Below are 43,167 nucleotides of genomic sequence, written 5' to 3' on the forward strand. Positions count from 1 at the left end.
CGGAGCCGTCGCGGGGGCCGCGGCCACGCCCAGCGGCGCGGACAGCGCCCCGGCCCGCGCGGCGAGGAAGTCCGCCGCGGCCGGGCCCACCGCGTGGTGCAGCGCGGCGATGGTGGTGGTGGCGGAGCGCAGCACCGCGACCTGTCCGGCCATGAACATGCCGTCGGAGAGCTGGCGTTGCTCGTCGGCTTGGGTCAACCGGCCGTCGGGGCCGCGTTCCAGGCCCTTGCTGGCGATCCGCAGCCGCCCCACGTTCAGCCGCTCCAGCCGCTCCCACAGCTCCCGGTCGGGCACGCCCTCGTCCCGCAGCCGCTCCTTGAGGGCACGATAGCTCTCGGTGAAGGGGCTGGGCACACAGCGCGTCGCGTGGCCGGGGGCGGTCTCCAGCAGCGCGGTGTGCTCGGCGGCCAGCACTTGGCGCTGGAAGAGGGGTTGCACGGCGCCGTGGGCGACGGCCTCCTCGGTGAAGAGGTACGCGGTACCCATCAGCGGCCCCGCGGCGACGCCGCGCCGGGTCAGCGGGGCGGCGAGCGCGGCCACCATCGCGGCGGACCGTTCGTCGTGCACCCCACCGGCGAAGTAGACCTCGATGCCCGCGCCGTCGGCCCGGTGCGCGGGGGCGTCGAGGAAGTCCTCGATGACGGCGATCTGGGCCTCCCACAGCGGGAAGCTCGCGCGCGGTCCCACATGGCCGCCGCACTCGGAGCCCTCGAAGACGAACCGCCGCGCCCCGCCCTCCAGGAACTGGCGCAGCAGTCCGGGCGAGGGCACATGCAGATAGGTGGTGATGCCGTCCTGCTCCAGCGCGGCGGCCTGGGACGGCCGTCCGCCCGCGATGATGGCGTGGCTCGGGCGGATCTCCCGTACGGCCTCCAGCTGGGCGCTTCTGATCTCCTCCGGGGCGAAGCCGAGGACGCCCACCCCCCACGGGCGCCCGGTCAGCGCGGCCGCGGCCTCCTCCAGCAGGGTGCGCGCCTGCTCGCGTCCGGCCAGGGCGAGCGCGATGAACGGCAGCGCGCCGTCCGCCGCGACGGCGGAGGCGAACCCCGCCTGGTCGCTGACCCGCGTCATCGGGCCCTGAGCGACGGGCAGTTGGAACGCGGGCGCCTGCGCGGCGTCCTGGCTGGCGTCCCGTACGACGCCCCGGATGGCGTCGGTGATACCCCGGACGGCGCGGCCGACGTCCCGCCGGCGTGCGGCGAAGCGCGCCGCGAGGAAGCCGTCCTGACCCACCGTCAGAGGCGGCCCGGGGTACAGGGAGCGCACCCGCGGGCGCAACGCGCGGTGCCCGTCGACAACGGTGGTCTCCGATCCGTCCATCGGCCGGAGCAGCGCAGCACGGTCCTCGGGGAGCCCCGATTCGGCGAGCAGGGCCAGCTGGGTGTCCAGGACGACCCCGGTCGCGCCCCCGATGACCGCCGCGGCGGCGGTGCGCGGGCCGATGCCGCCGCAGGCCCACACCGGTACGGACACCCCGGGGTCGGCCAACAGCCGCTGGAGCAGGACGAAGGTGCTCAGTTCACCCACCGGCCCGCCGCATTCGCTGCCGCGGGCGATCAGCCCGTGCGCCCCGGCCCGGACCGCTTCGAGGGCCTGGTCGAGGTCGGTGACCTCGACCAGCACGCGATGACGGCCGACGACGGCGTCGAGGGGCCAGGGCGCGCCCGCACCGAGGATCACGGTGTGCGGCCCGGGCCCGCCGCCGCCCCCCGGGGGTCCGGTGTCCGGTGGTGCCGCGTACCGCAGGTCCGCGGGCGTCAGGGGGCAGCCTGCCGCCACGCGCACCCCGTACCGCCCGTCGGCGACCCAGTCGTTGACGCGTTCCCACGCGTCCAGTGCCGTGCGGCGCGTCGTTCCCAGGTCGAGGACGCCGAGGCCACCCGCGCGGCTGACCGCCGCGGCGAGTCGGGGGTCCGGTTCCCCGAACGGAGTGATGCCTATAACCAGATCGCCAGGATACGCAACGGATGACATGTTTTCTCCGTATAAATCGCTGTAGCCGCGAAAGGGAGATAATTCTGACATGCACGTCTAACGTACGGCTTGCGCCTTTTACACAAAACGACGCGGAGGCGAAATTAGCGATCCGGTTACTGAGCCGTCAACAAGTTGCGAGCGCCGTACCTGCCAGGACGGGCTGGATCTCGCCATAGGTGGGGAGATCGACCGCGGCGCCACCCCTCTCTTCCTTTGTTAAATATTGATGTACCTTTCGTGAGCTGGGGCGGAAGAGAGCGTGCCACCGGCGTCCCTTGTGCCCCTCGAATACACCATTTACCCAGCGGGAGTCCCGCTGGGTAAACCGCTCGAGCGCGCCGATCGAACCCAATCGGCGGAGCACGTTCCGGATTCTGAATTACGCGCACACGTGACGCATCGCCGGAAAGTGCGGCCGGAATCAGCCCGCGGACGCAACCGCTCAGCTTCCCGGCCGGGCCCAGCCCGCGTCGTCCGCCGAGAGACGGTGGGCCACAACGGCGGTGACGGCGAGCAGCGTCACGGCCGGGCCCAGGGTGGCGGCGAGACCCCAGCGCAGAAACAGCCAGGCGCCGGTGAGGGCTCCGAGGAACATCGCGAGGACGGACAGCATGCGGCGGGCCGTGCCGCCGGTGCCCCCGGCGGTGGTGGAGTCGGCGGCGAGGCCGGTCAGGGTCAGGGTGAGCACGGTGGTCGTCAGATCGGGGACGCCCAGGTGTCGTACGACCGCGTTCTGGAGCCCCATGCCCAGGCCGAGCAGCACGATCAGGGCGTAACGGACGCCCGTGGCGACCTCGCCCCCGGGGATGAGCGCCGATACGGCGGTGGCGGCCGCGACCAGGGCCGTCTGGGTGCCGGTGGTGACGGCGAGCAGCCGCCCGCGGTGGGCGGGCAGCCGGGCGCCGACGCGGCCCCCGGCGAGCGCGCCGGTGAGGAAGGAGCCGAGGGACACGAGGGCGGCCGGGGCGGACAGGCCCGGGGCGCCCGCGAGGGCGAAGCCGAGGAAGACCACATTGCCGGTCATGTTGGCGACGAAGACATGGCCGAGCCCCAGATAGCTCACCGCGTCGACCAGCCCCGTCACCACGGTCAGCGTCAGCAGCAGTGGCGGCAGCGGGCCGTGGCGGTCCGTCGCGGACGGCCCCAGGGTGCGGGCGGCGTCCCTCAGCAGTCTGCGCATCCTCAACGTCCGTTCCTCGGCAGTCGGTCCACCGGTGGCGGCGCCATCGCCGCCACCGGTGTGAGAGGGGCGCTCAGCCGGCAGCGTGTTCGCCGAGCATGGACTGGGCGTACAGCACGCCGAGGCCGTAGGCACCCGCGTGCTCCTTCACCACCTCCGTGACCGGGCCGTACGTCGCCGTGCGGGCCCAGTCGCGCTGGAGCTCCAGCAGGACCTGCACCCAGGTGACGGGGACGGCACCGGCCTGCACCATGCGCTGGACGGCGTGCTCGTGGGCCTGCGGGGTGACGCCGCCGGACGCGTCGGTGACCACGTACACCTCGTAGCCCTGGGCGATGGCGGACAGCACGGGCAGGACGAGGCACACCTCGGTCCACAGCCCGGAGATGACGAGCTTCGTGCGGCCGGTCGCCTTGACGGCCTCGACGAACGCCACGTCCTCCCAGGCGTTCATCGAGGTGCGGTCGATGACCTTCTGGTCGGGGAAGACGTCCGCGAGCGGCGGGAGGAGCGGGCCCGAGAAGGTCTCGGCGGCGACGGTGCTCAGCACCACCGGCACGTCGAACACCTTGGCCGCCTTCGCCAGGCCCACGGTGGAGTTGATGATCGTGGTGCGGTCGTGGCTGCCGGTGCCGAAGAACATCTGCGGCTGGTGGTCGATGAACAGCATCACCGCGTTGTCCGGGGTGAGCAGGGCGGGGCCGGGGGTGGCGGTGACCTCGGCGATGTCGACCATGATGGGGCCCTTTCTGTGGAGACCTCTGGGGGGGTGGTGTGCTCGCGTGGTGCGCGAAGGTGGCGGGCCCCGAGTGGTGCCTCTGCCACTCACAGCACGAAGCAGCTGTCGAACGCCGGGGCGTGGTCCTCGGGGAGCGCGCCGCGACGGACGCGCCACTGCCGGTGCTGCTCCGACTCGGCGACCGCCTGGCCGAGCAACTCCGCCTGGCGGGCGCCGGAGCCGCCCGGTGTGCCGGTGGCCTGATAGCCGCCGACGTGTGCCACCGGGCTCCACTCCGGGCTGACTGCGGGGATGTCCTCGTCCAGGCCCTCGTACTCGGCGGCGGCGTACACGATGCGGCCGCCGACGATGGTCAGCACCGACTCGATGTGCGGGATGTCCTGCTCGGCCACGGTGAAGTAGTCGTCGGACAGGATCGCCAGGTCGCCGTAGAAGCCCGGCCGCAGGCTGCCCTTGACCCCGTCCTCACCGGTCAGCCGGGCCCCGGCCCGGGTGTACATCGCGAGCGCGGTCTCCCGGCCGACCCGGTTCTGCGGGGGCCGCAGGGCCAGGTCGCCGACGGAACGGCCGGAGACCAGCCAGTGCAGGGCGACCCACGGGTTGTACGAGGACACCCGGGTGGCATCGGTTCCGGCGCCGACGGTCAGCCCCCGGCCGAGCATGGCCGCGAGCGGCGGCGCGTCGGCCGCGGCGCCCGCGCCGTACCGCCGCAGGAACGCCTCGCCCTGGAACGACAGCCGGTTCTGCACGGACAGCGCCCCGCCGAGCGCCGCGATGCGGTCGAGGCTGTCCGGGGAGACGGTTTCCGCGTGGTCGAACAGCCATCGGTTCCCGGCCGGGAACAGGCCCTCCACGGCGAGCTTTTCGAAGACGGCGAGGTCGCGCCGGATGGTCTCGTCGTAGGTGGCGTGCAGCCGGAAGCCCCAGCCGTTCTCCATGAGCAGGCGCACGGCCTTCTCGAACGCGGCCTCGTAGTCGCCGGTGAGCTGCGGGCGGGGCTGGGCGAAGTTCTCGAAGTCGGCCGCGGCCCAGGTCAGGTTCTCCCCCGCGCCGTTGAGCCGCAGCCACGCGTCCCCGTCCCCGGGGCGCACCATCTCGATCCAGCGGGTCAGGTCCTCGATCTCCTGGCCCGCGGTCTGCGGGAACAGGTGGTAGGCGATGCGCAGGGACAGCAGGCCGTCCTCCGCCAGCTCGGTCACCGTGCCGTAGTCGCCGGGGAAGTTCTGGAACCCTCCGGCGGCGTCGATCGCCGAGGTCAGCCCGAATCGGTTCAGCTCGCGCAGGAAGTGGCGGGTGGAGGTCTTCTTGTCCGCGCCGTGCAGCGTCGGAGCCTTGGCCAGGGTCGAGTAGAGGACCAGGGCGCCGGGTGCGGCCAGCAGCAGGCCCGTCGGCTCCCCGTCCCGGCCCCGCACGATCTGCCCGCCCTTGGGGTCGGGGGTGTCCTTGGTGAACCCGGCGGCCTTGAGGGCGGCCCGGTTCAGCAGCGCCGACTGGTAGAGGTGCAGCACGAACACCGGGGTGTCCGGGGCGGCGGCGTTGAGTTCGGCGACGGTCGGCGGTCTCCGTTCGGCGAACTGCTCGGCGGACCACCCTCCCACCACCCGCACCCACTGGCCCTTCGGGGTGCGCGCGGCCTGGTCCCGCAGCATGGCCAGGCCCTGGCGCAGCGAGGGGACGCCGTCCCAGCGCAGTTCCAGGACGTAGTTGAGCCCGCCGCGGATGACATGCAGATGGGTGTCGTTGAGCCCGGGGACGACCCGGCGGCCCAGCGCGTCGACCACGCGGGTCCTCGCGCCCAGGTACGGGGCGATGGAGGCGTCGTCCCCGACCGCCCGCACCACGCCGTCGCGGATGGCCACCGCACCGGCCTGCGGGCGTGCCGCGTCCTGGGTGTACACCTTCGCATTACGGACGATCACGTCCGCGGCCTCGTCGTCGGTGGCGACAGGAACGAGCCCGCCGACCGGCATCGTGGTCACCTCGGCACCCTCCGGGAGCAGTGTGGCTACGGCGGCCGAACCGCGCGACCACCTGGTGTCCGGAACGCTAGGGCGGCCCGGTCCCGGCGCGTTGTCCGCCAGCGCACGGGGTGTTTCCCCTGCGCGCACGGTGGTGTTCGCGAAGGGTCAGGCGAGTCCCCGTTCGCGGTTGCGGTCGCGCATCCGGGCGCGGACTCCTTCGGCCTCGTCGGGCCTGCCCAGCTCGGTGAAGAGCGTGATGGCCTGCTGCCAGGAGTCCCGGGCGGTGGCGTGCTCCCCCGTCGCATGGTGGGTGTCTCCGAGGCGGGTGAGCGTGTCGGCTTCCTGGTACGGCACGCCGAGTTCGCGGTACACGGTGAGGGCGTTGTGGAAGCCGATGACCGCCTGCTTGTACTGGCCGAGGTGGTGGTGTGCGTGGCCGATGCTGTCCCAGGTGGCGGCCTCGCCGTAGCGGTCGCCGGTTTCCCGCATCATGACGAGGGCCTGCTCGCAGTGGGTGAGGGCCTGGTCGTACCGCCCCAGCTGGGACAGATACCAGCCCACCGCGTTGAGGACCCGGGCCTCGGCGGCGCGTCGGCCCGCCGCCCGGAAGAGCTCCAGCGCCCGCTGGTTGTGGGCGAGTGCCGCGGTGAGGTCGCCCTGCTGGTCGGAGGTCCAGCCCAGGCTGCGGTGGGTGTTGGCGAGCCGGACGGTGTCGCCCAGCCGGTCGAACGCCTCGGCGGCCCGGTCGAGGCGGGCCCGCGCCTCGGCGTAGTGTCCGAGCCTGCCGTCGACCCGGGCGAGGGAACGTGCCGCGAAGGCCTGCCACTCCGGGTCGGCCAGCCGGTGTGCCGCGTCCAGCGCGGCGCGCTGGGCGGTGTGCCAGTCGCGCCAGTGGCCGCGCCGGTCGAAGAACGCCTCCAGGGCCCAGGCCAGTTGGCAGAGGTGGGCGTCGAACCCGGACGCGGCTGCCCGTTCCATCGCGGGGAGCAGCCCGGTGTACTCGGCGGTGAGCCAGTCCAGGGCCTGTTGGTCGTCGGTGAGGGTTTCGGGTGTGACACCGGGCAGCGCCGGGCCCGGCGGTATGAGATCGGTGTCCGGGGACAGCAGCAGTGCGGCCGGGTGCGCGGTGTGGACGTAGTGGTCGAGCATCCGGTGCAGCGCGGAGCGGCGGGTGGCGTCGGTGTCGTGGTCCTCGACGAGTTCGGTGGCGTACGCGCGCACCAGGTCGTGGAAGGTGTAGCGGCCCCAGCTGTGTTCGGTGAGGAGGTGGGCCCGGGTGAGCTCGGCCAGCAGGGTACGGGTGCGGCGCAGGGGAAGGCCGGTGAGGCTCGCCGCCGCGGCGGCGGTGAGGTCCGGCCCCGGGTGCAGGGCCAGCAGCCGGAAGGCGCGGGCCGACTCGGGGGTCAGGGCGTCGTAGGACCAGGAGAACGCGGCGCGGGCGTCGATGGCGCTCCCGGTGTCGGCGAAGGCGTCGAGGCTGCCGTGGGTGCGGCGGAGTTCGGCGGCGACGGCGGCCAGCGGGAAGCCGGGGTGGAGGGCGGCGCGGGCGGCGACTATGGCGAGCGCCAGCGGGAGCCTGCCGCACAGCTCGATGATGTCCGCCACGGCCCGGGGCTCGGCGGCCGCCCGCTCGGGGCCGATCCGCCGCACCAGCGAGGCGCGGGCGTCATCGACGGGCGGCAGGTGCAGGGGCACCGGCACGGCCCCGTCCGAGGCGACCAGGCCGGGCAGCTGGCTGCGGCTGGTGACGAGGGCCAGACAGCCGGGGCTGCCGGGGAGCAGCGGACGGACCTGGTCGTGGTCCCGGGCGTTGTCCAGCAGGACGAGGACGCGCCGGTCGGCGAGCAGGCTGCGGTACAGCGCGGCCTGGGCGTCCAGTCCGGTGGGCAGGTGCTGCGGGGGCACGCCCAGGGCGTGCAGCATCCCGGCGACGGCCTCCGCGGGCTGGGTGGGTGGCCCGCCGGGGTCGAAGCCGCGCAGGTTGAGGTACAGCTGTCCGTCGGGGAACCGGTCGGCGATACGGTGCGCCCAGTGCACCGCCAGCGCGCTCTTCCCGACTCCCGCCATGCCGCTGATCATGACGACGGTGGCGGCGCGGGTTTCCGGTGACCCGGTGGGCTGGCCGGTGGTGGGCTGTCCGGTGGCGCCGGCCTGCCGCCTGCCGGTGGGCTGACCCGGTCCGGTGGACTGTCCCGAGCCGGTCGGCTGTCCGGTGCCGCCCGTCTGCCGCGTCCTGGCGGGCTGCCCGGCACCGGTCGGCTGCCCGGTGCCGGTGGGCTCCTCCGTGCCCGCAAGCAGGCCCAGTAGCTGGGTGAGTTCCGCGTGACGGCCCGCGAACACCGCCAGGTCGGCGGGCAGTTGGGCGGGGCGCACCCATGGCGGTCGGGCCGCGCCGGGCGTGGTGTCCCGGGCGGCGGGGCCGGTCACCTGCCGGTGGGCCGCGCGCAGTTCCGGGCCCGGCGGGACGTCCAGGTCCTCGGCCAGCCGGGCGTGGATGGCGTCGTAAACGGCCAGGGCCTGTGCCCGGTGGCCCGAGGCGGCCAGGGCCAGGACGAGCCGGGCGTGCAGCGGCTCGTTCAGCGGGTCGAGGGCGACGCCCTGGCGGAGCAGTGCGACCACGCGGTCCGCCCGTGCGCAGCGCAGCGCCACGTCGGCGGCCTCGGCCACGGTGTCCAGGTGCTCGCGGTCCAGGCCGCCGAACACCGGATGGCTGCGCACCTGCTCCGGGACGCCCGTGGCGACCGGGCCCCGCCAGAGGGCCAGGGCGTCCGTGAACAGCTCCAGCGCCGCGTCGAGTTGGCCGCCGTCGGCGGCCTGTCGTGCCCGGTGCGCGAGGTCGCGGTGGCGCAGCAGATCCACCGAGTCCGGCACCACCATCAGCCGGTAGCCGCCCGCTTCGCGCAGCAGCAGGCTGCCCGGCGCCCGGGGCGACAGCTCCGGCTCCAGCAGCCGCCGCAGCAGGCCGACGTACCGGTGGACCACGTTCACGGCGGTGGCCGGAGGCCGCTCCGCCCACAGGACGTCGACGATCTCGCTCAGCCGCAGGTGTTCCCCGGCCCGTACCAGGAGCAGGCCCAGCAGCGCCCGCTGCTGGGGAACCCCCAGGTCCAGCTCGGTCGTGGACCGCCAGGCGCGCATCGGCCCCAGGATCTCGAACCGCAGGAACTCACTTGCCGGGGGCACCGGTCCCCGACGTCCCCCCGTTTTCACTCTTCTTTCACCGCACGAACCTACGCTCTCCACACCCGACCGCGAACGGTACCCGAGGAGGACTGTGTGGTGTACAAGAATGCGCCAGTGGGTGGGAATTGAGCGGCAGCCCGCCTGCCGAGCGCAGGTTATCCGCCCGGCACTCCCTGCATTGCCCGGTGACGCTTCCGCCGGGCGACAAACCGGCGCACTGGAGCAGCGCCGTATCGCACACCTTTCTCTCCGTCGACATGCGTTTGGAAAGGCCGGATCAATGGTCGGCCCGCATCACGGCGGAAGGGCTCGGCCCCATGCAGACAGCCTCGATCGAGTCTGATCCGCTCACGATTTCCCGCGATCCGGGACACATTCTCGCGGACGGCCGTGACTGTCTGATGGCCCGTCTCCAGGAGGACGGAACCTCCACGGTCCATCAGGACGGCCGGACGGAATCGCTTCTCCCCGGGGCCATGGCCTTTTACGACGCCTCGCGCCCCTTCACCCTGGTCATGCCGGAGGCGTACCGGGCCAAGGTTCTCGTACTGCCGCGCCGGGCGCTGGGGCTCTCCGAACCCGAGCTCGCCCAGCTTGTCGCGCGGCCCATCCAGGCCGATACGGCGCTGTCGGCCATGCTGCTGCCCATCATTTCCCGGCTCGCGGACGGCGCCGGTCCCCACCCGTGGCCCATCCGGCGGCAGATCGCCCGCACCCTGCTGGATCTGCTGGCCACCCTCGCGACGGGCGCCCTCGACACGCTCGGCACGCGCGCCATGGAGGACCGGCGCGCCGGTGCGGACCGCGCGCATCTGGCGCGCGTTCACGCGTTCATCAACAAACACCTGGCGGATTCCGGGCTTTCACCGGAAACGATCGCGCGGCATCACGCAATATCCGTGCGTTATCTGCACAAGCTCTTCCAGGAACACGGCACCACGGTCGGCCGGTGGATCCGACAGCGACGGCTGGAGGAATGCCGGAAAGAGCTGGCGCGCGGCTGCCGGTCGAGCCGTACGGTCGCCGCCGTGGCCCAGCACTGGGGATTCATCAGCCCGGCCCATTTCAGCCGGGTCTTCCGGGCCGCCTATGGAATGTCTCCCCGCGAATGGCAGGCGCTGTGGCGGGAGCCGGTGGGCGCGGCCCATGAGCGGGCCCGCGACCGAGCCCGCAACCACGCGGGGGAACGCGCGAGTGAACGCGTCGGTGACCGCGCGGATGAACGGCGTACCCACGCCGCGACCCTCGTGGCCCCGGGCGGTGCGCTGATGGACGACAAGCCGTGCGCCCCTGGTCAAGGCGGGGCGCGGCGCCGCGCCTAGCGTCCTGCCGACGGATCTCCGTGGCGGGACACGACCCGCACCTTCCCCTTCGCCGCCCGGGACCACTCTGTCTGGTTTCCACCGGCGTACGACACGACACCACACGTCAGGAGTGACGCATGTCCGACGGCAGCAGGCCGGTTCAGCCGGTGTTGGAACCGGCGGCGGCCGCCTTCGCGGAGGCGACCGCCAACCCGCCGTACCTGTTCGACCTCGCCCCGGCCGAGGGCCGCAAGGCCGTCGACGAGGTGCAGTCCGGCGAGATCGGCAAGCCGGATGTCGACGAGGAGTGGATCACCGTCACCGGCGGTCCCACCGGCGGCGTCCGGGTCCGTATCGTCAGACCGGCCGGTGCCACCGGGACGCTGCCGGTGGTCCTCTACATCCACGGCGCGGGCTGGGTGTTCGGCAACGCCCACACCCACGACCGCCTGGTGCGCGAACTCGCCGTCGGCGCGGACGCCGCCGTGGTGTTCCCCGAGTACGACCTCTCCCCCGAGGCCCGCTACCCGGTCGCCATCGAGCAGAACTACGCCGTCGCCCGGTGGATCGTCCAGGACGGAGCGAGTAAGGGTCTGGACGGCACCCGGCTGGCCGTGGCCGGGGACTCGGTCGGCGGCAACATGTCCGCCGCCCTGACCCTGATGGCCAAGGAGCGCGGCGATGTGTCCCTGCTCCAGCAGGTGCTGTTCTACCCGGTCACGGACGCGGGCTTCGACACCGGTTCGTACCACCAGTTCGCGACGGGCTACTTCCTGCGCCGCGACGGCATGCGCTGGTTCTGGGACCAGTACACCACCGACGAGGGCGAACGCGCCGAGATCACCGCCTCCCCGCTGCGGGCCACCACCGAGCAGCTCACCGGGCTGCCCGCCGCCCTCGTCATCACCGCGGAAGCCGATGTCCTGCGCGACGAGGGCGAGGCATACGCGAACAAGCTGCGCGCGGCAGGCGTGCCCGTCACCGCGGTGCGCTTCCAGGGCATCATCCACGACTTCGTCATGCTCAACGCGCTGCGCGGCACGCATGCCGCGCAGGCGGCCATCACGCTCGCCGCGGACACGCTGCGCACCGCGCTGCACCCCTAGCGTCGGCGGTGGCTCCCGCCACCGCCGTCAGCAGCGCGGCGACGGCGAACGCGAGCCCGCGAGGCCGAACGCGATGACCATGCCGGTCATGAGCACCTGGAGTCCGCCGCGAGCGGGAACGCCGCGAGGCTCGCCGCCAGCAGCCCCATGCCCCCGCAGAGGGTGCGCATCAGGTTGCGGTCGGCGAGCCGCCCGCCCAGCACACTGCCGCACACCGTGCCCAGCCCGAAGAGGACCAGCAGGACGGGAACGGCCGCCGCCGAGTAGCCCGTGACGTCCGTCAGCAGCGGCGCGATGTACGAGTAGCAGCCGAACAGCGCGGCCTGACTGAGCCCGGTCGTCGCCAGCCCCAGCCACACCCTGCCCCGCCGGAAGGCGGCCAACTCGCCCTGGATGCCAGCCCCTTCGGCGGAACGATGGCGCGGCACCAGGGCGATGACGCCGATCAGCCCGATCAGCGCGAGGCCGTTCACGCCCCAGAACGGGGCCCGCCACCCCCAGTGCTGGCCGACGACGCGCCCAGCGGCACCCCGGCGATGGTGGCGACGGTGAGCCCGCCGAACATGATCGCGACGGCCCTCGCCCGCTTGGACGGCGGCACCAGATCCGCCGCCACCACCGCGCCGATGCCGAAGAACGCGCTCTGGACGACCGCGGTGAGCACACGGGCGGCCAGGAGGACGCGGTAGCTCTGCGCGGTCGCGGCCAGGACCTGCCCGGCCAGGAAGACCACGAGCAACGCCACGAGCGTGGCCTTCTTGGGCAGCCGGATGGCTCGTCACGCTAACCGAGCGCTGACTGATCGGTCCAGAAAGACGGTCGACATCCCCTCGGAATACCCGACAGACCCCATCAACTCACACAGTCTTTGTTGACCGATCGGTCAACAAAGACCTAGGTTGCGGACATGACGAGACAGCGCGGCTTCGCGGAAGACGAGGCTTTGCTCAAGATCATGCGGTTGTTCTGGGCGAAGGGTTACGAGGCGACCTCGGTCGCCGACCTGTGTGAGGTGACCGGCCTGGGGCGCGGCTCGCTCTACGCGGCCTTCGGCAGCAAGCAGGAGGCGTACGAGCGATCGCTGCGCCACTACGTCGACGTCGTCAACCGCCACCTGCGAGACCAGCTGTCCCGTCAGGTACCGGTCCGGCAGGCGGTGCGGGACCTGCTGCTGGAGCGGGTCGACGACTCGCTGACGGAGCGGGACCGCCCGGGCTGCCTCCTCGTGGGCGCGATTGTGGAACGGGCGGCGCACGACCCGATGGCGGCCCGCATCGCCCAGGACGCGCTCAACGCGACCCGGTCGGCCTTCGCCTCGGCGCTGCACAGCGCCCGGGCCGCGGGCCAGGTCCAGTACGAGACTGACGTGGAGAGCATCGCCGCGTTCCTCACCACGATGGTGCAGGGGCTGCGCGTGATGAGTGTGTCGCTGCCGGACCGGAAGCTGCTCGCGTCGGTCATCGACGCGGCGCTCGAAGCACTCCCCGAATAGGCAAGGAGCCACCCCATGAAGACCGCTGTGGTGACCGGCGCGAGCAAGGGCATCGGGCTGGCGGTGACCCGCGCGCTCGAAGCGGACGGCATACGCGTCACCGGTGCCGCCCGCACCATCACGCCGGAGCTGAAGGAGGCCGCCTCGTCGACGGTGTCCGTCGACCTGGCCACTCCCGACGGTCCGGCGGAGCTGATCCGGCAGGCGCAGGCGGAGCTGGGCGGGATCGACGTCCTGGTCAACAACGTCGGCGCGTTCTCCCCGAGGACGGATGGCTTCGCGGCCATCGACGACGCCGAGTGGCAGCACACCTTCGAGCTGAACTTCTTCGGCGTCGTCCGCACCATCCGCGCCGCCCTCCCTTCCCTGACGGGGCGTCAAGGCGCCGTCATCAACGTGTCCTCCGCGCGGGCGCGCGGCCCGCAGCCCCCGACGGTGGACTACGGCGCGGCGAAGGCGGCGCTCACCAATCTGAGCAAGGCGCTGTCGATGGAGCTGGGACCGAAGGGCGTCCGGGTGAACACCGTCTCCCCCGGACCGACGCGCACCCCCGCCTGGCTGGACGCCGATGGGTTCGGGGCGGGCCTGGCCGCCGCCTCCGGCAAGACCCTCGATGAGTTCCTCGAGGCGTTCCCCGGCGCCGCCGGGCTCACCACCGGGCGGCTCACCGAGCCGGAAGAGGTGGCCGAGGTGGTGCGGATGCTCGCCTCCGGCCGCACCCGGGCCATCAACGGCGCCGATCTCGTGGTCGACGGCGGTCAGCTCAAGACCGTTTAGGCAACGCCCCGCGGATCAGAGGGCGTTGACGAGGGCCACGTAGACGGCGGTGCCGATGCCGACGCTCAGGATCGTGCGGCGGCCACAGGCGAGGTGAACGCCCACGGTGGCGGCCACGGCGAGCAGCGCGTACGGCGTGGCGCGCGGTTCGGCGGCGACGCTGCCGTGCAGGGCGGTCACCGCGAGGATCGCGAGGATGCCCACCGGCATCCACGCCGACAGCTGCCGCACGATCGGCGAGGTCCGCAGGGTGCGCAGCACCGCGAAGGGCACGGCCCGCAGCGCGAGGGTGATCGTGAAGACGATCGCGAGGACGGCGACCAGGTACGACGTGCTAGGCATCGGCGGCCTCCTCGGCGACACGGCGGGCGGGGCAGCGGGGGTTGAGCGCGTGGCGGGCCAGCAGCAGGGCGACGAACAGCAGCAGCGCGGTGAACAGCGCGACGCCCGGGGTGAGGACGAGGGCGACCGTGACGCTGGCCCCGGCCAGCAGCACGGAGGGCACCTCATGACGTGAGCGGAACGCGTCCAGGGTGAGCACGGTGAACAGGGCGCACAGCGCGAACTCCAGGCCCTTGATCGGCCCGGGCAGGGCCGCCCCCAGGGCGACACCGATCAGCCCACCGCCGACCCAGTAGACCTCGCAGGCGATCTGCATCGCCAGCATGCGGGGTGCGGAGCGTTCCGCCTCGGGCAGGGAGGCGTTGACGGCGTACGCCTCGTCGATCATCGCGTAGACGGCGTACGCCTTCGCGAACGGGCTCCTGACCAGGTGGAGGGGGAACGAGAACGCGTAGAACACATGCCGGAAGTTGACCACCAGGACGGTCAGCGCGATGGAGGCCAGGGGCGTGACGGCGGCCACCATGCCCACCAGCAGCAGTTCCAGGGACCCGGCGAACGCGGACAGGGACAGCGCGGGGGCCAGCCACCACGGCAGACCGGCCTGGATGACCAGCAGGCCGAGCGCGATGCCCAGCGGGAAGATCCCGAGCCCGGCCGAGAAGGAATCGCGCACCCCCGCGGCGATGCGTTGCTTATCGGTGGCGGGGGCGGGATCCGGCAGGGGATCCGGCGCTGTCATCTGGGTGGGAACGTCGTGTCGCACCCGCTCATCGTCTCGCGGAAAGCGCGCCATGTGGTTGCGAATATTGCTGGGTGAACCTCCGATCGTGCAATCTTTATGCCATGGACGCCATGGACCGAGCAATCATCGCCGAGCTGGAGCGTGACGGGCGGCTGACCAACGTCGAGCTGGCCCGTCGGGTCGGGCTCACCACCGGGCCGTGCCTGCGGCGGGTGCAGCGGCTGGAGGCCGACGGGGTCATCTGCGGCTACCGGGCCGTCATCGACCCCGCCGCCGTGGGGCGCTCCTTCGAGGTGCTGCTCGACGTCAGCCTCGACTCCCAGGACGCGGAGACCACCGGACACTTCGAGCGGACGCTCACCCAGGCCGAGGAGGTCGTCGAGCTGCGCCGGCTGTTCAGCACCCCCGACTTCTTCGTGCGCGTGGCCGTGGCCGACCTGACCGCCTACGAGGCGTTCCTCAGCCAGCACGTCATGACGATCCCGCGGGTCAAGAACGTCACCTCCCACTTCACCATGAAGACCATCAAACCGGCCCCGTAGCGCCGATGGCCTCTTCGAGGGCGTGGCCGAGGGAGAAGAGCCGCTCCAGCCGGTCCGGGTGTCCGATGAGCTGGAGCCCCAGGGGCATGCCCCGGCCGTCCCGGTGGCCCGGCACGGTCAGGGCGGGCAGGCCCAGGAGTTGCCACGGGCGGCTCAGGACCGGTGAGCCGGTGGCCGTCAGCCCCTCGGGGGCGGGGCCGGGGGCGGCAGGGCCGAGTACGGCGTCCACGTCGCCGAGCAGGGCCAGCGTCTCGGTGCGCGCGCGCTCCGCGACGGACAGCGCGTGGCGGTAGTCCGCGGCCGTGGTGGCGCGGCCCCGCGCGAGGAGTTCGTTCAAGGGCGCGCTCAGCCGCTCCGGCTGCGTGGCCTCGGTGGCCAGGGCGCGGGCGGCCTCGTAGGCCATGACCGTGGCGTGTGCCTCGGCGAGCCGGGGTGTCCGCGCGGCCCAGTCGACGTCCACGAGCGCCGCGCCGTCCGCCACCGCCCGGTCGGCCGTGTGCTTCAGGGCCGCTCGCATGGTGTCCGCCACCTCGGCCAGTTCGGTGCCCGGCCACACCGCGAGCCTCGGGCGCGCGGGGGGTTCGGGCGGGCCGGGACGCCGGTCCGCGCCGGTCAGGGCCAGATACGCGAGGCGCAGATCGGCGACGGTCGGGGTGAGCAGCCCGACCGCGTCGAGACTGTGGGACAGGCCCGCGAAACCCGTCGTGTCGAGCGGTCCGCCGACGGGTGCCACGAAGCCCGCGACACCGCAGTACGCGGCGGGCCGGGTCAGCGAACCTGCGGTCTGGCTGCCGAGCGCGAGGGGCACCACGCCCGCCGCCACGGCGGCCGCGGACCCGCTGGAGGAGCCGCCGGGCGTATGCGCGAGGTGGTGCGGATTCCGGGTGGGGCCGGGGGCGAAGTAGGCGAACTCGGTGGTGACCGTCTTGCCCAGGGGAATCGCCCCGAGTTCCCGGAGCCGGGCGACCAACGGCGCGTCGGAGGCGGCCACCCGGCCCCGTCGCAGGGGCGAGCCGCATTCGGTCGGCAGGCCGCGGACGTCGATGATGTCCTTGACCCCGAACGGGACGCCGCGCAGGAGCCCGCCCGGTCCGCCCGGTGGCGCCGTGTCGAGCCGCCGGGCGGCGCCCAGTGCACCGTCCCGGTCCACCCGCACCCACGCCCGGATGTCGGGCTCGGCGGCGTCGAGGCGTTCCAGGGCGCCGCCCACCGCCTCGCCCGCGCTCAGCCCGCCCTCGGCCACCCGCGCGACCAGGGCGGACAGAGCCGTCGTTTCGTGCCGTGGTTGCGGCATCGGTGTACTTCCCTCCCAGCGGGTTACAGCTCCAGTACGAGACGGGCGGTCCGGGCCCGGGACACACAGGTGGCGATCTGGTCGCCGGCCTCCTTCTCCTTCCGGGTCAGGCAGTTGTCGCGGTGGTCCGGTACCCCGTCGAGCACAGGGAGCACACAGGTGCCGCAGATGCCCTCACGGCAGGACGTGTCGACCTCGATGCCGCCCTCCGCCAGCACGTCGACGATGCTCCGCCCGGGCGGAACGGTGAACACCTCGCCGGTGTCCAGTTCCACGTCGAACGCGTCCCCGGCCTCGGCCGCCGGTTCCAGGGGCTGGAAGTGTTCGACGTGGACCTGCTCTTCGGGCAGTGAGCGGGTCGCCACCTCCACGACGCGCTGCATGAACTCCTTGGGGCCGCACGTATAGACATGGGTCGCGGGGTCGGCGTCCGCCAGCGCGTGCGCCAGCAGCCCGGGCTGTGCGTCCCGGCCGAGCCCGAAGTGGAACTCCACGTCGGCGGCGAACTCGGCACTCTCCAGGAGCGGGACGAACGCCGCCCCCTCCCGGCTGGAGGCGAAGTAGTGCAGCCGGAACGGCGCGCCGGTACGGCGGAGTTGGTACGCCATGCTGAGCAGCGGCGTGATCCCGATACCGGCCGCGACCAGCACGTGGCGGGCCGCCCCGGGCTCGATGCGGAAGAGGTTCCGGGGTTCGCTGACGACGAGTTCGTCACCGGCCGCGACCTGGTCGTGGAGCGCCGAGGACCCGCCCCGGGAACACTCCTCCCGCTTGACGGCGATCACATAGGCGCCGTCGTCGGGCGGCCCGCACAGCGAGTACTGCCGGGTGATGCCGCTCGGACCCAGGACGTCCACGTGCGCCCCCGCCTCGTACGGGGCGAACGGGCGGCCGTCGCTGCGCCGCAGCCGGAAACACTTCACCGCGCCGGTCTCGGCCGTGATCTCGCTGACCGTGGCCCTGATCATCGTGTGCCTCACCTACAGCAGGAAGCCGGACGCGTTGACGGCGTCCTCGGAATTGACCAGCCGGATGACCTTCTCCTGGATCAGCGGCTCGGGCCCGTCCAGCCGGATCCGGTGGGTGACGTCCGCACCGAGCACGAAGGTCTGCTCCCGCCGGTGGCCGACCAGCACCTGTGCGGAGCTGAGCGTCAGGGTCGCGTCGTCGTGGTGCTGGACCACGAACCGGGACAGGGTGCGCACGGTGCGCGCGGCGGCGGCGACCGAGATCGAGTGGCCGGACGTCAGCCGCTCGATCCGCATCCGGCGCATGCGGTCGTCGTCGTAGACCATGTTGAGGGTGGACTCGAAGTCCTCGGTCTCCGGATCGATGGGGATCACATACCGGCCGTCCGGGGCCCAGAGCCGGTCCCACTCGTGGTACTGCTTGCGGTCCAGCAGATGGGCCTCGCGCCAGACGAGTTCGACGGCCGCGGCGGTCCGGGGATCGGCGAGGTGCGGCAACTCCGGTGCCACCCGCGCGTCCGGGGTTGCGGGGGTCTCAACGGACATCGGTCATCATCGCCTTCCACATCGCGTACGCCTCGCGCATACCGGTCTCGTCGGTGGCGTGCGAGACGCGTCCCTTGCTGTCGTCCTGCTCCCGGGACAGCCCGCGGTTCACCATGATCGGCACACCGGGACCGGCCGCCGCGCCGCGCTGGACGCGGTCCCATGCCTCGGAGTCATCGGGGCTGCCGAACCCGAACGGCCCCTGGAAGTGCTCGTGGATCCGCAGCCGTTCACGGTTGACGATTTCCGGGCCGCCGTCCAGGCCCAGCGCCATGTGCCGGATCTCCGTCTCGGTGGCGGAGAGGGGGCGCAGCACCCGGAAGAACGCCATCGACATGGCCACGTTGGGGAACAGGTTCAGGTTGAACCCGGCGCCGTGCATGGAGCGCACGATGCGCCGCACCTGTGCCGGTTCGTAAGTCCGGGACAGTTCCTCGACGATGTGTCCGAAGCGCTCCTGCAACTGCTCGGTGCCGTCGTCCTCGTCGAGGTCGACGTGTTCCGGCACCATGACCATGACGCTGTGGCCATTGCCCAGGGAGTGGGTGACCGCCTTCTCGTCGGTCATGAACGACAGCATCTCGGCGGTCTCGGAGTCCACGGAGGACATCCAGGAGCGGTGCACGATCGGGAAGTGGTACCCGTCGGTGGTGTTCTCCAGCTGGATCTTCCAGTTGCCGTTGAACCGGAACTTGTGCTCGCCCTGCACCTTGATCGGGAAGCCCGCGCCCTGCTTCATGAACAGGTCCATCCAGTGCCTGGCCGGGCCCAGGAAGTCGGCGAGGGGTTCGACGTCCGGGTTGAAGCTGGCGAAGATCATCCCCGCGTAGCTGTCGACCTTCAGCCGGTGCAGCGGGAAGTCCTTCTTCTCCAGGACGTCCTCGTAGCCGTCCGGGTACGGGATGCCGCGCAGCTTTCCGTCGAGCGCGTAGGACCAGGCGTGGTACGGGCAGGTGAACCCGTTGGCGTTGCCCCGGGGCGCCTCGCACAGGCTGGCGCCGCGGTGGCGGCAGCGGTTCAGCAGGACGTTGATGCCACCGCGCCGGTCGCGGGTCACGATCACCGGCTGACGGCCGACCATCGACGTTCGGAAGTCACCGGCGTTCGGGATCTCGCTCTCGTGCGCCACCCACACCCAGGTGCGGTTGAAGATGCGGTCCATCTCCAGCTCGAACAGCTCCGGGTCGGTGTACAGGGAGATGTCCACGCGGTCTTCCTGGACCAGGGTGGCGATATCGGGGCCGGAGGGGCTTCCGGTGGGGGCGGGTTCGGTTGATGCGGTCATTCCGCCTCTTCCTGTGAGTCGGTGCGGTCCGGCTGTTCGTTCCACTCGGCGTGAGCGGTCCAGTAGTCGCTGCCATCGGCCCGGATGCCGTGGCGCCATGGGGTGGTTCTGCGCAGGGTGGGTTCGGCGGCGGCGCAGGCGGCGTCCGCGCCGTCGGGGCCTTCCTCGGTGGCCGCCCAGTGGACCCAGTTCAGCTCCCTGCCGTCCGAGTCGTGCAGGAACAGGTCCACATGGGGCCAGCCGTAGGGGCGGATGTCGCGGTAGCAGGTGAGGAGCAGCGTGCGGCCGTCGTCGTGTACGGTCATCGCCCCGCCGCCTCGGCCGTGGGGAGGCCGCTCGTGAAGACGCGCTCGGTGCGGAAGTGGCGGATGCGGGCCGTGTCCCCCTCGATACGGAAGTCCACCTCCAGCCTGGCCACGACGAGTTCGGCGGCTCCGGACGCGTACCGGGACAGTTGCTGCATCAGCCACCTCCCCCGGACCGTCTCGCCCTCCGTGTGCGTCGTACCGGGGTGGAGCAGGTGCACGTTCGCCTGGAAGTGCGGGTTCGGCGGCAGATGCGCCGACACCATGTCCGCGATGGCCCGTGCGCCGGTCGTACGGCCGAACTTCGCGGCGTAGAGAGGGCCCACGCCCTCCCACACGGCGTCCGGGGTGAACAGGTCCTCCAGGCTGCCGGTGGCGTCCGGCGGCCGGGGGACGTCGCACAGCTCCAGATAGCGGATCAACGTCCCGTGTGCGAGATGTTCGGGCGAGGACATGCTGGAACGGACTCCTCTCCGTGATCGGGGTGTGCTGCCGTCTCTGGGGCCGGCGCCACCGCGATGACGGTGACCACGCCCATGCCGATCAGGAACAGGGCGATCGGCCAGGACGCGCCCGCCCAGGCGAACAGCGCGGTGGCGATGATGGGCGAGAAGCCACCGGCGACCATCGAGGCCAGCTCATGGCCGAAGGCGACCCCGCTGTAGCGCACCCGGCTGTCGAAGAGTTCGTGGAAGAACGACGGCTGAGTGCCGATCATCGTCCCGTGGCAGACCACGAGCGCCACGAAGGCCGCCACGAACACCAGGACCGGGTTGCGCGAGTCGAACATCAAGAAGAACGGGTACGCCCAGACGATCATCGCGATCGCACCGCCCAGGTACACCGGGCGGCGCCCGACGCGGTCGGACAGCGCTCCCCACATCGGCATCGCGAACGATTCGGCCAGCATCCCCACCACGACCGCGGTCAGCACCAGGTCGCCGTCCAGCCCGATCGTGGCCGCGTAGGAGAGGCTGAAGGTGAGGAAGACGTACAGCGCGCCGTTCTCGGCGATGCGCGCGCCGAAGGCGATCAGCACCGCCTTGGGATGGGTGCGCAGGACGTCGAGGATGGGCAGCCTGGCCTTCTTCTCGGCGGGCGCCGCCTGCCGGGCCGCGGGCGTCTCCATGACCCGCATCCGGATCACCAGTCCCACGGCGGTGAGCACGATTCCGGCCAGGAACGGGACGCGCCACCCCCAGGCGAGGAACGCGTCCTTGCTGGTCACGGCCTGGATCAGGGTGAAGACCGAGGCGGAGAGGACGAACCCGAGCCCCACGCCCGTCTGGCTCCAGGCCGAGTAGAAGCCCCGGCGGTGGTCCGGGGCGTGTTCGCTGACGATCAGCACACCGCCGCCCCACTCGCCGCCGACGGCGATGCCCTGCACGACCCGCAGGCCCACCAGCAGTACCGGGGCCCACACGCCGATGGTGGCGTAGCCCGGCAGCGTGCCGATCAGGAAGGTCGAAACCCCCATGATCATCAGGGTGATGACCAGCATCGACTTACGGCCGAGCCGGTCGCCGAAGTGCCCGAAGACGATGCCGCCGAGCGGCCTGGCGAGGAATCCCGCCGCGTTGGTGCCGAAGGCGGCGATCGTGCCCACCAGCGGGTCGAAGGTGGGGAAGAACAGGGTGTTGAACACGAGCGCGGCGGCCGTGCCGTAGAGAAAGAAGTCGTACCATTCCAGGGCGCTGCCGACCAGACTTGCGATCGCCGCCGTGCGCACCTGGCGCGGGGCACCTTTCGTTTCTGCCATGTAGGGGTCCTCCATCGGCCGCCTCTTACGATCACCAGCCGCGGCCCGGCTGTTCACGCATTGTTTGCGGAGGCGTGGATGGAGGAAATGCCATTGGCCCGGTCACCGGACCGAAAAGTTTGCGTACGCAGCCGCTTTGCCGGAATCAGCCCTTCACCGGCGCGACATCCCGGGTCAGCGCGCGGCCCGCCGCCGTGACCACGGGAGCCAGCCTGCGCACATCCAGACGCTCGGCCGGGCCCACCACGGTCAGGGTCGCCACGGCGACACCGTCGACGAACACGGGCGCGGAGACCGCCGCGTAGCCCACGACCAGTTCCTGGCGGTCGACGGCATAGCCCTGTTGGCGCACCTGCTCCAGCTCGGCCTCCAGCCGGGCCGGATCGGTGATCGTCCACGGGGTGCGGCGGCGCAGCGGGGAGGCCATGACGTCCTCGCGTATCGCCTCGGCGCCGAAGGCCAGCAGCGCCTTGCCCGACGCCCCGCAGTGGAACGGCACCCGGCCCTCGACCTCGGTGACGGCGACACCGCCGCCGCGCTGGCTGAAGTACTTCTCGACGAAAACCACGTGACGGTCGCCGGGGAAGGCGAGCACCACGGTCTCCCGCGTGGTCAGCGCCAGGTCTTCGAGGTAGGGGGCCGCCATCAGCCGCATGGCTCTCGTCCGGGGCGCGCGCTGGCCCAGCTCGAAGAGGAGGGAGCCCAGCTCGTAGCGGCGGCCGTGCCGGTTCAGCAGGCCGACACCGACCATCTCGGTGGCCACCCGGTGGACGGTGGTCTTCGCCAGCTCGGTCCGCCGCGCCAGCTCCGACAGACCGAGCACCGGCGCCCCGGTCTCGAAGGCCCCCAGGATCAGCCGCACCTTCCGCAGCAGGGAGTCTCCCTCCAGCCCGGTACGCATCCGCCGCCACCTTCCTCGTGATCGCTCCAGCCGGGGCCACGGCGGGGCCCGAGCGGGTGCATGGTTCCTGCACGAGCATCGTGCACAGCGCTGGTCGGCTCAAGAGGCCGGGGGGTTCACCGCACCCCGGCGGGCCGGAATTGCACACTGATCCGCGGTCCGGCCGTCCGCGAGGTCTTGGGGATCGCGTGTTCCCAGGTCCGCTGGCAGGAGCCGCCCATCACGAGGAGATCGCCGTGGCCGAGCGGCCGCCGCACGGTGGCCCCGCCGCCGCGGGGGCGGAGCAGCAGATCGCGTGGCGCGCCCACGGACAGGATGGCGACCATGGTGTCCTCCCTGCGGCCGCGGCCGGTCCGGTCGCCGTGCCAGGCCACGCTGTCGTGGCCGTCGCGGTAGTAGCACAGCCCGGCCGTGGTGAACGGTTCGCCCAGCTCGGCCGCGTAGTGCGCGGAGAGCGCGTCCCGGGCCTCGGAGAGGACGGGATGGGGCAGGGTGTCGTCGGCGCCGTAGAAGGCGAGCAGCCGCGGGACCTGCACCGTACGGTCGTACATCCGCCGGCGCTCGGCCTTCCAGGGGACCTCGGTGGCGAGCCGGGCGAACAGGGTGTCCGCCCCGCTCAGCCACCCGGTCAGCACATCGATCCAGGCCCCGTCCCGCAGCTCGGTCCTGCGCACTCCGTGCAGCGGGCCGAGGCCGATGGCGTCGGCCTGGTCGAAGAGCGAGCCCTGGAGATACGCGCCCATGGCGGCAAGTGTAACCAGGTAATCGAGCAGGTGTGCGATGGCGTGGCTATGAGGTCCATCTGATGTTGGGGTTCAGGTGGCCGGTCCAGTTGAAGACGGCCATGTTGTCCCAGCCGTCGCCGCTGTTGTTGATGTCGGCCGGGTCCCAGCCGTTGCCGGGGACCGCGTACCAGGTGGGCTCCCAGTAGAAGACACCGATCGCACCGGCGTTGCGGGCGGTGGTCTGCACGTCGGTGAAGTTCGCGGCCTGGCCGGTCCAGGTGAGCGGATAGCCCGAGCAGCCGGAGGTGACCGAGTTGCCGGTGCTGTCGGCGTTCGCCGTGGTGAAGGGGTACGCGGTCTCGGCGATCACGACGTCCTTGCCGTAGCGGGACCTCATGTCGGCCGTGACGTCGTACAGGGTGGACAGCGTGCCGTGCCACATGCAGTAGTACGACAGCCCGGTGAGGTCCCAGCTGACGCCCTTCGCCTTGATCCCGTCGTAGAACCAGCGCGCGTGCGCGTCGCTGTCCGCGTTCGCGGTGTGGATGATCACCTTGGTGCCGCTGTTGCACGCCTTGGTGGCGTTGTAGCCCGCCTTGAGCAGCAGGCTGAGGTTGGTGAAGTCGTTGTTGACCACCTTGCCGTCGTTCCACAGCATGCCCACGTTGATCTCGTTGCCGATCTGCACGCTGTCCGGGGCGGTGCCCTGGGCCTTGAGGCTGTTGCAGACGTCGTAGGTGTAGTTGTAGACGTCGGTCTGGAGCTGGCCGATGCCGTGGCTCGCCCAGGCCGCGGGCTTGTACTGCTTGCCCGGGTCGGCCCAGGTGTCCGAGTAGTGGAAGTCGACCAGCAGCTTCAGGCCCTTGGCCTTGACCGTCTTGGCGTAGGCCAGCACCTTGGCCTTGTTGTTGTAGCCGCCGGCGGGGTTGTTCCAGACCCGCAGGCGGACGTAGTTCACCCCGGCGCCCTTGAGGATGTCGAGCGGGTCGGCGGCGTTGCCGTTCGCGTCGTAATACTTCGCGCCCAGGTCGAGGGCGCGCTGTGCGGTCGACACATCGGCGCCGCGCATGCTGAGCGCGTTCACGGCGGACGCCTTGGCGGGCACCGTGAGCAGGGTCGCCGCCAGGGCGAGCACGGTGGCGAGCAGCGCGGCCCTGAGCGTGCGTCCGCATGCGTACGCGGTCACCGTGTCCTCCTCCGGTCCGGCACCGCGTCCGGGCCGGGCGCGTGGCCGACCGGGGCGGCGATAGGGGCGGCGACCGCGGTGCCGGGGGCGGTGCACGGCTTGCCGTTCAGGGTGAAGTCCCGCGGTGCGGGGTTGCTGCCGGTGTACGAGCCGTTGAAGCCGATGGTGGTGGAGGATCCGGTGGCCAGGGTGGCGTTCCAGCCGGCGTCCCCGACGGTGACCGCGGTGGCGTTCTGGCGCCACGTGCCGTTCCAGCCCTGGGTGACCTTCTGGTTGCCGCTGAAGGAGAAACCGAGCTGCCAGCCGTTCACGGTGGGGCCCTTGTTGGTGATCGTGACGGTGGCCGTGAAGCCGCTGCCCCAGTCGTTGCCCACCGTGTAGCCGACCGTGCAGGCGGACGCCGGGGCCCCGGTGGTGGTCACCCGTACCGGGGCCGATGGCGGGGAGCTACGGCCCGTGGTGTCCTTGGCCACGACGCGGAAGGTGTACGCGGTGGCCGGGGACAGTCCGGTGACGGTGGCGCTCGTGGCCGGGACGGCGACGGTGGCGACCGGGACGCCGGTGGTGTCGCCGGAGTACACCTCGTAGCGCGCCACCGGGGACGATCCGGCGGTGGACGCGCCCCAGGCGAGGGTGGCCCGGTCGGAACCGACCGCGGTGGCGGACGGGGTGCCGGGCGCGGTGGGCGGCTTCGCCTCGGAGGATCCGGCGGGCAGGACGTACTCGGTGATGGAGTAGGCCGGGAAGGTGGCGGTGAAACCGCCGTCGGTCAGCGGCTGGTCGGCCAGGTGCTTGATCGCGGTGACATCGTCCTGGCCGTACCGGTAGACCTGCGCCGAGCCACCCGGCGCGCTGCCGCCGGTCACGGATACCGGGGCGGTCAGATCGCCGGTGGTCTTGTTGACGACCATCACGGTCAGCGCCTTGTCGCTGCTGCGCTCGGCCGCGTAGACCGCGAGCTTGTCCTGGTCGGCGCTGGCGGCGCGGACCGCGGTGTCGCCGAAGGAGCCGCCGTTGCCGTCGTAGTTGCGGAACATGCGGAAGGCGAAGGCGCCGGGCTCCGTGGACGTGGGCGGATCCCACAGGGTGGCGAGGTCCAGCCCCTCCCGGCCGAAGATGCCCAGCACATCGGCCTGGGCGAGGGCCCCGTTGATGTGGTCGAGCGCGCCCCAGTTGTACTCGGTGATGGCGAGCTTGGTGCCCGGATAGTTCTCGTCGACCAGGGAGCGCATGCGCGGGATGAACTGGACGGGCTGGTTGATCCAGCTCTCGTCCACATAGCTCGGGTCCCACAGCTGCCGCGTGGAGCGCAGCCGCAGTTCCTGGGTGGCCGCGTCCACGCTGCCGCCGAACACCCCGGTCTGCTGCGGGTAGATGTGCTCGTCGAAGTAGTCCAGGATGCGGCGGCCGTGGCTCTGCTCGTACGCCTTCATCTGCTGGAGGTACCAGGGCGCGAACAGCTGCCCGCCGTGGGCCGCCCGGTCGGGCGGGTTGGACCAGCAGTCGCCGCCCTTCTCGCCGCACGTCTTCTGGTCGAGGCCGGAGTAGATGAGGGAGTTGAAGCCCCAGCCGACCGGGCCGAGGGTCTTCGCGCCCGGGTCGGCGTCCTTGATGGCGGCGGCGGTGGCGTACGTGCTGTCGCGCATCTCGTCGTAGCCCGTGCCCTCCGGGTGGACGTCCCGGTGGGTGCTCCACCACAAGTCGGGCTCGTTGTCGAGGTTGTAGAAGCCGACCCCGCCGTCGTCCGCGGGGCCGTAGGTGCGCTTCAGGTACTCGACCCAGCCCTTGGTGAACTCCGGGCCCGCGGGGACGCTGGTTTCCTTCGGGTCGTTGCCGGTGACGTTGGTGCCGTCGGTCTTCACACCGTTGCCGCAGTCCGGGCGCCACTGGGCGTCATTCGCCTTCTGCGGCCCGTACTTGGCGATGCTGAAGCCACAGGCGGCGTTGCGCGCCGCGGTCGTCCAGCCGCTCATCGGCACGGTCATCACGGTGTCGGTGCCGGTGCGGCGGTCCTGCTCGACGAACTTGTTGGCCTGCGAGCCGTCCGGGAGCTGGGCGGTGCCGTTCTCGTAGTACAGGTTCTCGAAGTACCAGTCGTGGCCCGCGTTGTACGCGTCGAGCTGGTAGTTGTAGCGGCTGGTGGCGTTGCCGCCCCACCGCCGGACCGGCAGGCGCAGCTCCTCGGCCAGCGCCTCGTCGGCGAAGTTGATCCCGTAGATGTGCGGGTCGATGGCCTTGCGGCCGGTGGTGGTGTCGACGCTGAGGGCGGGGCCTTCCGCGGCGGAGGAGGCGGCGGGCCGCGCTCCCCCGCCGGGTAAGGCGCCCGCCTGGTGGGGGCCGGCCAGTCCGGCGGCGGCCACCAGCAGCACCACGGCCGCCGACGCGGCTCTCGGAGTCATGCGCTTGGGTCTCCTTCTCAACGGCCGTGCTGAGGACGGGGAGAGATGGGAGCGCTCCCACCTTGCGCATGGTCAGTGAGCCCCGCGGGAGTGTCAACCGTCTCGACCGAACCGGCCCGCGCCGGTCGCCATCTCCGCATGTCGTACGTCGCGTACGGCCCGTACGTCATACGCGTGGATCCAGCCGAAGTCCTCGGGCACGGTGGCCAGCTTGCGGTCGCGCCGCTCGGCGGCGGGCCCGTCGGGCAGGTGCAGCAGGTCCGAGGTCACCCACGAGCTGCGCTGCACCTGCCGGGTGCGGACGCGGCGCAGCCGCTCGTAACGGCTCAGCGCGGAGTCGTAGTCCCCCGGCCCACCCGCCTCGGCCAGGCAGTCCGCCAGGGTGGCGGCGTCCTCGATGGTCTGGTTGGCGCCCTGCCCGTGGTGGGGCAGCATGGCGTGCGCGGCGTCCCCGAGCAGTACGGCGCGGCCGCGGGTCCAGCTGCGCAGCGGGTCCTGGCCGAACAGGGCCCAACGGTCGCTCTGCGGCGCCCCGGTGACCATTTCGGCCATCGCCGGATGCCATCCGTCGAACGCGGCGGCGAGTTCCCCCGGAGCGGCCTCGGCGCGCCAGGAACCGGCGGTCCACCGGGCGGGGCCGCGGACCACCGCGAGGAAGTTGATCGTGCCCTGCCGGTCGATCGGGTAGTGCAGCACGTGCGCGCCCGGTCCCATCCAGAACTGGATGGCTCCCGGATCGGGCAGCGACGGCACCCGTTCGGCGGGGACCAGGCCCCGGAAGCCGCTGGTGCCCGAGTACGCGGCGGGCTCACCGGCGTGCACCCAGCGGCGGACCGCGGAGTGGACGCCGTCGGCGCCGACGACGAGGTCGAAGCGGCCCTCGCCGGGCCCTTCGGCCAGCTCCAGGCGCATGCCGTCGCGCTCCTCGGCCAGGCCGCGCACCCGCGCTCCGAGGTGCAGCCCTTCCTGGCCCCACGCGGTGCTCAGGAGGGTCTGGAACACCGCCCGGTGCACACCGCGGTAGGCGCCGCCGTACCGCTCGCGGTACGCGCTGCCGACCGGGTGCGCGGCCACCCGGTGGCCGTCGCGCCAGTGGCGGTAGACGAGTTCGGTGGGGACCGCGGAGCTTTCCCCGAGGGCGGCGCCGAGGCCGAGTTCGTCCAGCAGGCGCGTGGCGTTGGCGGACAGCGCCACCGCCGCGCCGGTCTCCTTCAGCTCCTCCGCCTGTTCGAAGATCTCGGCGTCGATGCCGCGCTGCCGCAGGAAGAGCCCGAGGGTCAGCCCCCCGATCCCCGCTCCCACGATCGCCACGCGCGGTGCCGTCGTCATGGTGTCAGCCTCCGTTTCTTCGTTCCGCCCGTCGTGCGTTCCCTCATGCCCCGGCGTCGTCGGCCGCCAGGTCGGACGGGTGCCGGGCCAGGGGTGTGACGTCGATCGTCATATAGGGGAAGAGGGGCAGGTTCCACAGGACGCGGTGGAGTTCCTCGTTGTCCTCGACGTCGAAGACGCTGAGGTTGGCGTACTGCCCGACGCACCGCCAGATGTGGACCCAGGTGCCCGCCTTCTGGAGGCCCTGGCAGTACGCCTTCTCACGCGCCACCAGGTCCGCGCGCACCTCGGGGTCGAGGTCGCGCGGCAGGTCGACGTCCATCCGTACCGCGAACAGCACCGCGCATCACACCTTGTCGAGGACGAAGTCGTAGGTGACCTCGCGGCCGCCGCCGTCCGCCGCGGGGCCGGGGTCGAGGATGAGCTCGGGCTTCACGGCCCGGGCGATGTCGTCCGCGACATGACTGCCGCCCTTGAAGTACAGCTGGGTGGTGACGAGTTGGTGGCCGGGCGCCGACACCTTCAGATGGAGGTGTGCGGGACGCCAGGCGTGCCAGCCCGCGGCGGAGATGAGCCGCCCGCAGGAGCCGTCGGTGGGGATCTGGTAGGGCGCGGGCTCGATGGTGCGGACCTTGAAGTGGCCCTGGGCGTCGGCGACGACGGTGCCGCGCAGGTTCCACTCGGGCAGGCCCGGGGCGAACTGGGAGTAGTAGCCGTCGTTGTCGGCGTGCCACATCTCGATCACGGCGCCCGGCAGCGGGGTGCCGTCCACGCAGGTGACCTGGCCCTGGAAGAGCAGCGGGGTGCCCTCCTCGCCGTCGCGCATGGGCAGGGTCGCCTCGGCGGGCAGGCTCGGGGCGCCGGGGACGTAGTACGGGCCCTCGATGGTGCCCTTGCTGCCCTCGCGGTTCTCGCCCGCGACCTCCTCCACGACGTGCTCGACCCAGACGTCCAGGAACAGCGGCCACTCGCCGTCCTCGCCGACCTGGATCAGCCACGCCTTGAGCGCGTCGTACTCGGCGTAGGTCAGCTTGTGGCGGCGGATGATGTCGTGGGTGGCGGCGAGGAGTTCGGAGACCAGGGTGTCCACGCGTGCGGTGTCGGCCCCGGCGGCGCCGGTGTGCCCCTTGGTGCGGAACCGCTCGGTGGCGGCGGCCCCGGACGCGGCCGCGGTGGCCTGCTCGGCGGGCCGGTCGGTGCTGAGGTCGGTCATGATGGCGTTCCTTGTCCGTAGGTCGTGTCGGTGATCGTTCCCGCGGCCGTGTCAGCGGCCGTGTCAGCGGTCCTGGCGGTAGCGGGCCAGCTTGCCGGGGTCGACGTCGATGCCGAGACCGGCGCCCTCACGGATGCGCAGGGTGCCGTCCTCGATGGTCAGCGGCTCGGCGAGGAGGTCGTCGGCCATGTCGAGGAAGTTCGACAGTTCGCCCGCGTGCCGGGAGGCCGTGCGGTGGGCGGCGCCGAAGGCGACCGCGCACAGCGTGCCGATCTGGCCGTCGATCTGGTTGCCCATGACCACCTCGACGCCCAGCCCCTCGCACTGGTGCAGCACGCGCTGGGAGGCGGTGAACCCGGTGCGGGCGGTCTTGATGCTGATGGCGGTGGCCGATCCGCCGAGGAGTTCCCGGGTGACCTCGGCGGCCCGGGTGGCGCTCTCGTCGGCGATGAAGGGGACGGGGCTCTGGGCGACCAGCCAGCGCCGTCCCAGCACATCGTCGGCGGGGCAGAGTTCCTCGGCGAAGGTCAGGCCGAGGTCGGCCATCTCCCGCAGGGCGCGCGCCGACTCGGACGCGCTCCAACCGCGGTTGCCGTCGATGTAGAGCCCGGCGTCCGGGCCGAGGGCCTCGCGCAGCGCCCGGCAGGCGTCGACGTCGGCGCGGTAGGGCTGCCGTCCGACCTTCACCTTGAACGTGGTGATGCCGTACGTGTCCCGGACCCGCAGCGCCTCGGCCACCATCTCGTCCGTGGGCGCGAACCCGACCATGTGGCTCACCCGCATCCGGTCGGTGAAGCCCCCGAGCAGGCCGGACACCGGCATGCCCGCGGCCTGGCCGAGGATGTCCCACAGCGCCATGTCGACGGCGGCCTTGGCGGTCGGGTTGCCGACGGTGCGGTCGAGCTTGTCGTGGACCGCCTCGCGCTCCAGCGGCGTCAGGCCCAGGATCTGCGGCGCGAAGATCTTGTCGATCACCGCCACGATCGACTCCTGGGTCTCCCCGTAGGTGTACGGCCGGGGCGGCGCCTCGGCGGTCCCCATCAGACCCTCGTCCGTGTGCACGCGCACCAGGACGTGATCGGCGGTGTGGACCTCGCCGCTCGCGAACCTCAGGGGCTTCTTGTAGGGGATGGCGAAGGGGATGGCCTCAACCTTGACGATCTTCAATGCCGCTCTCCTTCGAGTCTCCTGCGAGGAAAACATCGTTCTGCTCCAGCGCCTTGAGGAGGTTGCGCAGCAGCGGTGAGTCGTCGTCCTCGCGCCAGGCGAGGTCCAGGCGGACGCACAGCGCGTCCTCGATGTCCTTGCACACCACTCCCTCGCGCGGTGCGGAGCGGATCGAGTCCGGCAGCACGGCGACGCCGAGCCCGGCGGCCACCAGCGCCAGGGCGGCCGAGGTCTCGGTGACCTCGTACGCGCGGTGCGGGTAGAAGCCGGAGGCGAGACAGCTGCGGACCACCGCGTCGCCCACGACGGAGCCGAGCGCGGCCGCGTACATGATGAAGTTCTCGTGGCGCAGCTGCTCCACCCGCACGGTGTCCGCCTCGCCGAGCCAGTGCCCCTCGGGAACGGCGGCCACCAGGGGCTCGGTGGCGATGGGGCGGTGGACGATGCCCTCCTGCCGCACCGGCGGACGCAGCACGCCGACGTCGAGGCGCCGTTCGGTCAGCCCCGCTTCCTGGGCGGGCGTGAGCATGTCCGTGTGCACCTCCAGGATCACCTGCGGCAGCTCGCGCTTCACCAGCCGGGCCAGCACGGGCAGTTGACGGTACGAGGCGGAGCCCGTCAGGCCGATCCGGAGCACGCCCTCCACGCCGGAGGCGAACCGCCCGACCCGGGCCACCGCCTCGTCGACGGCCGTGAGGATCCGTTCCACATCGGTACGGAACACCTCACCGGCCCCGGTCAGGGCGACCTGCCGGGTGGTGCGGGCGAACAGCTCCACTCCCAGCTCCGCCTCCAGCCGTCGGATCGCCTGGGACAGCGGGGGCTGGGCCATGTGCAACCGTTCCGCGGCCCTCCCGAAATGGCGGGTCTCGGCGACGGCCGCGAAATACCGGAGCTGCCTGAGTTCCATCGGAAACTCCCCTCGAACGCGCCTCAGCGTAGGCAACGTGTCCCATACACCACAAATACCTGGTCACAGCGTATTGAGACGTGGGAGATATCAATAGGGGAGAAGGTCCATCGCTGCGGGGAGCCGGTCAGCCCGCGCCCCAGACGTCGGGCCGGGAGCCGTCGATGTCGGTGAATCCGTACTCCGCGGCGAGCCGGGCGGAGCTGACGGACTGCTGGTTCCATCTGGCCCGGCCGGGGTCGGCGGCCAGGGCGGCGACGGCACGGCCGACGTAGCGCGGCGATTCGGAGGAGGCGAAGGACCGGGGAGCGGTCGGGCGGCCCTCGCCCCGGTCCGGGAGCAGCGCGTCGCGCCAGTTCTCCTCGCGGACCCCGTAGGCGTCGAGCATCATCTCCGAGCGCAGCCAGCCGGGCGTGAGGGCGACGGCCGTCGCCCCGTGGGGCGCCAGCTCATGCCCCTGGGAGAAGGCCAACCGGTTGACCGCGGTCTTGACCAGGTCGTAGAAGACCGAGATCCGGTAGCGCCCGGCGTTGTACGCGGCGGTGCCGTCGGTCATCTCGACGAGCAGTCCGCCCGGCTTCCCGATCAGGAGCGGCAGCAGATGGTGCGAGGTGATCAGGTGGGTGTCGAGGCCGAGCCGGAGGATGCGCAGACCGGCGTCGAGATCGTGCTCCCAGACGGGGGTGTTCCAGTCCGCGGGCCTGCCCTTGAGCCGTTCGGCGCCCCAGATGTCGTTGACCAGCACGTCGATGCCGCCGTGGTCGTGGCGGATGCGCCGCGCCAGGCGCCGGACCTGCTCGGGGTCGAGGTGGTCGGTCTGTACGGCGATTCCGGTGCCGCCGAGCCGGGTGACGTGTTCGGCCGTCTCCTCGATCGTCTCGGGCCGGTCGTAGTCCGATCCGCCCGAGCCCGTGACGCTGCTGCGGCCCGTACAGATGACGGTGGCACCGGCCTCGCCCAGCGCGGTGGCGATGCCGCGGCCCGCGCCACGCGTCGCCCCCGCGACGACGGCGACCCGTCCGCGCAGCGCCTCGTGGTCCGGTGACCAGCTCACCCGGTGAGTGTCGCACGCCGGAGGGCGCTCACGGCACCTCGCGACACCCGGTCAGCTCGTGGGCAGCAGCACGACTCCGTCCTGGTCGGCGTGGAGGATGTCGCCGGGGGTGAAGGTGACACCGCCGAAGGACACCGGCACGTCGACCGCGCCCCGCCCGGCCTTTCCGCTCTTGCACGGGATGGCGCCGAGGGCCTGGACACCGACCCGTATACCGGCGAGGGCCACGCTGTCGCGGATGGCTCCGTACAGGACGAGACCCGCCCACCCGTTGGCCTCCGCCCGGTTGGCCATGATGTCGCCGACGAGGGCGGTACCCAGCGAGGCCCCTCCGTCGCCCCGCCCCGAGCTGTTCCGGGAGAACGCCGCCCGCCTCCACCACGGCACCGACGCCTGGCGCGGCGTCGAGGCGCCGGGCAGCACCCGCTTCCCCTGGAGCCCGGAGTCGACCTACGTCCGCCGCCCGCCGCATCTGACCGGCCTGGCGGCCACCGCCCCGGACCGCGTCACCCTGGGCCGGGCGAAGGTGCTGCTGCACCTCGGCGACGACGTCACCACCGACCACATCTCCCCCGCGGGCCGGATCCCCGCCGACAGCGCGGCGGGCCACTGGCTGGCCGAACGCCAGGTCGCCCGCCGGGACCTCAACCAGTACTCCACCCGCCGCAGCAACCACGAGGTCATGCTGCGCGGCGCCTTCACCAACCCGGCGGTGACCAACCAGCTGCCCGGCACCCGGTCCGGTGCGGGCGCCCACACGTACACGGCCGACCGCACCCGCGTCCTGCCGGTGTACGAGGCCGCGCCCACCTATCGCGACGCGGGCTACGACCTGGTCGTCGTCGCGGGCCGCAACTACGGCGCCGGTTCCAGCCGCGACTGGGCGGCCAAGGCCCAGGCCCTGCTGGGGGTGCGCGCGGTCGTCGCCGAGTCGTACGAGCGCATCCACCGCAGCAACCTCATCGGCATGGGTGTCCTGCCGATGGAGTTCGCCGAGGGCGACAGCGCCTCGGCCCACGCGTTCACCGGAGAAGAGGACCTCTCCTTCGAGGGGCTCGGCGAGCTGCGCGTCGGGACCAACCGGGTGATCATGCATCTCCACGGAGGTGACGACCGCCACACCACGGCGGAACTGCGGCTGCGCATCCACTCCCGGCAGGAACTCGCCTACCTGCGCCACGGCGGCATCCTGCCGTACGTGGTCCGCCGTTCCCTCCAGGGACCATGATGGCCCTGCGGGGACGACGGCGAGAGAGACGGTGGAGATGGACTGGGAGAGCTTCGCGGAGCAGATGGCCGTGATGGCGCGGGACCTGCTGGCGCAGGACTCGGTGGACGGGACGCTGGAGCGGATCACCGAATGTGCCGTGGAGATCGTCGAGGGGTGCGACGCGGCCGGAATCCTGGTCCTCCACGGTCAGAAGGTGGAGACCCTGGCCCCGACCGAGGGGCTGGTGGTCCGCTCCGATCAGTTGCAGGAGCTGACCGGTGAGGGCCCGTGTTTCGACGCCGCGCTCCGCAGCGAGCCCGTCCACCGGATCAAGGACTTCGCCGCGCCGCAGGAGAGGTGGCCCGAGTTCGGGCGCCGGGCCCGCGACCTGGGCATCGGGAGCATGATGGGGTTCCTGCTCTACACGCGGGAGGAGGAACTCGGTTCGCTGAATCTCTATTCGCGGAGTACGGGCGTCTTCACCAAGGGCAGTGAGACGGCGGGCTGGCTGCTGGCCTCGCACGCCGCGGTCGCGTTCTCCAGCGCCCGCACCGCCGACCAGCTCCAGCAGGCGCTCTCCACCCGGCACACCATCGGCGAGGCCATGGGCATCCTCATGGAGCGCCTCAAGATCAGCGAGGACGACGCCTTCAGCGTGCTGCGGCGGGTGTCCCAGGAGCGCAACATCAAGCTGCGGGACATCGCCCGGCAGGTGTGTGAGAGCGGCGGCATCGACGACTGACCGCCGCCGTGCCGCCGAGGGGCGGCTCCACCGGCCCGCATTCTGGACCGGAAGAGCCTGGCCATCCCGTTCCCCCGGGGGACTCGCGGACAGCGTGGGCGGCGAGTACCCGCCGCCCGGACCCGTATGCATGCGCACCGGACCCGATGAGTGATGACCGGTCAGCGGGCCAGCGGCGGTCAGCGGGCGAGCGCCCGTCAGCGGGCCAGGGCCGGGATGATGCCGCCCGCGAGGACCGCCTCGCACTGCCGCGGGGAGAGCCGGTGGCGCAGCAGGTACTCCTCGTCCCGCGTGACGTTGCGCACCCGGAGCGTCGGGTCGTCCGTCCTGGCGAGGGCCTCGTGCAGACCGGGCAGGCGCAGCCGGTCGTCGGTCTCGATGCGCTCGTAGTCGCCGGGGTCGTCGAATTCGAGGGCGAGGACGCCGAAGTTGGCGAGGTTCTGCCAGTGGATGCGGGCGTACGACTTGGCGATGACCGCCCGTAGTCCGAGGTAGCGCGGGGTGATGGCGGCGTGTTCGCGGGACGAGCCCTGGCCGTAGTTCGCCCCGGCCACGATGAGGTGTCCGGTGTCGTCCCGGGCCGACGCGGCGCGCCGGGGGTAGTCGGGGTCCAGCCGGGTCAGGGTGAACTCGGCCAGCTTCGGGATGTTGGACCGGTACGGCAGGGCCTTCGCCCCGGCCGGGGAGATCTCGTCGGTCGAGACGTCGTCACCGGCCTTGAGGAGGACCGGGCCTTCCAGGGTGTCCGGCAGCGGATCGAGATCGGGCAGCGCGGAGATGTTGGGGCCGCGCCGCAGCTGGACGCGGCGGGCCTCGTCCGGCGGCAGCGGCGGCTCCAGCATGGCGACGTTGACCGACGCCGGTGCGGGGGCGTCCGGGGTGGGCGGGACCGCCGACAGGCGGTCGGCCCAGTCGCGCGGGTCCGTGATGACGCCGGTCAGCGCGGAGGCCGTGGCGGTCTCCGGTGAACACAGCCACACCGCGTCGTCCTCGGTGCCGGAGCGGCCGGGGAAGTTGCGCGGGAACGTACGCAGCGAATTGCGCCCCGCGGCGGGGGCCTGGCCCATGCCGATGCAGCCGAGACAGCCCGACTGGTGGATGCGGCCACCGGCGGCGATCAGGTCGAACGTGGCACCGGAGCGCGTCAGGTCCTGGAGGATCTCGCGGGACGTCGGGTTGATGTCGAAGCTCACCTCGGGCGCCGTCTGCCGCCCCGCCACCATGGCCGCCGGTACGGCGAAGTCGCGGAACCCGGGGTTGGCGGAGGAGCCGAGGACCGCCTGCCCGATGGGCTCCCCGGCGGCCTCCCGGACCGGCACGACGTTTCCCGGGGAGGTGGGCCGTGCGATCAGCGGCTCCAGGGACGACAGGTCGATCTCCTCGTCGAGGTCGTAACGGACGTCCTCGTCCGCGACGATCTCCACGAAGTCCTCGCCCCGCCCCACCCCCGCCAGGAAGTCGCGCACCGCGCCGTCGGAGGGGAAGACGGTGGTGGTGGCGCCGAGTTCCGCCCCCATGTTCGCGATGACGTGCCGGTCCATGGCGGTGAGGGAGGCCAGGCCGGGCCCGTGGTACTCCAGTACGCGGTGGACGCCGCCCTGCACCCCGTGACGGCGCAGCATCTCCAGGATCACGTCCTTGGCGCTGACCCACGGCGGCAGTTCCCCGGTCAGCCGGATGCCCCAGATCGCCGGCATGGTCAGGTGGAGCGGCCGTCCGGCCATGGCGAGAGCCACTTCCAGGCCGCCGGTGCCGATCGCCAGCATGCCCAGGGAGCCGCCCGCGCAGGTGTGCGAGTCGGATCCGGCGAGCGTTCTGCCGGGGGCGCCGAAGTGCTGCATGTGCGTCGGGTGGGAGACACCGTTGCCGGGTTTGGAGAACCACAGGCCGAAGCGGCGGGCGCCCGAACGCAGGAAGAGGTGGTCCTCGGCGTTGCGCTCGTCGGCCTGGAGGATGTTGTGGTCGACGTACTGGACGCTGACCTGCGTACGGACCCGGTCCAGCGCCAGCGCCTCCAGCTCCTGCATCACCAGGGTGCCGGTGGCGTCCTGGGTGAGCGTCTGGTCCACGCGCAGCGCGATCTCCTCCCCCGGCCGCATGCTGCCGGACACGAGGTGGTCGCCGATCAGCCGCTGCGTCACGGTGCCGTGTGCGTGGCCATGGGGCAGACCCATAGCGGTACCGCCTTCCCGGTGCGGCGCTGCCGGACGGTCCGGGCGCCACCATGCGGGTTCCCGTTCCGCGGCCGCCATGCAGGGCCCGCCCCGGCACAGTCACCCGGACGGGCGTCCCGGCCCCGGGCCCGGCGTCAGCCGCCGTCCGCGTCCGCGGCCGCCGGGGCGGTGCGGACGGCCCAGCGCTGTTCGACCTTGGCGATCCGCCAGTAGGCCAGCGCCGCGGCCCACACCACGACGAACAGGCCGACGATGATGAACCCGACGTTGTCCAGGTTCAGGCCGGAGATCCAGCCGGTGACGGCGTCCCGCAGGGCGAGCTTGTCGTGGAGCACGCCGACCAGCTCGATGGTGCCGATGAGGAAGGCCACCGCGATCGACAGACCGGTGATGGCCAGGTTGTAGAACACCTTGCGGACGGGGTTGGAGAACGCCCACTGGTAGGCGAAGTTCATGAAGGTGCCGTCGAGGGTGTCGAACAGGCTCATCCCGGCGGCGAACAGCAGCGGCAGACACAGGACGGCGTACCAGGGCAGTCCCGCGGCGGCGCCGCTCCCGGCCATCACCATCAGCGTGACCTCGGTGGCGGTGTCGAAGCCGAGCCCGAAGAGGAAGCCGAGCGGGTACATCTGGCCGGGCCGGGTGATGGACTTCGTGAAGCGGCCCAGGACGCGGTTCATGAAGCCGCGCGAGTCCAGGTGCGCCTCCAGCTCCGACTCGTCGAACTGCCCGGCGCGCATCGCCCGGAACACCCGCAGGATGCCCAGCAGGGCGACCAGGTTGAGCGCGGCGATGAGGTAGAGGAAGGTCCCCGACACGGTGGTGCCGATGACCCCGAGGACCTGGTGGGTGCCGGAGTTCTCGTTCACCAGGGTGCCCGCCAGCCGCGTACCGCCGGCGACCAGCGCGGCCAGCAGCACCACGACGCTGGAGTGGCCGAGCGCGAACCAGAAGCCCACCGACACCGGCCGCTTGCCGTCGGCCATCAGCTTGCGGGTGGTGTTGTCGATCGCGGCGATGTGGTCGGCGTCGAAGGCGTGCCGCATGCCCAGGGTGTACGCGGTGATCCCGAGGCCGACGCCGAACGTCTTGGCGCCGACCTCGTAGTGGTGCGGGGTGACCACCAGGAAGAGCAGACCGAAGGCGACGGCGTGCAGGGCGACGATCACCGCCAGCAGCCCGGCGGTCCGGACGGTGTCCTCGCGCCGCCATGCGAATGCGGTGGGCAGGGTCATGCGGTCACGCTCCAGCACCTCGTGGATCACTTCGTGAGATGCCGCGGCCGGTCTCCTGGCTGACGGGTCGACGCGACCGCCCCTGCCTTCCCGGCCGCGCGAGGCGGCCAGTGGCTCCGCGGCCCGGTCCTGCGGCCGCGGAACGGGACGAGAACTCCCCGATTCACAGTGGCGAGGGCCGCTCCGGTTTCCCACCGGCTTCCCGAACACCACGGCGCGGCAACTGTAGGCGGCACCCCGCAAAACCGGCAAGTGGCGCACTTTCAGCAACGGTCAGGCGCGTGCGGTTCGGCAACGGTCACGCGCGCGAGGTGAGGATGCTGAGCGCGTTGGCCGCGACGATGGCGCCGATGCTCGCCCACTCGGTCCACCCCAGGCCCTGGCCGAGCAGGACCCATCCGACGACGGCGGCGAGGACCGGGTTGACGCTCATGAAGAGCCCGAAGGTCTGAGCGGGTACGCGGCGCAGCGTGAACAGGTCGGCGAGGTAGGGCACGGCGGAGGACAGGACACCGGCCGCGATGGCGTATCCGGCCGCCCCCGGCGTCGGCGGGTGCTGCACGGCGATGGCGATGCCGACGGGCAGGAACAGCACGGCGGAGACCGCCGCGGCCGCAGCCGACCCCTGCGCCCCGGGGACGCGGCGGCCGACGGTGCGGTTGAGCAGGATGTACGACGCCCAGCAGGCGGCGGCCAGCAGCCCGAGGCCGAGGCCCAGGTAGTCGGTGGAGGGCTGAGGACGCATCAGGGTGACCACGCCCGCCAGCGCGACCAGCGCGCAGCACGCGTCCGTGCGGCGGTGGGAGGCGGACAGGGCGATGGTGAGCGGCCCGAGGAACTCCAGGGTCACCGCGAGCCCGAGGCCGATGCGGTCGATGGCGCTGTACAGGGACAGGTTCATGGCGCCGAAGACCAGGGCCAGCAGCAGCACCGGCCACCACTGCTGCTTGGTGAAGGACCGCAAGCGGGGGCGGCCGACGGCCAGCAGGACGATGGCCGCGACGTACTGGCGTACCGCGACGACACCGGAGGCTCCGAGCACGGGAAAGGCGAGGGAGCCGATCGCGGCGCCGGTCTGGTTGGACAGGCCGCTGCCGGCCATGATGAGCACACCGGCCAGCGGGTGCCCGGCCGGTTTCCGGCCCGGGGCGTCCGGCAGATCCGGACCGGCGCGGTGTGACGTGGCGGTCGGCTGGGCGGGAGCAGGAGCGGAAGCGGGAGCGTGGGCTGCGTCCATACCGCGATCGTGCGGTCGCGCGAGCGTTGCGCAAAATGCGTTGACCGCCACACCTATACGCTTGGGTTATGGATGTGGAGCTGCGACAGTTGCGCTGTCTCGTCGCGATCGTGGACGAGGGCACCTTCACCGATGCCGCGATCGCGCTCGGAGTCTCCCAGGCGGCCGTGTCCCGCACGGTGGCCTCGCTCGAACGCGCCCTCGGGGTGCGCCTGTTGCGGCGTACCTCCCGGACGGTGACCCCGACCGGCACCGGGCTGCGGGTGGTGGCGCAGGCCCGGCGGGTGCTGGGCGAGGTGGACCATCTGGTGCGGGAGGCCACGTCGGGTCACACACGGCTGCGGATCGGCTACGCGTGGTCGGCGCTGGGCAGCCACACCCCCACCTTCCAGCGCCGCTGGGCCGCCGCCCATCCGGAGACCGATCTGCACCTCGTCCGCGTCAACGCCACCACCGCCGGTCTGGCGGAAGGGGCCTGCGACCTGGCCGTGCTGCGCAGGCCGCTGGAGGACCAGCGTTTCGACTCCGCCATCGTGGGGCTGGAGCGGCGGCTGTGCGCGATGGCGGCGGACGACCCCCTGGCCCGGCGCCGCTCCATCCGGCTCGCCGACATCAGCGACCGCACGCTGCTGGTCGACCGGCGGACCGGCACCACCACCCCCGAGCTCTGGCCACCCGGCTCCCGCCCGGACACCGAGGAGACGCACGACGTCGACGACTGGCTCAACCTGATCTCCACGGGCCGCTGCGTGGGGATGACGGCGGAGTCGACCGCGCACCAGTATCCGCGGCCCGGCATCGTGTACCGGCCGGTGCGCGACGCCGAGCCGATCGCGGTGCGGCTGGGCTGGTGGCGGGACGATCCGCACCCCGCGGGGCAGGCGGTGATCGAGCTGATCACCGCCCTGTACCGCACGGGGTGACCCCCCGGTCTGCGCCTTTAGTAGAAGTGTCGCCGTCCGGCGACCGCGTGACCGGCGGCGCCCATGGCCCACAGGACCGCCCCGATGACGAGAAGGACGATGCCGATCGTCCACAGAACGGCGATGCCGGTCAGCAGACCGATGATGAGGAGAATGACCCCGAGGACAATCATGGTGTCCTCCGATCTCTCGAGAGTGCTCCACTTCCACTATCTGCCTCTTCCGCCTGCCACGCCAACACGTCGCACCCCGCCGGGGCTATCCGTGCGCGGCTCGGGCATCGTGGCTCCGACGTGTTCACCAGGAACCGCGAGGAGTCATCGATGACGACAGCCGAGTCCAGCGAGTCGGCAACCGGGACCGCCGAGCCCGTGGTGCGCGCCGCCGCCGGTGCGGTGCGCGGCCGCCGGGAGGGCGGTCTGGCCGTGTTCCGCGGCATCCCGTTCGCCGAGCCGCCGGTGGGGGACGCGCGGTTTCAGGCGCCGCGCCCCGTGCGCTCCTGGGAGGGGACGCGGGACGCGTACGTTTTCGGGCCGCCGCCCCCGCAGGAGTCGGGGTTCATGGGCCGCGCCGGGGTCCTGGAGGCGCCGACGGGCGACGACTGGCTGACGGTCAACGTGTGGACGCCCGAGCCGGACCCGGCCGCCCGCCGCCCCGTCATGGTGTGGATCTACGGCGGCGCCTACAAGCTCGGCCACTCCGGCAGCCCCGGCTACGACGCCCGGCGCATCGCCCGTGACGGCGACGTCGTCGTGGTCACCCTCAACTACCGGGTCGGCATCGAGGGCTTCGCCCAGATCGACGGGGCGCCCGCCAACCGCGGTCTGCTCGACCAGGTCGCGGCCCTGGAATGGGTGCGGGAGAACATCGCGGCGTTCGGCGGCGACCCCGGCCGGGTCACCGTGTTCGGGGAGTCGGCCGGAGCCGGATCGGTCGCCTCGCTGCTGGCCATGCCGAGCGCGGCGGGACTGTTCCGGCGCGCCATCGCGCAGAGCGTGCCGGGCACGTACTTCTCCGGCGAGCTGGCCCGGGACATCGCGGGCGCGCTCGCCGCCGAGGTGGGCCTGCGGCCGACGGCCGCCGATCTGTCCACGGTGGATCCGCGGCAACTGCCCTCGGCGGGCGAGGCGCTGGGCCCCGCCATGCGGCGGTACGAGGAGCGGTGGGGGGAGGTGGTGCACACGCTGACCCCCTTCGCGCCCGTCGTGGACGGCGAGGTGCTGCCGACCACCCCGTGGCAGGCGCTGGCGGCGGGCTCGGCCCGCGACGTGGAGCTGATCTCCGGGCACAACCGGGACGAGTACCGGCTGTTCCTGGCCCTCGGCGGGCAGCTCGGACTGGCGGGCGAGAAGGAAGCGGCGGCGGCGCTGCGCGCGTTCGGGCCGGGCCCGGACGGCGAACGCGCCTATCGCGCCGCCTTCCCCGAAGCCTCCCCCGCCGACCTCCACGAGCGGGTCCAGTCCGACTGGCTGTTCCACATGCCCTCGCTGCGGCTGGCCGAGGCCCAGGTGGCCGGGGGCGGCCGGGCGCACGTGTACGAGCTGACCTGGCCCGCCCCGGCGGGCGGCGGCGTCATGGGCGCCTGCCACGGCCTGGACATACCGCTGCTGTTCGGCACCTTCGACGCCGACCTCGGCCTGCTGCTGTTCGACGGCTCCGGTCCCTCACCGGAGGCCGAGGCGCTGTCGTCCCGCTTCCGTACGGCCTGGACCGCGTTCGCCACGACGGGCGACCCGGGCTGGCCCGCGTACGACCCCGACCGCCGCCTGACCCAGGTCTTCGACGCGGCGCCCGAGGTCACCGCCTACCCGGAGGAGACCTCCCGGCTCCTCTGGCAGGACCACACCTTCCCGGCCCTGCCGCTGCTCAGCTGACTGCTCACGTCACGCCTTCGGCGCGCCGGACGTTGGCGACCATCGTGCGCAGCACCTTCAGCGCGGCCGCGTACTCCTCGTCGCCGACCCCCTCGTGGACGACGGCGCGCAGTTCGGTGACCAGCGCGCGCAGCGTCACGCGAGCGGCTTCACCCGCGTCGGTGAGGTGCAGACGGTCGTCGGCGTCCGCCCGGAGCCAGCCACGGTGCAGCAGCTGGTCGACGACGCGCGGGATCTCGTACGGACCGTCCGCGAGGGGGGTCAGCCGGTCGGCCACCTCCTCGCGGCTCGGCGCGGCGGGCCAGGAGTGCACGCAGTTGAGCACCCAGTACTGCGGCTGGGTGACGTCGATCCTGGCCATCGCGTCGCGCAGATGCCGGGTGACGGTCGCGTGGGCCAGGCCGGTCCAGTAGCCGACCGGCTGGCTCGCCAGCATGTCCTCGGTGGCGGCAGGATCGGCCGGGGCCTGGTCGGTGAGGCCGTTGCTTAAGACAGTCATGATCGTGACGCTACCGTCCGGCGTCGGACGGGAACACGGCCCGCGTCCCACCCCGTCCCCCGGCGCCGGGGGATACGGCCCTACGCTGGTGGCCGTGCACATCTGCTTCGTCTGTAGCGGGAACATCTGCCGCTCACCGTCCGCCGCGCTGGTCTTCGCCGAGCATCTGCGCCGCGCGGGGCTCGACGGCGCGGTGCGGGTCACCAGTGCCGGTATCGGCCCCTGGCACGTCGGCGAGGCCGTCGACGAACGGGCCGGTGAGGTGCTGGTGCGGCGCGGCTATCCGGTCGAGCACGTCGCGGCCCAGGTCGGCGCCGAGCATCTGGACGCCGACCTGTTCCTGGCGATGGACGGCGGCCACGAGCGGGCCCTGCGCCGCCTGGTCGACGATCCGTCGCGGGTCCGGATGCTGCGGTCCTTCGACCCGCACGCGACCGGCGACCTGGACGTCCCCGATCCGTACTACGGCGGCCCGGAGGGATTCGACACGGTGCTGGACATGATCGAAGCCGCGACGCCCGGCCTGCTCGCCTGGGCGCGCGAGCGCGTGGACGCATGACCGCCGGTCCGGACCCGGCCGGAACCGGCGAAGGGCCGGGCGCGGCGGCGGCCCGCCTCACCGGGCGCCCGGTGACCGGCGAGCGCGCGATGTCCGGGGCGCTCGCCGAAGTCACCCTCGACGGCGGGCAGGTGGTGATGGTCAAGCGCGGTGACGACCCCGGCGCGGTGGAGGCGGAGGCGGCGGGGCTGCGCTGGCTGGCCGACACCGGCACGGTCCGCGTCCCGGTGGTGCACGGCCACGATCCGCGCTGGCTGGTGACCGACCGGGTCCCGTCCGGCCGGGCGGGCGCCCCCGCGGCGGCGCGGTTCGGCCGCGACCTGGC

40 protein-coding genes, 2 pseudogenes and 1 riboswitch are annotated in these 43,167 nt (G+C 72.2%); of the genes and pseudogenes, 11 read left to right on the plus strand and 31 right to left on the minus strand.

Annotation, left to right across the window (positions count from 1 at the left end; genetic code table 11):
• The 5 genes from EEJ42_RS49285 to EEJ42_RS54090 all read right to left on the minus strand — a co-directional run.
• A partial coding sequence (locus tag EEJ42_RS49285) for a nitronate monooxygenase (RefSeq protein ID WP_184503637.1) occupies positions 1 to 1,974 on the minus strand: 1,974 nt, incomplete at its 3' end.
• 445 nt (positions 1,975 to 2,419) lie between these two features.
• Positions 2,420 to 3,157 carry a YoaK family protein gene (locus EEJ42_RS49290; protein ID WP_123108656.1) on the minus strand — a complete coding sequence of 246 codons (738 nt, stop codon included), beginning with the start codon at positions 3,155 to 3,157 and terminating at the stop codon, positions 2,420 to 2,422.
• A 73-nt stretch (positions 3,158 to 3,230) separates the two neighbouring features.
• Positions 3,231 to 3,893, minus strand: a complete 663-nt coding sequence (locus EEJ42_RS49295) for a hydrolase (protein ID WP_123108657.1) — start codon at positions 3,891 to 3,893, stop codon at positions 3,231 to 3,233.
• An 89-nt stretch (positions 3,894 to 3,982) separates the two neighbouring features.
• Positions 3,983 to 5,866, minus strand: a complete 1,884-nt coding sequence (locus EEJ42_RS49300; protein ID WP_184503639.1) for an amidohydrolase — start codon at positions 5,864 to 5,866, stop codon at positions 3,983 to 3,985.
• 156 nt (positions 5,867 to 6,022) lie between these two features.
• Positions 6,023 to 9,040, minus strand: a complete 3,018-nt coding sequence (locus tag EEJ42_RS54090; protein WP_281291702.1) for an AfsR/SARP family transcriptional regulator — start codon at positions 9,038 to 9,040, stop codon at positions 6,023 to 6,025.
• 125 nt (positions 9,041 to 9,165) lie between these two features.
• On the opposite strand from EEJ42_RS54090, the gene EEJ42_RS49310 reads away from it, so the two are divergent.
• Complete coding sequence (locus EEJ42_RS49310; protein ID WP_148082249.1) at positions 9,166 to 10,362, plus strand: helix-turn-helix domain-containing protein; 1,197 nt, start codon at positions 9,166 to 9,168, stop codon at positions 10,360 to 10,362.
• Positions 10,363 to 10,481: 119 nt separating this feature from the next.
• Positions 10,482 to 11,450 (plus strand): alpha/beta hydrolase, encoded by a 969-nt coding sequence (locus EEJ42_RS49315; RefSeq protein WP_123108660.1) that lies wholly within the window; start codon positions 10,482 to 10,484, stop codon positions 11,448 to 11,450.
• 86 nt (positions 11,451 to 11,536) lie between these two features.
• Here EEJ42_RS49315 and EEJ42_RS54840 read toward each other — a convergent pair.
• Positions 11,537 to 12,195 (minus strand): annotated as a pseudogene (locus EEJ42_RS54840) (MFS transporter).
• 162 nt (positions 12,196 to 12,357) lie between these two features.
• On the opposite strand from EEJ42_RS54840, the gene EEJ42_RS49325 reads away from it, so the two are divergent.
• Both EEJ42_RS49325 and EEJ42_RS49330 read left to right on the plus strand, forming a co-directional pair.
• Positions 12,358 to 12,942 (plus strand): TetR/AcrR family transcriptional regulator, encoded by a 585-nt coding sequence (locus tag EEJ42_RS49325; protein WP_123108662.1) that lies wholly within the window; start codon positions 12,358 to 12,360, stop codon positions 12,940 to 12,942.
• A 15-nt stretch (positions 12,943 to 12,957) separates the two neighbouring features.
• Positions 12,958 to 13,719, plus strand: coding sequence for an SDR family oxidoreductase (locus EEJ42_RS49330; RefSeq protein ID WP_123108663.1), 762 nt, complete (start codon positions 12,958 to 12,960; stop codon positions 13,717 to 13,719).
• Between the two features lie 15 nt (positions 13,720 to 13,734).
• On the opposite strand, the gene EEJ42_RS49335 is transcribed toward EEJ42_RS49330, so the two are convergent.
• Both EEJ42_RS49335 and EEJ42_RS49340 read right to left on the minus strand, forming a co-directional pair.
• Complete coding sequence (locus tag EEJ42_RS49335) at positions 13,735 to 14,061, minus strand: branched-chain amino acid transporter permease (protein WP_123108664.1); 327 nt, start codon at positions 14,059 to 14,061, stop codon at positions 13,735 to 13,737.
• Positions 14,054 to 14,827: an AzlC family ABC transporter permease gene (locus tag EEJ42_RS49340; protein ID WP_246098050.1), complete on the minus strand. Its 774-nt coding sequence runs from the start codon at positions 14,825 to 14,827 to the stop codon at positions 14,054 to 14,056. The genes EEJ42_RS49335 and EEJ42_RS49340 overlap by 8 nt, the downstream gene beginning before the upstream one ends.
• Positions 14,828 to 14,907: 80 nt before the next feature.
• Between EEJ42_RS49340 and EEJ42_RS49345 the strand changes: the two genes are divergently transcribed.
• Positions 14,908 to 15,348, plus strand: a complete 441-nt coding sequence (locus tag EEJ42_RS49345; RefSeq protein WP_123108666.1) for an Lrp/AsnC family transcriptional regulator — start codon at positions 14,908 to 14,910, stop codon at positions 15,346 to 15,348.
• Here the strand turns inward: EEJ42_RS49345 and EEJ42_RS49350 are convergent.
• From EEJ42_RS49350 to EEJ42_RS49435, 18 genes are all read right to left on the minus strand, one after another.
• Complete coding sequence (locus EEJ42_RS49350) at positions 15,332 to 16,642, minus strand: amidase (RefSeq protein WP_246098052.1); 1,311 nt, start codon at positions 16,640 to 16,642, stop codon at positions 15,332 to 15,334. The two genes, EEJ42_RS49345 and EEJ42_RS49350, sit on opposite strands and share 17 nt — an antisense overlap.
• A 23-nt stretch (positions 16,643 to 16,665) precedes the next feature.
• On the minus strand, positions 16,666 to 17,610 hold the full coding sequence (locus tag EEJ42_RS49355; RefSeq protein WP_123108668.1) for a PDR/VanB family oxidoreductase: 945 nt from the start codon (positions 17,608 to 17,610) through the stop codon (positions 16,666 to 16,668).
• Positions 17,611 to 17,622: 12 nt separating this feature from the next.
• Positions 17,623 to 18,156: an aromatic-ring-hydroxylating dioxygenase subunit beta gene (locus EEJ42_RS49360; protein ID WP_123108669.1), complete on the minus strand. Its 534-nt coding sequence runs from the start codon at positions 18,154 to 18,156 to the stop codon at positions 17,623 to 17,625.
• The gene (locus tag EEJ42_RS49365; protein ID WP_123108670.1) at positions 18,146 to 19,441 is read right to left on the minus strand and encodes an aromatic ring-hydroxylating oxygenase subunit alpha; all 1,296 of its coding nucleotides are present in this window, start codon (positions 19,439 to 19,441) and stop codon (positions 18,146 to 18,148) included. The genes EEJ42_RS49360 and EEJ42_RS49365 overlap by 11 nt, the downstream gene beginning before the upstream one ends.
• The gene (locus EEJ42_RS49370) at positions 19,438 to 19,746 is read right to left on the minus strand and encodes a hypothetical protein (protein WP_123108671.1); all 309 of its coding nucleotides are present in this window, start codon (positions 19,744 to 19,746) and stop codon (positions 19,438 to 19,440) included. Before EEJ42_RS49370 ends, EEJ42_RS49365 begins: the two co-directional genes overlap by 4 nt.
• Complete coding sequence (locus EEJ42_RS49375; RefSeq protein WP_123108672.1) at positions 19,743 to 20,201, minus strand: nuclear transport factor 2 family protein; 459 nt, start codon at positions 20,199 to 20,201, stop codon at positions 19,743 to 19,745. Before EEJ42_RS49375 ends, EEJ42_RS49370 begins: the two co-directional genes overlap by 4 nt.
• Positions 20,165 to 21,505, minus strand: coding sequence for an MFS transporter (locus EEJ42_RS49380; protein WP_221179512.1), 1,341 nt, complete (start codon positions 21,503 to 21,505; stop codon positions 20,165 to 20,167). The genes EEJ42_RS49375 and EEJ42_RS49380 overlap by 37 nt, the downstream gene beginning before the upstream one ends.
• Positions 21,506 to 21,650: 145 nt before the next feature.
• Positions 21,651 to 22,406: an IclR family transcriptional regulator gene (locus EEJ42_RS49385; RefSeq protein ID WP_123108673.1), complete on the minus strand. Its 756-nt coding sequence runs from the start codon at positions 22,404 to 22,406 to the stop codon at positions 21,651 to 21,653.
• Positions 22,407 to 22,522: 116 nt separating this feature from the next.
• Positions 22,523 to 23,149: an alpha-ketoglutarate-dependent dioxygenase AlkB gene (locus EEJ42_RS49390; RefSeq protein ID WP_123108674.1), complete on the minus strand. Its 627-nt coding sequence runs from the start codon at positions 23,147 to 23,149 to the stop codon at positions 22,523 to 22,525.
• A 46-nt stretch (positions 23,150 to 23,195) separates the two neighbouring features.
• Positions 23,196 to 24,317, minus strand: coding sequence for a glycoside hydrolase family 53 protein (locus tag EEJ42_RS49395; RefSeq protein ID WP_123108675.1), 1,122 nt, complete (start codon positions 24,315 to 24,317; stop codon positions 23,196 to 23,198).
• Positions 24,314 to 26,716: a glycoside hydrolase family 44 protein gene (locus tag EEJ42_RS49400; RefSeq protein ID WP_123108676.1), complete on the minus strand. Its 2,403-nt coding sequence runs from the start codon at positions 26,714 to 26,716 to the stop codon at positions 24,314 to 24,316. Before EEJ42_RS49400 ends, EEJ42_RS49395 begins: the two co-directional genes overlap by 4 nt.
• A gap of 93 nt (positions 26,717 to 26,809) precedes the next feature.
• A complete protein-coding gene (locus EEJ42_RS49405) occupies positions 26,810 to 28,045 on the minus strand; it encodes an FAD-dependent monooxygenase (protein ID WP_123108677.1) in 1,236 nt (411 codons plus the stop codon).
• A gap of 43 nt (positions 28,046 to 28,088) precedes the next feature.
• Complete coding sequence (gene catC / locus EEJ42_RS49410) at positions 28,089 to 28,385, minus strand: muconolactone Delta-isomerase (RefSeq protein WP_281291703.1); 297 nt, start codon at positions 28,383 to 28,385, stop codon at positions 28,089 to 28,091.
• 6 nt (positions 28,386 to 28,391) lie between these two features.
• Positions 28,392 to 29,258, minus strand: coding sequence for a catechol 1,2-dioxygenase (gene catA, locus EEJ42_RS49415; RefSeq protein ID WP_123108678.1), 867 nt, complete (start codon positions 29,256 to 29,258; stop codon positions 28,392 to 28,394).
• Between the two features lie 63 nt (positions 29,259 to 29,321).
• Complete coding sequence (locus EEJ42_RS49420; protein WP_123108679.1) at positions 29,322 to 30,425, minus strand: mandelate racemase/muconate lactonizing enzyme family protein; 1,104 nt, start codon at positions 30,423 to 30,425, stop codon at positions 29,322 to 29,324.
• Positions 30,406 to 31,335, minus strand: a complete 930-nt coding sequence (locus EEJ42_RS49425; protein ID WP_123108680.1) for a LysR substrate-binding domain-containing protein — start codon at positions 31,333 to 31,335, stop codon at positions 30,406 to 30,408. Before EEJ42_RS49425 ends, EEJ42_RS49420 begins: the two co-directional genes overlap by 20 nt.
• Positions 31,336 to 31,462: 127 nt before the next feature.
• The gene (locus EEJ42_RS49430) at positions 31,463 to 32,389 is read right to left on the minus strand and encodes an SDR family oxidoreductase (RefSeq protein WP_123108681.1); all 927 of its coding nucleotides are present in this window, start codon (positions 32,387 to 32,389) and stop codon (positions 31,463 to 31,465) included.
• Positions 32,390 to 32,440: 51 nt separating this feature from the next.
• A complete protein-coding gene (locus EEJ42_RS49435; RefSeq protein ID WP_123108682.1) occupies positions 32,441 to 32,683 on the minus strand; it encodes an RraA family protein in 243 nt (80 codons plus the stop codon).
• A gap of 1 nt (position 32,684) precedes the next feature.
• Here EEJ42_RS49435 and EEJ42_RS49440 point away from each other — a divergent pair, with 1 nt between their 5' ends.
• Together EEJ42_RS49440 and EEJ42_RS49445 are read left to right on the plus strand one after the other, a co-directional pair.
• Positions 32,685 to 33,617 (plus strand): hypothetical protein, encoded by a 933-nt coding sequence (locus EEJ42_RS49440; RefSeq protein ID WP_246098054.1) that lies wholly within the window; start codon positions 32,685 to 32,687, stop codon positions 33,615 to 33,617.
• A 37-nt stretch (positions 33,618 to 33,654) separates the two neighbouring features.
• The gene (locus tag EEJ42_RS49445; protein WP_123108691.1) at positions 33,655 to 34,341 is read left to right on the plus strand and encodes a GAF and ANTAR domain-containing protein; all 687 of its coding nucleotides are present in this window, start codon (positions 33,655 to 33,657) and stop codon (positions 34,339 to 34,341) included.
• Positions 34,342 to 34,538: 197 nt separating this feature from the next.
• Here EEJ42_RS49445 and EEJ42_RS49450 read toward each other — a convergent pair whose 3' ends face one another.
• From EEJ42_RS49450 to EEJ42_RS49460, 3 genes are all read right to left on the minus strand, one after another.
• Entirely contained in the window at positions 34,539 to 36,515 is a 1,977-nt protein-coding gene (locus EEJ42_RS49450) for an aconitate hydratase (protein WP_123108683.1), read from the minus strand.
• Positions 36,516 to 36,649: 134 nt separating this feature from the next.
• On the minus strand, positions 36,650 to 37,750 hold the full coding sequence (gene nicT / locus EEJ42_RS49455) for a Nickel transporter NicT (RefSeq protein ID WP_246098056.1): 1,101 nt from the start codon (positions 37,748 to 37,750) through the stop codon (positions 36,650 to 36,652).
• Between the two features lie 28 nt (positions 37,751 to 37,778).
• Positions 37,779 to 37,979, minus strand: a riboswitch (cobalamin riboswitch).
• 69 nt (positions 37,980 to 38,048) lie between these two features.
• Positions 38,049 to 38,987, minus strand: a complete 939-nt coding sequence (locus tag EEJ42_RS49460; RefSeq protein WP_123108685.1) for an EamA family transporter — start codon at positions 38,985 to 38,987, stop codon at positions 38,049 to 38,051.
• Positions 38,988 to 39,055: 68 nt separating this feature from the next.
• On the opposite strand from EEJ42_RS49460, the gene EEJ42_RS49465 reads away from it, so the two are divergent.
• Positions 39,056 to 39,910, plus strand: coding sequence for a LysR family transcriptional regulator (locus EEJ42_RS49465; protein WP_123108686.1), 855 nt, complete (start codon positions 39,056 to 39,058; stop codon positions 39,908 to 39,910).
• A 17-nt stretch (positions 39,911 to 39,927) separates the two neighbouring features.
• On the opposite strand, the gene EEJ42_RS51585 is transcribed toward EEJ42_RS49465, so the two are convergent.
• Complete coding sequence (locus EEJ42_RS51585) at positions 39,928 to 40,083, minus strand: DUF6131 family protein (protein WP_179938312.1); 156 nt, start codon at positions 40,081 to 40,083, stop codon at positions 39,928 to 39,930.
• Between the two features lie 150 nt (positions 40,084 to 40,233).
• Here EEJ42_RS51585 and EEJ42_RS49470 point away from each other — a divergent pair, with 150 nt between their 5' ends.
• Complete coding sequence (locus tag EEJ42_RS49470) at positions 40,234 to 41,784, plus strand: carboxylesterase/lipase family protein (RefSeq protein WP_123108687.1); 1,551 nt, start codon at positions 40,234 to 40,236, stop codon at positions 41,782 to 41,784.
• A gap of 4 nt (positions 41,785 to 41,788) precedes the next feature.
• Here the strand turns inward: EEJ42_RS49470 and EEJ42_RS49475 are convergent, their stop codons facing one another.
• Complete coding sequence (locus EEJ42_RS49475; RefSeq protein ID WP_123108688.1) at positions 41,789 to 42,283, minus strand: MarR family winged helix-turn-helix transcriptional regulator; 495 nt, start codon at positions 42,281 to 42,283, stop codon at positions 41,789 to 41,791.
• A gap of 94 nt (positions 42,284 to 42,377) precedes the next feature.
• Here EEJ42_RS49475 and EEJ42_RS49480 point away from each other — a divergent pair, with 94 nt between their 5' ends.
• Positions 42,378 to 42,842: a low molecular weight protein-tyrosine-phosphatase gene (locus EEJ42_RS49480; RefSeq protein WP_123108692.1), complete on the plus strand. Its 465-nt coding sequence runs from the start codon at positions 42,378 to 42,380 to the stop codon at positions 42,840 to 42,842.
• Positions 42,839 to 43,167 (plus strand): annotated as a pseudogene (locus EEJ42_RS49485) (fructosamine kinase family protein); the annotation flags it as partial. The gene EEJ42_RS49480 and the pseudogene EEJ42_RS49485, both read left to right, overlap by 4 nt.

The organism is Streptomyces botrytidirepellens, assembly GCF_003721215.1.
Lineage (GTDB): Bacteria > Actinomycetota > Actinomycetes > Streptomycetales > Streptomycetaceae > Streptomyces > Streptomyces himastatinicus.

What these genes read in the sequence shown, in the direction of transcription:
- EEJ42_RS49325 (WP_123108662.1), top strand. Translation starts at nt 12,358, where the DNA reads ATGACGAGACAGCGCGGCTTCGCGGAAGACGAGGCTTTGCTCAAGATC.
- catA (WP_123108678.1), bottom strand. Translation starts at nt 29,258, where the DNA reads ATGACCGACCTCAGCACCGACCGGCCCGCCGAGCAGGCCACCGCGGCC.
- EEJ42_RS49405 (WP_123108677.1), bottom strand. Translation starts at nt 28,045, where the DNA reads ATGACGACGGCACCGCGCGTGGCGATCGTGGGAGCGGGGATCGGGGGG.
- EEJ42_RS49335 (WP_123108664.1), bottom strand. Translation starts at nt 14,061, where the DNA reads ATGCCTAGCACGTCGTACCTGGTCGCCGTCCTCGCGATCGTCTTCACG.
- EEJ42_RS49295 (WP_123108657.1), bottom strand. Translation starts at nt 3,893, where the DNA reads ATGGTCGACATCGCCGAGGTCACCGCCACCCCCGGCCCCGCCCTGCTC.
- EEJ42_RS49440 (WP_246098054.1), top strand. Translation starts at nt 32,685, where the DNA reads ATGTCGCCGACGAGGGCGGTACCCAGCGAGGCCCCTCCGTCGCCCCGC.
- EEJ42_RS49350 (WP_246098052.1), bottom strand. Translation starts at nt 16,642, where the DNA reads ATGCCGCAACCACGGCACGAAACGACGGCTCTGTCCGCCCTGGTCGCG.
- EEJ42_RS49470 (WP_123108687.1), top strand. Translation starts at nt 40,234, where the DNA reads ATGACGACAGCCGAGTCCAGCGAGTCGGCAACCGGGACCGCCGAGCCC.
- EEJ42_RS49385 (WP_123108673.1), bottom strand. Translation starts at nt 22,406, where the DNA reads ATGCGTACCGGGCTGGAGGGAGACTCCCTGCTGCGGAAGGTGCGGCTG.
- EEJ42_RS49435 (WP_123108682.1), bottom strand. Translation starts at nt 32,683, where the DNA reads ATGGCCAACCGGGCGGAGGCCAACGGGTGGGCGGGTCTCGTCCTGTAC.
- EEJ42_RS49315 (WP_123108660.1), top strand. Translation starts at nt 10,482, where the DNA reads ATGTCCGACGGCAGCAGGCCGGTTCAGCCGGTGTTGGAACCGGCGGCG.
- EEJ42_RS49475 (WP_123108688.1), bottom strand. Translation starts at nt 42,283, where the DNA reads ATGACTGTCTTAAGCAACGGCCTCACCGACCAGGCCCCGGCCGATCCT.
- EEJ42_RS49450 (WP_123108683.1), bottom strand. Translation starts at nt 36,515, where the DNA reads ATGGGTCTGCCCCATGGCCACGCACACGGCACCGTGACGCAGCGGCTG.
- EEJ42_RS49375 (WP_123108672.1), bottom strand. Translation starts at nt 20,201, where the DNA reads ATGTCCTCGCCCGAACATCTCGCACACGGGACGTTGATCCGCTATCTG.
- EEJ42_RS49360 (WP_123108669.1), bottom strand. Translation starts at nt 18,156, where the DNA reads ATGTCCGTTGAGACCCCCGCAACCCCGGACGCGCGGGTGGCACCGGAG.
- EEJ42_RS49365 (WP_123108670.1), bottom strand. Translation starts at nt 19,441, where the DNA reads ATGACCGCATCAACCGAACCCGCCCCCACCGGAAGCCCCTCCGGCCCC.
- EEJ42_RS49300 (WP_184503639.1), bottom strand. Translation starts at nt 5,866, where the DNA reads ATGCCGGTCGGCGGGCTCGTTCCTGTCGCCACCGACGACGAGGCCGCG.
- EEJ42_RS49390 (WP_123108674.1), bottom strand. Translation starts at nt 23,149, where the DNA reads ATGGGCGCGTATCTCCAGGGCTCGCTCTTCGACCAGGCCGACGCCATC.
- EEJ42_RS49465 (WP_123108686.1), top strand. Translation starts at nt 39,056, where the DNA reads ATGGATGTGGAGCTGCGACAGTTGCGCTGTCTCGTCGCGATCGTGGAC.
- EEJ42_RS49370 (WP_123108671.1), bottom strand. Translation starts at nt 19,746, where the DNA reads ATGACCGTACACGACGACGGCCGCACGCTGCTCCTCACCTGCTACCGC.
- EEJ42_RS49355 (WP_123108668.1), bottom strand. Translation starts at nt 17,610, where the DNA reads ATGATCAGGGCCACGGTCAGCGAGATCACGGCCGAGACCGGCGCGGTG.
- EEJ42_RS51585 (WP_179938312.1), bottom strand. Translation starts at nt 40,083, where the DNA reads ATGATTGTCCTCGGGGTCATTCTCCTCATCATCGGTCTGCTGACCGGC.
- EEJ42_RS49345 (WP_123108666.1), top strand. Translation starts at nt 14,908, where the DNA reads ATGGACGCCATGGACCGAGCAATCATCGCCGAGCTGGAGCGTGACGGG.
- EEJ42_RS49330 (WP_123108663.1), top strand. Translation starts at nt 12,958, where the DNA reads ATGAAGACCGCTGTGGTGACCGGCGCGAGCAAGGGCATCGGGCTGGCG.
- nicT (WP_246098056.1), bottom strand. Translation starts at nt 37,750, where the DNA reads ATGACCCTGCCCACCGCATTCGCATGGCGGCGCGAGGACACCGTCCGG.
- EEJ42_RS49445 (WP_123108691.1), top strand. Translation starts at nt 33,655, where the DNA reads ATGGACTGGGAGAGCTTCGCGGAGCAGATGGCCGTGATGGCGCGGGAC.
- EEJ42_RS49290 (WP_123108656.1), bottom strand. Translation starts at nt 3,157, where the DNA reads ATGCGCAGACTGCTGAGGGACGCCGCCCGCACCCTGGGGCCGTCCGCG.
- EEJ42_RS49400 (WP_123108676.1), bottom strand. Translation starts at nt 26,716, where the DNA reads ATGACTCCGAGAGCCGCGTCGGCGGCCGTGGTGCTGCTGGTGGCCGCC.
- EEJ42_RS49425 (WP_123108680.1), bottom strand. Translation starts at nt 31,335, where the DNA reads ATGGAACTCAGGCAGCTCCGGTATTTCGCGGCCGTCGCCGAGACCCGC.
- EEJ42_RS49380 (WP_221179512.1), bottom strand. Translation starts at nt 21,505, where the DNA reads ATGGCAGAAACGAAAGGTGCCCCGCGCCAGGTGCGCACGGCGGCGATC.
- EEJ42_RS49460 (WP_123108685.1), bottom strand. Translation starts at nt 38,987, where the DNA reads ATGGACGCAGCCCACGCTCCCGCTTCCGCTCCTGCTCCCGCCCAGCCG.